Annotated in this window: 60 protein-coding genes and 1 other RNA gene (1 of these 61 only partly in view); 41 read left to right on the forward strand and 20 right to left on the reverse strand. The window is 71.7% G+C overall.

The features are described from left to right. The 6 genes from JAN01S_RS02815 to JAN01S_RS02840 form a co-directional block, all read right to left on the reverse strand. Positions 1-2,656: FtsK/SpoIIIE domain-containing protein (locus JAN01S_RS02815; protein WP_157075565.1), on the reverse strand; the 2,656-nt coding region annotated here is incomplete at its 3' end. A 64-nt stretch (positions 2,657-2,720) separates the two neighbouring features. Continuing rightward, a complete protein-coding gene (locus JAN01S_RS02820) occupies positions 2,721-3,317 on the reverse strand; it encodes an energy-coupling factor transporter transmembrane component T family protein (protein WP_068313344.1) in 597 nt (198 codons plus the stop codon). Next, entirely contained in the window at positions 3,314-4,003 is a 690-nt protein-coding gene (locus tag JAN01S_RS02825) for an energy-coupling factor ABC transporter ATP-binding protein (RefSeq protein ID WP_068313347.1), read from the reverse strand. Before JAN01S_RS02825 ends, JAN01S_RS02820 begins: the two co-directional genes overlap by 4 nt. Beyond that, complete coding sequence (locus JAN01S_RS02830; RefSeq protein ID WP_068313350.1) at positions 3,997-5,127, reverse strand: thiolase family protein; 1,131 nt, start codon at positions 5,125-5,127, stop codon at positions 3,997-3,999. The genes JAN01S_RS02825 and JAN01S_RS02830 overlap by 7 nt, the downstream gene beginning before the upstream one ends. Next, positions 5,124-6,101 (reverse strand): AMP-binding protein, encoded by a 978-nt coding sequence (locus tag JAN01S_RS02835; RefSeq protein ID WP_068313353.1) that lies wholly within the window; start codon positions 6,099-6,101, stop codon positions 5,124-5,126. The genes JAN01S_RS02830 and JAN01S_RS02835 overlap by 4 nt, the downstream gene beginning before the upstream one ends. After that, complete coding sequence (locus tag JAN01S_RS02840) at positions 6,088-6,678, reverse strand: biotin transporter BioY (RefSeq protein ID WP_068313356.1); 591 nt, start codon at positions 6,676-6,678, stop codon at positions 6,088-6,090. The genes JAN01S_RS02835 and JAN01S_RS02840 overlap by 14 nt, the downstream gene beginning before the upstream one ends. 223 nt (positions 6,679-6,901) lie before the next feature. On the opposite strand from JAN01S_RS02840, the gene JAN01S_RS02845 reads away from it, so the two are divergent. The 15 genes from JAN01S_RS02845 to JAN01S_RS02915 all read left to right on the forward strand — a co-directional run bounded on the left by JAN01S_RS02845 (position 6,902) and on the right by JAN01S_RS02915 (position 19,152). Beyond that, positions 6,902-8,131 carry a TadA family conjugal transfer-associated ATPase gene (locus JAN01S_RS02845; RefSeq protein WP_068313359.1) on the forward strand — a complete coding sequence of 410 codons (1,230 nt, stop codon included), beginning with the start codon at positions 6,902-6,904 and terminating at the stop codon, positions 8,129-8,131. Continuing rightward, positions 8,128-8,997: a type II secretion system F family protein gene (locus tag JAN01S_RS02850; RefSeq protein ID WP_068313362.1), complete on the forward strand. Its 870-nt coding sequence runs from the start codon at positions 8,128-8,130 to the stop codon at positions 8,995-8,997. Before JAN01S_RS02845 ends, JAN01S_RS02850 begins: the two co-directional genes overlap by 4 nt. Further along, positions 8,994-9,947 (forward strand): type II secretion system F family protein, encoded by a 954-nt coding sequence (locus JAN01S_RS02855; protein ID WP_174522269.1) that lies wholly within the window; start codon positions 8,994-8,996, stop codon positions 9,945-9,947. Before JAN01S_RS02850 ends, JAN01S_RS02855 begins: the two co-directional genes overlap by 4 nt. Positions 9,948-9,975: 28 nt before the next feature. Beyond that, a complete protein-coding gene (locus JAN01S_RS02860) occupies positions 9,976-10,200 on the forward strand; it encodes a hypothetical protein (RefSeq protein WP_068313365.1) in 225 nt (74 codons plus the stop codon). Next, positions 10,197-10,592, forward strand: coding sequence for a TadE/TadG family type IV pilus assembly protein (locus JAN01S_RS02865; protein ID WP_157075566.1), 396 nt, complete (start codon positions 10,197-10,199; stop codon positions 10,590-10,592). The genes JAN01S_RS02860 and JAN01S_RS02865 overlap by 4 nt, the downstream gene beginning before the upstream one ends. Further along, entirely contained in the window at positions 10,589-11,044 is a 456-nt protein-coding gene (locus JAN01S_RS02870; RefSeq protein WP_068313368.1) for a pilus assembly protein TadE, read from the forward strand. The genes JAN01S_RS02865 and JAN01S_RS02870 overlap by 4 nt, the downstream gene beginning before the upstream one ends. Further along, entirely contained in the window at positions 11,041-11,523 is a 483-nt protein-coding gene (locus JAN01S_RS02875) for a pilus assembly protein TadG-related protein (protein ID WP_068313371.1), read from the forward strand. The genes JAN01S_RS02870 and JAN01S_RS02875 overlap by 4 nt, the downstream gene beginning before the upstream one ends. A gap of 106 nt (positions 11,524-11,629) precedes the next feature. Then, a complete protein-coding gene (locus tag JAN01S_RS02880; protein ID WP_169797151.1) occupies positions 11,630-13,111 on the forward strand; it encodes an AI-2E family transporter in 1,482 nt (493 codons plus the stop codon). Positions 13,112-13,223: 112 nt separating this feature from the next. Next, positions 13,224-14,450 (forward strand): polysaccharide deacetylase family protein, encoded by a 1,227-nt coding sequence (locus JAN01S_RS02885; RefSeq protein ID WP_169797152.1) that lies wholly within the window; start codon positions 13,224-13,226, stop codon positions 14,448-14,450. A gap of 6 nt (positions 14,451-14,456) precedes the next feature. Further along, on the forward strand, positions 14,457-15,569 hold the full coding sequence (prfB, locus tag JAN01S_RS02890) for a peptide chain release factor 2 (RefSeq protein WP_068313380.1): 1,113 nt from the start codon (positions 14,457-14,459) through the stop codon (positions 15,567-15,569). Between the two features lie 295 nt (positions 15,570-15,864). After that, positions 15,865-16,302, forward strand: a complete 438-nt coding sequence (locus JAN01S_RS02895; RefSeq protein ID WP_157075567.1) for a hypothetical protein — start codon at positions 15,865-15,867, stop codon at positions 16,300-16,302. Next, positions 16,290-17,162, forward strand: coding sequence for a hypothetical protein (locus tag JAN01S_RS02900; RefSeq protein ID WP_068313387.1), 873 nt, complete (start codon positions 16,290-16,292; stop codon positions 17,160-17,162). Before JAN01S_RS02895 ends, JAN01S_RS02900 begins: the two co-directional genes overlap by 13 nt. Positions 17,163-17,421: 259 nt before the next feature. Then, positions 17,422-17,871, forward strand: a complete 450-nt coding sequence (locus JAN01S_RS02905; protein ID WP_068313390.1) for a hypothetical protein — start codon at positions 17,422-17,424, stop codon at positions 17,869-17,871. Beyond that, the gene (locus tag JAN01S_RS17050; protein WP_169797153.1) at positions 17,853-18,323 is read left to right on the forward strand and encodes a hypothetical protein; all 471 of its coding nucleotides are present in this window, start codon (positions 17,853-17,855) and stop codon (positions 18,321-18,323) included. Before JAN01S_RS02905 ends, JAN01S_RS17050 begins: the two co-directional genes overlap by 19 nt. After that, entirely contained in the window at positions 18,316-19,152 is an 837-nt protein-coding gene (locus tag JAN01S_RS02915; protein ID WP_068313396.1) for a hypothetical protein, read from the forward strand. Before JAN01S_RS17050 ends, JAN01S_RS02915 begins: the two co-directional genes overlap by 8 nt. A gap of 21 nt (positions 19,153-19,173) precedes the next feature. Here JAN01S_RS02915 and JAN01S_RS02920 read toward each other — a convergent pair whose 3' ends face one another. Further along, a complete protein-coding gene (locus JAN01S_RS02920; protein WP_068313399.1) occupies positions 19,174-20,070 on the reverse strand; it encodes a hypothetical protein in 897 nt (298 codons plus the stop codon). Beyond that, the gene (locus JAN01S_RS02925) at positions 20,067-20,642 is read right to left on the reverse strand and encodes a hypothetical protein (RefSeq protein ID WP_157075569.1); all 576 of its coding nucleotides are present in this window, start codon (positions 20,640-20,642) and stop codon (positions 20,067-20,069) included. Before JAN01S_RS02925 ends, JAN01S_RS02920 begins: the two co-directional genes overlap by 4 nt. A 172-nt stretch (positions 20,643-20,814) precedes the next feature. On the opposite strand from JAN01S_RS02925, the gene JAN01S_RS02930 reads away from it, so the two are divergent. The 15 genes from JAN01S_RS02930 to ssrA all read left to right on the forward strand — a co-directional run bounded on the left by JAN01S_RS02930 (position 20,815) and on the right by ssrA (position 34,553). Next, positions 20,815-21,498, forward strand: a complete 684-nt coding sequence (locus JAN01S_RS02930) for an SAF domain-containing protein (RefSeq protein WP_068313414.1) — start codon at positions 20,815-20,817, stop codon at positions 21,496-21,498. A 3-nt stretch (positions 21,499-21,501) separates the two neighbouring features. Then, complete coding sequence (locus JAN01S_RS02935) at positions 21,502-22,293, forward strand: hypothetical protein (RefSeq protein ID WP_068313417.1); 792 nt, start codon at positions 21,502-21,504, stop codon at positions 22,291-22,293. Continuing rightward, positions 22,290-24,017, forward strand: coding sequence for a TadA family conjugal transfer-associated ATPase (locus JAN01S_RS02940; RefSeq protein WP_157075571.1), 1,728 nt, complete (start codon positions 22,290-22,292; stop codon positions 24,015-24,017). Before JAN01S_RS02935 ends, JAN01S_RS02940 begins: the two co-directional genes overlap by 4 nt. Continuing rightward, positions 24,017-24,868, forward strand: coding sequence for a type II secretion system F family protein (locus tag JAN01S_RS02945; protein ID WP_068313423.1), 852 nt, complete (start codon positions 24,017-24,019; stop codon positions 24,866-24,868). The genes JAN01S_RS02940 and JAN01S_RS02945 overlap by 1 nt, the downstream gene beginning before the upstream one ends. Next, positions 24,865-25,755, forward strand: coding sequence for a type II secretion system F family protein (locus tag JAN01S_RS02950; protein ID WP_068313426.1), 891 nt, complete (start codon positions 24,865-24,867; stop codon positions 25,753-25,755). Before JAN01S_RS02945 ends, JAN01S_RS02950 begins: the two co-directional genes overlap by 4 nt. 54 nt (positions 25,756-25,809) lie before the next feature. Beyond that, positions 25,810-26,025 carry a hypothetical protein gene (locus JAN01S_RS02955; protein WP_068313429.1) on the forward strand — a complete coding sequence of 72 codons (216 nt, stop codon included), beginning with the start codon at positions 25,810-25,812 and terminating at the stop codon, positions 26,023-26,025. Positions 26,026-26,056: 31 nt separating this feature from the next. Then, positions 26,057-26,449: a TadE/TadG family type IV pilus assembly protein gene (locus tag JAN01S_RS02960; protein ID WP_068313432.1), complete on the forward strand. Its 393-nt coding sequence runs from the start codon at positions 26,057-26,059 to the stop codon at positions 26,447-26,449. Then, positions 26,446-26,883: a TadE/TadG family type IV pilus assembly protein gene (locus JAN01S_RS02965; protein ID WP_068313434.1), complete on the forward strand. Its 438-nt coding sequence runs from the start codon at positions 26,446-26,448 to the stop codon at positions 26,881-26,883. The genes JAN01S_RS02960 and JAN01S_RS02965 overlap by 4 nt, the downstream gene beginning before the upstream one ends. 6 nt (positions 26,884-26,889) lie before the next feature. Then, positions 26,890-27,312 carry a hypothetical protein gene (locus tag JAN01S_RS02970; RefSeq protein ID WP_068313436.1) on the forward strand — a complete coding sequence of 141 codons (423 nt, stop codon included), beginning with the start codon at positions 26,890-26,892 and terminating at the stop codon, positions 27,310-27,312. Next, positions 27,309-30,143, forward strand: coding sequence for a LysM peptidoglycan-binding domain-containing protein (locus JAN01S_RS02975; protein ID WP_157075572.1), 2,835 nt, complete (start codon positions 27,309-27,311; stop codon positions 30,141-30,143). Before JAN01S_RS02970 ends, JAN01S_RS02975 begins: the two co-directional genes overlap by 4 nt. 124 nt (positions 30,144-30,267) lie before the next feature. Next, entirely contained in the window at positions 30,268-31,116 is an 849-nt protein-coding gene (gene ftsE / locus JAN01S_RS02980) for a cell division ATP-binding protein FtsE (protein ID WP_068313443.1), read from the forward strand. Next, the gene (gene ftsX, locus JAN01S_RS02985; protein WP_068313446.1) at positions 31,113-32,021 is read left to right on the forward strand and encodes a permease-like cell division protein FtsX; all 909 of its coding nucleotides are present in this window, start codon (positions 31,113-31,115) and stop codon (positions 32,019-32,021) included. Before ftsE ends, ftsX begins: the two co-directional genes overlap by 4 nt. A 67-nt stretch (positions 32,022-32,088) precedes the next feature. Then, entirely contained in the window at positions 32,089-33,498 is a 1,410-nt protein-coding gene (locus JAN01S_RS02990; protein WP_068313449.1) for a M23 family metallopeptidase, read from the forward strand. 85 nt (positions 33,499-33,583) lie between these two features. Next, entirely contained in the window at positions 33,584-34,069 is a 486-nt protein-coding gene (smpB, locus tag JAN01S_RS02995; RefSeq protein WP_068313451.1) for an SsrA-binding protein SmpB, read from the forward strand. Between the two features lie 117 nt (positions 34,070-34,186). Next, positions 34,187-34,553, forward strand: a transfer-messenger RNA (tmRNA) gene (ssrA, locus tag JAN01S_RS03000). Positions 34,554-34,636: 83 nt separating this feature from the next. Here ssrA and JAN01S_RS03005 read toward each other — a convergent pair. Beyond that, positions 34,637-34,807 carry a CsbD family protein gene (locus JAN01S_RS03005; protein ID WP_068313455.1) on the reverse strand — a complete coding sequence of 57 codons (171 nt, stop codon included), beginning with the start codon at positions 34,805-34,807 and terminating at the stop codon, positions 34,637-34,639. Between the two features lie 111 nt (positions 34,808-34,918). Beyond that, positions 34,919-35,290, reverse strand: a complete 372-nt coding sequence (gene trxA, locus JAN01S_RS03010) for a thioredoxin (RefSeq protein ID WP_169797154.1) — start codon at positions 35,288-35,290, stop codon at positions 34,919-34,921. Positions 35,291-35,351: 61 nt separating this feature from the next. Here trxA and JAN01S_RS03015 point away from each other — a divergent pair, with 61 nt between their 5' ends. The 7 genes from JAN01S_RS03015 to JAN01S_RS03045 all read left to right on the forward strand — a co-directional run bounded on the left by JAN01S_RS03015 (position 35,352) and on the right by JAN01S_RS03045 (position 41,923). Next, the gene (locus JAN01S_RS03015; protein ID WP_068313461.1) at positions 35,352-35,708 is read left to right on the forward strand and encodes a VanZ family protein; all 357 of its coding nucleotides are present in this window, start codon (positions 35,352-35,354) and stop codon (positions 35,706-35,708) included. A gap of 106 nt (positions 35,709-35,814) precedes the next feature. Then, positions 35,815-37,824: a DEAD/DEAH box helicase gene (locus JAN01S_RS03020; RefSeq protein ID WP_244884738.1), complete on the forward strand. Its 2,010-nt coding sequence runs from the start codon at positions 35,815-35,817 to the stop codon at positions 37,822-37,824. 9 nt (positions 37,825-37,833) lie between these two features. Beyond that, entirely contained in the window at positions 37,834-38,391 is a 558-nt protein-coding gene (locus tag JAN01S_RS03025) for a YqgE/AlgH family protein (RefSeq protein ID WP_068313467.1), read from the forward strand. Between the two features lie 97 nt (positions 38,392-38,488). After that, complete coding sequence (locus JAN01S_RS03030; RefSeq protein WP_068313590.1) at positions 38,489-38,797, forward strand: DUF3039 domain-containing protein; 309 nt, start codon at positions 38,489-38,491, stop codon at positions 38,795-38,797. An 8-nt stretch (positions 38,798-38,805) separates the two neighbouring features. After that, on the forward strand, positions 38,806-39,591 hold the full coding sequence (locus JAN01S_RS03035; protein ID WP_068313469.1) for a thioesterase family protein: 786 nt from the start codon (positions 38,806-38,808) through the stop codon (positions 39,589-39,591). 70 nt (positions 39,592-39,661) lie between these two features. After that, complete coding sequence (locus JAN01S_RS03040) at positions 39,662-41,422, forward strand: DEAD/DEAH box helicase (RefSeq protein WP_068313472.1); 1,761 nt, start codon at positions 39,662-39,664, stop codon at positions 41,420-41,422. A gap of 93 nt (positions 41,423-41,515) precedes the next feature. Then, positions 41,516-41,923, forward strand: a complete 408-nt coding sequence (locus tag JAN01S_RS03045; protein ID WP_068313475.1) for a hypothetical protein — start codon at positions 41,516-41,518, stop codon at positions 41,921-41,923. Positions 41,924-42,036: 113 nt separating this feature from the next. On the opposite strand, the gene JAN01S_RS03050 is transcribed toward JAN01S_RS03045, so the two are convergent. Beyond that, complete coding sequence (locus JAN01S_RS03050; RefSeq protein ID WP_068313478.1) at positions 42,037-42,543, reverse strand: Lrp/AsnC family transcriptional regulator; 507 nt, start codon at positions 42,541-42,543, stop codon at positions 42,037-42,039. Positions 42,544-42,651: 108 nt separating this feature from the next. Between JAN01S_RS03050 and hppD the strand changes: the two genes are divergently transcribed. The 3 genes from hppD (at position 42,652) to JAN01S_RS03065 (ending at position 45,315) form a co-directional block, all read left to right on the forward strand. Then, positions 42,652-43,872: a 4-hydroxyphenylpyruvate dioxygenase gene (hppD, locus tag JAN01S_RS03055; protein WP_068313481.1), complete on the forward strand. Its 1,221-nt coding sequence runs from the start codon at positions 42,652-42,654 to the stop codon at positions 43,870-43,872. 105 nt (positions 43,873-43,977) lie between these two features. Then, complete coding sequence (locus JAN01S_RS03060; RefSeq protein ID WP_084359985.1) at positions 43,978-44,436, forward strand: DedA family protein; 459 nt, start codon at positions 43,978-43,980, stop codon at positions 44,434-44,436. Positions 44,437-44,448: 12 nt separating this feature from the next. Continuing rightward, positions 44,449-45,315 (forward strand): RDD family protein, encoded by an 867-nt coding sequence (locus JAN01S_RS03065; protein WP_068313486.1) that lies wholly within the window; start codon positions 44,449-44,451, stop codon positions 45,313-45,315. A gap of 5 nt (positions 45,316-45,320) precedes the next feature. Here JAN01S_RS03065 and JAN01S_RS03070 read toward each other — a convergent pair whose 3' ends face one another. From JAN01S_RS03070 to JAN01S_RS03090, 5 genes are read right to left on the reverse strand one after another with little or no spacing between them, the layout of a single operon-like run. Then, positions 45,321-46,190 carry a hypothetical protein gene (locus tag JAN01S_RS03070; protein WP_157075573.1) on the reverse strand — a complete coding sequence of 290 codons (870 nt, stop codon included), beginning with the start codon at positions 46,188-46,190 and terminating at the stop codon, positions 45,321-45,323. A gap of 10 nt (positions 46,191-46,200) precedes the next feature. Then, the gene (locus tag JAN01S_RS03075; protein ID WP_068313492.1) at positions 46,201-47,040 is read right to left on the reverse strand and encodes a uroporphyrinogen-III synthase; all 840 of its coding nucleotides are present in this window, start codon (positions 47,038-47,040) and stop codon (positions 46,201-46,203) included. Continuing rightward, positions 47,037-47,648 carry an isochorismatase family protein gene (locus JAN01S_RS03080; protein ID WP_068313495.1) on the reverse strand — a complete coding sequence of 204 codons (612 nt, stop codon included), beginning with the start codon at positions 47,646-47,648 and terminating at the stop codon, positions 47,037-47,039. Before JAN01S_RS03080 ends, JAN01S_RS03075 begins: the two co-directional genes overlap by 4 nt. A gap of 41 nt (positions 47,649-47,689) precedes the next feature. Beyond that, a complete protein-coding gene (locus JAN01S_RS03085; protein WP_217999992.1) occupies positions 47,690-48,850 on the reverse strand; it encodes a serine hydrolase domain-containing protein in 1,161 nt (386 codons plus the stop codon). A 35-nt stretch (positions 48,851-48,885) separates the two neighbouring features. After that, on the reverse strand, positions 48,886-50,622 hold the full coding sequence (locus JAN01S_RS03090) for an HNH endonuclease signature motif containing protein (protein WP_084359986.1): 1,737 nt from the start codon (positions 50,620-50,622) through the stop codon (positions 48,886-48,888). A gap of 58 nt (positions 50,623-50,680) precedes the next feature. On the opposite strand from JAN01S_RS03090, the gene JAN01S_RS03095 reads away from it, so the two are divergent. Then, on the forward strand, positions 50,681-51,268 hold the full coding sequence (locus JAN01S_RS03095) for a nitroreductase family protein (protein WP_068313501.1): 588 nt from the start codon (positions 50,681-50,683) through the stop codon (positions 51,266-51,268). A 3-nt stretch (positions 51,269-51,271) separates the two neighbouring features. Here the strand turns inward: JAN01S_RS03095 and JAN01S_RS03100 are convergent, their stop codons facing one another. The 4 genes in view from JAN01S_RS03100 to nirB are tightly spaced (at most 39 nt apart) and all read right to left on the reverse strand, a layout consistent with a single transcriptional unit that may run on beyond the window. Further along, positions 51,272-51,679, reverse strand: coding sequence for a VOC family protein (locus JAN01S_RS03100; RefSeq protein ID WP_068313504.1), 408 nt, complete (start codon positions 51,677-51,679; stop codon positions 51,272-51,274). 39 nt (positions 51,680-51,718) lie between these two features. Beyond that, positions 51,719-52,852 carry a uroporphyrinogen-III synthase gene (locus JAN01S_RS03105; RefSeq protein WP_068313507.1) on the reverse strand — a complete coding sequence of 378 codons (1,134 nt, stop codon included), beginning with the start codon at positions 52,850-52,852 and terminating at the stop codon, positions 51,719-51,721. Next, positions 52,849-53,196 (reverse strand): nitrite reductase small subunit NirD, encoded by a 348-nt coding sequence (gene nirD, locus JAN01S_RS03110; protein WP_068313510.1) that lies wholly within the window; start codon positions 53,194-53,196, stop codon positions 52,849-52,851. Before nirD ends, JAN01S_RS03105 begins: the two co-directional genes overlap by 4 nt. After that, on the reverse strand, positions 53,193-55,353 hold the 3' portion of the coding sequence (gene nirB / locus JAN01S_RS03115) for a nitrite reductase large subunit NirB (RefSeq protein ID WP_068313600.1). It continues 428 nt past the right edge of the window; the window shows 2,161 of its 2,589 coding nt (coding positions 429-2,589); its start codon lies off the right edge, out of view — the gene reads right to left on this strand; it ends in the stop codon at positions 53,193-53,195. Before nirB ends, nirD begins: the two co-directional genes overlap by 4 nt.

Genomic DNA, 55,353 nt, shown 5'->3' on the forward strand with positions numbered 1-55,353 from the left:
GGGTGGCCACCCGGGTCGCCGTCCGGACGAGCCGTTGCAGGTCGGTCGGTCCCTCGACGGCTCGGCTGGTGGCTTCGGGCCAGGGCTCTCCGGGGCGTCGCACGAGCAGCGGCTCGTGGACCACCCCGGGTGCGTGACCGGCCACGCGTCCGGTCTGGAAGGGTCGCGGGGGTCCACCACCGGTGCTCGTCAGGGCCCGGCCGGGGGCGCCCTCGGGGATGTCCATGGCATCGGGGCGGCCGATGACGTCGTCGCTGTCGACGCGGTCGCGCACCCGCAGGGCGATGCGCAGGTTGACGTTGGCCTTGATGTCCGCCGACACGATGCCGCCGGGGCGCTGGGTGGCCAGGACGAGGTGGACCCCGAGCGAGCGCCCGACCGCGGCGATGCGCATGAGGTGCGCCAGGGCGTCGGGCTGCTCCTCCGCGAGCATGCGGAACTCGTCGATGACGATCATCAGGCGCGGCAGGGGAGCACCTCGGTGGTCGTCGATGTCCGTGGCCCCGGACGCGGCGAGCACCCGCTCGCGGCGGGTCAGCTCGGCGTCGAGACTCGTCAGCGCACGCTCGGCGGCGGCAGGGTCGAGGTCGGTCAGCAGGCCGACCGTGTGCGGCAGTCGGGCGCACTCGGCGAAGGCGGCCCCGCCCTTGTAGTCCACGAGGACGAAGGTGATCTCCTGCGGTGACAGGTGCGCGGCCAGCGAGGCCACCCAGCTCTGCAGGAACTCCGACTTGCCGGAGCCGGTCGTCCCGGCCACGAGGGCATGCGGCCCGTCGCGGCGCAGGTCGATGGTCGACGCCCCGTCAGCAGCCGCTCCGACGACCACCGTGAGGTCGACGGGTCGGTGCTCGCCGGCGCGACGCCAGGAGGACGCCAGGGCATCCCCGTCGTCGGGGTCGAGCCCCACCAGGCCGACGAGCCGTGCGGCGCCGGGGAGGCTGCCCCCGGCCGCATCAGGGGTGGCGTCGCGCAGCGGGGTGAGCGCGCTCGCCAGGCGCTCGGCCCACGCGGCGCCCGTGCCGTCGACGGTGCCGCAGGCCGCCTGCTCGCCGGCGAGCAGCAGGCGCAGGTCGTTGCCGTCGAGCACGGCGACGGCCCTGGCCTCGTGCGGCAGCTCGGTCACGCTGTCGGCGAGGGCGATGACGAGGACGCGGTGGCGACCCCCTTCGCTCATGATCGTGCGCAAGCCGGGGTCGGAGCGCCACGCACCCACTCCGTCGACGACGACGACATGGGCCACGGGTGTCGCGACGTCGTCGCGACGGCGCTCGGACGCGCGCTCCTCGGCGACCCGAGCCAGGCCGGCGAGCAGTGCGGCTCCGCCCTCCCGGTCCGTCGCGACCCGCGCGGACCCGGGGTCGTCGTCGCGGGCCCGCAGGTGCGCCACCCCGGCGAAGGGGGACCACCATGCGTCATCGTCGTCGGCCACGATCCCCACCCGCACGTCGTGGTGGGAGTGCAGGACGACGAGCTGGCCCAGGAGGTGGCGGGCGAGGCGGTCCCGCACCCCGCGGGGCCCGGCGATCCCGAGGACACCGACCTCGGCGAGGTCGACGGCCAGGGGCACGTCGTCGAGCACGGGGTGCTCACGCACGCCCGGACTGTGCTCGACCTCCGCGCGGGCCGGCAGGGCCCCCAGACCCAGGCGCAGCGCGAGGTGCTCGTCGTGCTGGGCGCGCCTCTCCCACAAGCGTCCTGACTCGCCACGCGCGGCGTCGAACAGGGCGGTCGGGTCGGGTGCAGCGCGCAATCGCTCGCGCCTCTCGGCAGCCAGCGTCGCGGTGAGTCGCTCGCCGGCGCGGGCGCGCTCGACCACCCAGGCCGCATGCGCCTCGCGGTGCTCACGTCGTGAGCTCGTGCGGTCCGAGAGGGTCGAGCCGAGCACGAGCACCGGGGAGAGCAGTCCGAAGAGGAGCATCCGCGGGCCGAAGAACCACGCGAGGACGACCGCGAAGGGGAGCGGCAGCAGCACCATGACCCAGGGGATGCGGCGGCGGGTGGGGCGTTGGGGCTCGTCGGGCACGCGGATGGTGACGGGGGATCCGGCACGGGGCAGGTGCGGCGTCGGGTTGACCTCGAGCGTGCCGGTGCCGGTGGGGGTGTGGCGCGTCGGTCGCGGGCGGTGCGCCTCGACGGCGAAGGTGCTGCGTCCGGCGCGGATCCGGCTGCCCGCTCGCACGGTGGTGCCCTCGTCCGGGACGGGGTCGCCGTCGACGAGCGTGCCGTTGGTCGTGCCGAGGTCGTGCACGAGCACGCCGTCGCGGTCCACGACCAGCTCGAGGTGCGAGCGCGAGAGGGCGTCGTCGTCGATGCGTGTGGTGGCGCCGTCACCGCGACCGATCGTGTGCCGTCCGGGCGTGAGGTCCAGGGTGCGCCCGGCGTCCGGCCCGCACACCGTCACCAGGCGAAGGGGGGAGCGCTGACCCGCTCGTGCCACGGGACCGGTGCCGCCGATGATGATCGAGCACCCGTCGAGCAGGGGCGGCCAGCCGAGGGGCGCGTCCTGGGTCAGGCGCTCGCCGTCGACGTGGGCGCTCGCGTCGGCCCGGTCGAGGGCGGCGAGCAGGTCGCCGAGGGTGTGGTGCCCGTCGGCGCGCACGTCGACGGTCTCGGTGCCCCCGGTGTGCGCGTCGACGACGGTCGTCCGCAGCTGCATGGAGGCACGGTAGGTCGATCGGCCCGATCGGTGCCCGCGGTTGTCCACAGGCTGCCCGGCAGGGTCAGTCGTCGAGTCCTCGCGCGGCCAGTGCGTCGCCCATCGCGTCCGCCCGCCGCAGCGCACCGACGATGAGCGGCACGGCGAAGGCCCTCGGGCTCGCCGCCAGGCCGCGCGCGTGCTGGGCCTCCCGGACCCGCTGGCCGAGGTCGACGACGAGGGGCACGGCGCGGATGGCGAGCTGCAGCATCAGCCCGACCCGCTCGGGATTGACCCCGACCCGACGCAGCGGCCCGCACACCTGCACGACGACGTCGATGAGGTCGCTCGTGCGGGTCGTCAGCGTCACGAGGTTGGCGAGCAGCACGAGCGCGACGAGCACCCCGACGATGACGACGGCGCGCTGCCACCCGGCGACGACGGTCTGGAAGAGCGCGAGCGGCACCATGACGAAGAGCAGCGGACGCACCATCTGCAGCAGCACCCGCAGGGGCATGCGGGCGAGGGCGTACCCCGCGAGCACGACGGCCAGGGCGATCGTCGTGACCAGCGGCGAGCGGACGAAGGGGGAGGCGAGTCCGGTGAGCAGCAGCCCGGCGAGCTTGACCCCAGCGGGCAGCCGGTGGAGGAGCGAGTCGCCCTCGCGGTAGAGCCCGATCACCGGTCGCGGTCCATCAGCTCGAGGTAGCGCGCGATGGAGTCCGCGGGGGTCCCGTCGTGGACGAGTCGGCTGTCGTCGAAGACGAGCACCCGGTCGAAGTCGGCCAGGAGATCGAGGTGGTGCGTGACGAGGACGACCTGCTGGGGCAGGGAGCGCACGACGTCGGCGACCCGGCGTGCGTTGCGGATGTCGAGGAGCGTCGTCGGCTCGTCCATGACGAGCAGGTCGGGCTCGGTGACGAGGACGGCGGCGAGGGCGAGCAGCTGCTTCTGCCCACCCGAGAGCAGGTGGGCCGGGTGGTCACCGCGACCGGCGAGGCCGTGGCCGGCCAGGGCGGCGTCGACGCGGGCGGCGATCTCTCCCTTCGTCAGGCCGCGGCGCCGCAGGGAGAAGGCGACGTCCTCGGCGACGGTCGGCATGACGATCTGCGCGTCGGGATCGGTGAAGCAGAAGCCGACCCGCCGCCGCACCTCACGCCCCTGCGTCGCGGTCGAGAGCCCGTCGAGGGTCACGGTGCCCTGCTCCGGGACGACGAGGCCGTTGAGCATCCGGGCAAAGGTCGACTTGCCCGATCCGTTGGCCCCGATGACCCCGATCCGCTGCTCCTCGAGGCGGACGGTCACCTCGCTCAGGACCGGACGGCCCCCGTCGAAGCCGTGCGTCACGTCGCGGACGTCGATCAGCATGCCTGCACCACCATGGCCACACCCTGCCCGCCGCCGGCGGCGATGGCGGTGAGGCCGAGCGTGCCCCGCTGCTGTGTCACGAGCTGGTGGAAGAGCCGGACGACGAGGACGGCTCCGGAGGCTCCCCACGGGTGGCCGAGCGCGAGGGCGCCTCCGTCGGCGCAGACGCGAAGGGGGTCCAGCCCCAGCTCGTCGCAGCACGCCAGGACCTGCCCGGCGAACGCCTCGTTGACCTCGATCGCGTCGAGCGCGTCGAGACCGATCCCGCTGCGCTGCAATGCTTCTCGAACGGCGGGCACGAGGCCACGGCCGGGGCGGTGCGGCTCGACGCCCGCGGTGGCGGTCGCAAGGATCCGCAGGCCGGGTACGCCGAGTCGGGCGTGCGTCGTCTCGTCGACGACGGCGACCGCGGCGGCCCCGTCGCTGATGCCGCAGGAGTTGCCGGCGGTCACGGTGCCGTCGGCGAGGAAGGTCGGCCGGAGCCGGGCGAGCTTGTCGCGCGTGAGGGTGGCTCGCGGTCGGTCGTCCCGGTCCACGCCGTCGATCGCGACGATCTCGTCGGCGAAGACGCCGGCATCGCGGGCGGCAACGGCGCGGGCGTGGGACCGGGCCGCGTACTCGTCCTGGCGCTCGCGGGTCACCCCGGCCTCCTGCGCGAGCAGGTCGTTGGCCACACCCATCTCGGGGTCGTCCCATCCCTGCGGGGCGAAGGGAGCGCGCTCGTACCGCACGGGATCGGCGCCGTCGACGGGTGGCCAGTGCCGCCACGGCGCGGTGCTCACGGACTCGACGCCCCCGGCGAGCACGGCGGGGGCGCCGCCGCGGACGAACCGGTCGGCGACCTCGATGGCGGCCAGGCCGCTGGCGCACTGCCGGTCGACGGTGAGGGCGGGGACGTGGACGGGCAGTCCGGCGGCGAGGGCCGCCGAGCGGGCGACGTCGCCGCCGGGGCCCATGCAGTTGCCGAGGACGACGTCGGTGATCTCGTCGGGCGCCAGCCCGGATCGGGCGAGGGTGGCCGCGAGGACGGGTGCGGCGAGCCGGTCGGCGGTGTGCCCGGACAGGGAGCGCCCGGCGGTGCCGATGGGGGAGCGGGTCGCGGTGACGATGACGGAGGTGCTCATCGCGCCGCCTCGAGGGCCGCCCGCACGGCGGTCCGGTCGACCTTGTCGGCGCCTGTGAGGGGCAGCGGGTCGAGGTGCAGCCACCGCCGGGGGCGCTGCGCGGGGGTGAGGTGCTCGCGGGCCAGCGCCGTCAGGAGCGGCACGTCGGCGGCGTCGGTCACGGCGGCGGCGACGAGCTCACCGAGGTCCGGGTGTGGCAGGCCGACGACGACGAGGTCGCCGGTGGCGAGTGGTCGCAGCACGCCCTCGACGTCGGCGACGCGCACGGTGGCGCCGGCGGTCGTGATGCCGCCGACGCGGCCGTGGACGACGACCCGACCGTCGACGACGGTGCCGCGGTCAGCGACGGTGGTCCAGCCCCCTTCGCTCGTCAGGTGGTGCTCGGGCTCGAGGTAGCCGTCGGCGACGAAGGGGGAGCGCACCCACAGCTGCCCGTCGCGCGCCTCGACGTCGACGCCGGGGAAGGGGCGCAGGCCGTCGGCGTGCTCGCCCCAGGCGACGAAGGACAGCTCGGCCGCACCGTAGTAGTGGTGCAGTCGGGCGCCGGCTGCCGCGACGCGCTCGGCGGTCGCGGCATCGACCCGGTCGCCGGCGACGACGAGCGTACGGCCGGTGAGGTCGGTCCCGTCGGCGAGCAGGCGGTGCAGCGCGGCCGGGGTGAGGTGGGCGTGAGTGGCGTCGGCGAGGCGGTCGACGATGGTCGCGCCGACCGCGCGGGCGTGGACGGCGGCGAAAAGGTTCATCGTCGCGGTCAGGGGTCCCGGCAGCCACACGCAACTGGCCGCGGTCGTGCCGGTCAGGGCGCCGACGGCGGCGAAGGAGTCGGTCCATGACCCCGTGCTGCGCACGACGGTGCGTGGTCTGCCGGTCGTGCCGGAGGTCGGCAGGGCGATCGGGCGGCCGCTGCGGCGCGCGTCGTCGAAGGCGGCGACCGGGTCGGCCGCCGCCAGGACGTGGACCTCAGACGCGGGCATCGGCACGCTCGGCCCGACGGGTCCGGATGAGGCCGGGGTAGGCCGCGTGCACCCCCTTCGCGACGAAGGCGCAGATGACCGCCTTGGCGAGGTCGCCCGGCATGAAGGGGGCAGCCGCCACCAGCGCGGCGCCCGGGGTGAGGTCGGCGCGCAGGACCATGCCGACGACACCGAGGAGGTTGAGCAGGAGGACGCCACCGAGGACGTTGATGCCGATCGCCGGGGCGATGCGGTAGGGGGCGCCCATCGCGTTGGTCATCGCGCCGATCGCCCAGGCCGCGATCGGCCAGCCGATGAGGTAGCCGACGCTCGGGCCGGCGAAGACGCCCAGCCCACCGCGGCCGCCGGCGAGCAGGGGCAGGCCCAGGGCGACGAGCGCGAGCAGCACGAGGACCGCGAGGGCGCCGCGGCGGGCACCGAGGACCGCGCCGGCGAGCATGATCCCGAGCGACTGCGCGGTGATCGGGACGGCATTGCCGAAGGGGGCGATCGCCGGGATGAGGCCGAGGACGGCGATGATCCCGGCGAAGGTGGCGATCTGGGCCAGCTCGCGGCCGGTGGAGCGCTGCGTGGACAAGGTGGTGCCTCTCGGTCCGGGGACGGCGCGAGGTGGCGGTGCCGTCCGGTGTCGGGCACCGATCATGGCACGGTTCCGGAGCACAGCAGAACACCGTTCAGTTCGTGGTCCTGCCGGGGCCTGTGGATTCTCGAGATGCGAAGCGCCAGCAAATCGCTACGGTTCTTGATCGGTGGCCCGGGGAGGGGCACCACGCCACATCCACATCACGAAGGGGGCGCAGGTGGACGCCGTCGAGACGGTCGAGACCGAGGTCCGCGAGCTCATCCGGCGCTCCGGGCTGGACCCGGTCAAGGAGACCGCGGAGGTCGCCGACCTCGTGCGCGCGGCCGTCACCGACTACGACGAGCGCGCCACCCACGGTGGTCTGCCGATGCTCGGCAACTTCGAGGCGGCGGTCAAGGCGGTCCTCGACACCGTCGCCGGCTTCGGCCCGCTGCAGCGCTTCTTCGACGACCCGCTCGTCGAGGAGATCTGGATCAACAGCCCGAGCCAGGTCTTCGTCGCGCGCAACGGCGTGCCCGAGCTGACGAGCACGGTCCTCACCGCGGACGAGGTGCGTGACCTCGTCGAAAAGATGCTCAAGTCCTCCGGTCGCCGGATCGACCTCTCGTCTCCCTTCGTCGACGCGATGCTGCCGGACGGCAGCCGACTGCACGTCGTCATCCCCGACATCACGCGGGAGCACTGGGCGGTCAACATCCGCAAGTTCGTCGTCAAGGCCGACCACCTGGACGACCTCGTGCGTCTGGGGACGCTGACCAAGGAGGCTGCGACCTTCCTGCAGGCCGCGGTCGCGGCGGGGCTCAACGTGCTCGTCGCCGGAGGTACCCAGGCGGGCAAGACGACCCTGCTCAACTGCCTCTCGGCCGCCATCCCACCGCGGGAGCGGGTCGTGACGTGCGAGGAGGTCTTCGAGTTGAAGATCCCCATGCGCGACGTCGTCTCGATGCAGTGCCGCCAGTCCAACCTCGAGGGCCTGGGCGAGGTGCCGCTGCGGCGCCTGGTCAAGGAGGCCCTGCGCATGCGGCCCTCGCGCATCATCGTCGGTGAGGTGCGTCAGGCCGAGAGCCTCGACCTGCTCATCGCGCTCAACTCCGGTCTGCCGGGCATGTGCACGATCCACGCCAACTCGGCCCGCGAGGCCGTGACGAAGATGTGCACCCTCCCGCTGCTCGCCGGGGAAAACGTGGGATCGCGCTTCGTCGTGCCCACCGTCGCCGGGTCGATCGACCTCGTCGTGCATGCGGCGCTCGAGTCCGACGGCGTGCGTCGCGTCCGCGAGATCGTGGCCCTGCCGGGCCGGATCGAGAACGACGTCGTGGAGATCAGCGACATCTTCACCACCCGCGAGGGGCGTCTCGTGCGTGCCGACGGCTACCCGCCGCACCGTGAGCGCTTCGCCCGCGCCGGGTACGACGTGGCCGCCCTGCTCGGGGGTGTGCCCGCGTGACCGGTGTCCTCGTCGGGGCCCTGCTCGGGGTCGGGCTCTTCCTCATCTGGTGGTCGCTGTGGCCGCGCGATGAGGCGCCCACGCGTGCCGACCGTGACAACCGGATCGTGCGACGGCTCAAGGACGACATCGCCCAGGCCGGGTATCGCGGGATCGGGCCCGCGGGCCTGGTCACCGCGTGCGTCATCGCCTTCCTCCTCGTCCTCGTCACCGTCGTCGCCCTGACCCGCGTCCCCGCGATCGCCCTGTGCTTCGCCGTCATGGCCGGGTGGGTCCCCATCGCCGTCGTGCGGATGCGGGCCCGGGCACGTCGGGCGCACCTGCGTGACCTGTGGCCCGATGCCGTGGACAACGTGACCTCCGCGGTCCGCGCCGGGCTGGCGCTGCCCGAGGCCCTCGCCCAGCTGTCCGTGCGCGGACCCGAGGAGTTGCGGCCCGCCTTCGCCGACTTCGCCAGCGACTACCGCACGACGGGCCGCTTCAACGACTGCCTGGACCGGCTCAAGGACCGCCTGGCCGACCCCGTCGGTGACCGCCTCGTCGAGTCCCTGCGCATCGCCCGAGAGGTCGGCGGCTCGGACCTGGGCTCCCTGCTGCGCACGCTCTCGACCTTCCTGCGCGAGGACGCCCGCACCCGCAGCGAGCTCGAGACCCGACAGTCGTGGACGGTCAACGCGGCCCGCCTCGCCGTGGCCGCACCGTGGATCGTCCTGGCCCTGCTCTCCACGCGTCCCGAGTCGGTGCAGGCCTACAACACCTCGACCGGTGTCCTCGTGCTCGCGGTGGGTGCGGCCGCGACCTTCATCGCCTACCGGGTCATGGTGCGGATCGGTCGGCTCCCCGAAGAGGAGCGGGTGCTGCGATGACCGACCTCGTGCACTCCATCGGCCTCGGACGCAGCGGTGCCGTGCTCGGGCTCCTGCTCGCGCTGGGGCTCGCACTCGTGCACCAGGGGCTGCCGCGACACCGGCGCGCGACCCTCGACGACCGTCTCGCGCCCTACCTGCGCGACACCCCCAAGCCGTCGCGGCTGCTCGCGACCCCTGATGTCTCGCTCATCGCTGTGATCCCGACGGTGCTGCGGCCCCTCGTCACCGACCTGGCCCACCGGGTCGAGTCCGTGCTCGGCGGGACGGCCTCGGTGCGTCGACGCCTGCTGCGTGCCGGTCGGGCACCCGACACCGACCACTTCCGTGCCGAGCAGGTCGTGTACGGCTTCGTCGGTGCCGTGCTCGGTGGGCTCCTCGGTCTGTTCTACGTGACCGGACAGGGTCGGTCGCCGGTCTTCCTGCTCGTGCTCCTCGTGCTCGGCTTCGCCATCGGTGTGGTCGCGCGGGACACGCTGCTCAGCCGTGAGGCCGACCGGCGGGAGGCGCGGATGCTCGCCGAGTTCCCCACCGTCGCCGAGCTGCTCGCGCTCGCGGTCGGCGCCGGTGAAGGTGCCTCCGGAGCGCTCGAGCGCGTGGTGCGGTTGTCCGACGGAGAGCTGTCGGACGAGCTCGGCCGGTGCCTCGCCGACGCCCGCGCGGGGGCGAGTCTGCCGACCGCACTGCAGGGCCTGGCCGACCGGACCGGCCTGACCTCGCTCGCCCGGTTCGTCGACGGCATCGTCGTCGCGGTCGAGCGCGGCACCCCGTTGGCCGACGTCCTGAGGGCCCAGGCGCAGGACGTCCGGGAGGAGGGCCGTCGCCTGATCATGGAGGCCGGCGGCAAGAAGGAGATCGCGATGATGGTCCCCGTCGTCTTCGGCGTCCTCCCGGTCACGATCCTCTTCGCCCTCTTCCCGGGCCTCGGCTTCTTCCAGTTCCAGATGTGACCAGACAGCAACGCCACAAGGAGATGCAATGACCGATCCACTCATCAAGACCCACGTCCGACTCTCGGCGACTCTGCGTCGCGCGGCCGCTCGCCTCGAGGACGAGACCGGCGACGTCCCCGGCTGGGTCCTCATCACGCTGATGACGGCGGCCCTCGTCACCGGCATCTGGGCCATCGCCGGCGACCAGCTGAAGTCGATGTTCGAGAGTGCGCTCAACGGCGTGACCGGGCCCGACCAGGTCCACGATTGATCGGTGCCTCGCGCCTGGGCGACGACCGCGGCTCGGCGGTCGTCGACTTCACCCTGACGTCGGCCCTGCTGCTCTTCGTCTTCCTTGCCGTCTTCCAGCTCGGGCTGGCGCTGCACGTGCGCAACACGCTCATCTCGTGCGCTGCCGAGGGGGCCCGGTACGGCGCACGGGAGGGATCATCCGCCGAGCAGGGGGAGGACCGTGCCCGCGACCTGATCACCCGGTCGCTGTCGGCGCGGTACGCGAGCAGTGTGAGCTCCCGGGTCGACACCACGTCCTCGGGGGTGCAGGTCGTGGTCGTCGACGTGGAGGCACCGGTGCCGGTCGTGGGACTCATCGGTCCCTCGTCGGGGTTCGACGTGTCAGGTCGGGCCTTCCTGGAGACGCAGTGAGCGGCTCTGCGGGCACCGTGCGGGAGCGCTTGGCCGACGAAGGGGGGACCGCCGTGATCGAGTTCGTCTGGTTGGCGATCCTCCTGCTCGTCCCGCTCATCTACCTCGTGCTGTGCCTGGCCCGCCTGCAGGCGGGCTCGTATGCCGTGACCCAAGCGGCGCGTGAGTCGGCACGTGCCTTCGTGACCGCCCGGGACGACGTCTCGGCGAGCGCCCGATCGCAGTCGGCCGCGGACATCGCCTTCTCCGACCAGGGGTTCACCGGCCAGGGTTCGCTCGCCGTCGACTGCTCGGCGGCGCCGTGCCTCTCGCCCGGGGCGTCGGTGACGACGGAGGCATCGGTGCGGGTCCCCCTTCCGCTCGTGCCGTCCTTCCTCCGCGAGGTCGTGCCACTGGAGGTCCCCGTCTCGGCGACCCAGGTGGCGCCCGTGCCGACGTACGAGGTGCGATGAGCCACCTTCGTGCCCTCCTGCGGTCTCGCTGCGGCGACGACCGCGGCCAACTGAGCATCCTCGTGCTCGGCCTGACCGTCATCGCGATGACGCTCGTCATCGGAGGGTTGGCGGTGACCTCGGTGCACATCTCGCGGATGCGGCTGCTCGATGCTGCGGACTCGGCGGCCCTGGCCGCCACGGACGACGGGGCGGAGCAGATCTACGAGCGCGGCGTGGGGGAGGACCTGCCGCTCGACGACGAGCTCGTGCAGCAGAGCGCGGCCGAGCACCTGGCCGGCCGTGCGCGTCCGCACGGGCTGGAGAGCTGGTCGGTGGCACCGGGGACCGGGACGCCCGACGGCCGCACTGCCGTCGTCGTCCTCACGGGCGAAGCGGACCTGCCGCTCATCGGGGGCCTGCTGGAGTCGATGGGTGGGTCGGTGACCGTCACCGTCGAGTCGCGTGCTCGGGCCGGGGTGGTGACGGGCGCGCCGTGACGCGCCCCGCGTGACTCGCCCGACCCGCTCGGGTCCACATGTCGGCCCGAGGTGACACGATGGCGTCGCGGGCAGACCGCACCCAGTGGTCCGGAGGGAGACGCACGTGCAGGACGAGCGGTCGGGGGAGCGCACCCCGGCGAAGGGGGGCACGACGGACGTCGTCGAGCCGGACACCGTCGAGTCCGACGCGTCGGCCACGGACGCGGCGCCCGACGGCGCGTCGTCCGACGACACGACAGGCGACGGACCGCGCGAGGCCACGGACGAGGAGAGCAGGGGGACCCCCGCAGTCTCCGACGCCCGCACCGGCGATGGGTCAGCGGACGAGTCAGCCGCCGACGAGCACCCCGCCAACGACGAGCCGGAACCCGACGCCCCCGCTGGCGCCAAGGCAGCCGACGAGGTCGCCCACACGAGCGACGGGCTGGTCGTCCCCGCCCACGCGGCGCCCACCGGCGCCGAGACGATCCCCGCGGCGGAGGTGCACAGCCCGGAGCGCGACCACGAGCACGACGAGCGCGGCCGCTCCCGCGTCTCCCTGCCGCCCACCCTCACCCTGCTCCTCGGCCTGGCCGCGACGGTCGTCGCCATTGCGGGGCTCAAGCAGGTGGCCGGGATCATCGCGCCGACCTTCCTCGCGGCGACGCTGATCATCGCGGTGTACCCGATCTACAAGGTGCTGCGCCGCTTCCTCGGCGGCGCGATCGCCGGCCTGCTGCTCATCGTCATCCTCTACGGGATCCTCGCGGCACTCGGTGCCTCGATCGGCATCGCGGCGAGCAAGTTCGCCACCGAGCTGGCCAAGCCGGAGTACACGAGCACCTTCACCGGTCTGGTCTCCGACGGACGCGAGTTCCTCAACTCCAAGGGCATCGAGGCCGAGGAGATCGACGAGGCCATCGCCAACTTCGACCTGCGCAACCTCACCGGGCTGGCCAGCTCCCTGGCCAACACGGTCACCGGGCTGACGACGACGATGCTCTTCCTGCTGACCGTGATGATCTTCCTCGTCATGGACGCCGGCGGGTTCGGCCACCGGCTCGCGGCCATCCACCGGCACAAGCCGGACGTCGCCGACGCCCTCGTCGACTTCGGCTACCGGGTGCGCAAGTACTGGATCGTCTCGACGGTCTTCGGTGTCATCGTCGCCGTCATCGACTACGTGGCCCTGATGTGGCTCGGGGTGCCGCTGGCCATGACCTTCGGCCTGCTGTCCTTCGTCACCAACTACATCCCCAACATCGGCTTCGTTCTCGGCCTGATCCCGCCGGCCTTCATCGCGCTGCTCTCCGGTGGGGTCTCGACGATGGTCTGGGTGATCGTCATCTACTGCGTGGCCAACTTCGTCATCCAGACGATCCTGCAGCCGAAGTTCACCGGTGACGCCGTCGGGATCAACGCGACGACCGCCTTCCTCTCCCTGATGTTCTGGGCCTACGTCTTCGGGGCGCTGGGCGCGCTGCTCGCGATCCCCTTCACCCTGCTCTTCAAGAGCCTGCTCATCGACCGCGATCCCAACAACCGCTGGGTCAACCAGTTCATCGCCAGCTCGCCCCGTGAGGGGACGAGCGCCCAACCCCTGTAACGATTCGGACCCGTCCGCGGGACACGCGCCCGCCCGGGTGGCGGCCGCGCACAGCCTCGGTCACGGTGGGACCGGCCATCGCGACACGTCGCGTCACGGAGGGGCTGGGGACATGGGGATGGGACTCGACCGCAGACAGGTCCTGACCGCGGGAGCGGTGGGCGCCGGCGCGCTGCTCGCCGGGTGCGGCACCACCACGACGGCGACGGGGCCCCCTTCGTCGTCCTCGGCCGCGCCACGGCGGGCCTCCCGCCGCCGCGAGCGACTCATCGGGGACGGGTCCACGGCCGACACCGGCCCGCAACCCCACCAGCCGCGCGTGCACAAGCTGGCGAAGGGGGAGGCCCCGCCGCAGTTCGTCGTCGTGTCCTGGGACGGCGCGGGGGAGACGAGCAGCAAGCTCTTCTCCCACTGGCTGGAGGTCGCCCGGCGCCACGAGGTGCCGATGACTTTCTTCCTCACCGGCATCTACCTCCTGCCCGGCAAGCAGAGGCACCGGTACGCGCCACCGCGCCACCCCGTCGGGGCGTCCGACCTGGGCTGGCTGCCCGACCGCTTCGTGCACGCCACGATCCGCCAGGTCCGCCGTGCGTGGCTCGACGGCCACGAGATCGGCACCCACTTCAACGGTCACTTCTGCGGCCCGGCGAAGGGGGTCTCGACGTGGTCGGTCGACGACTGGCTCTCGGAGATCGAGCAGGCGCAGGAGTTCGTCACGTCGTGGCGCAGCACGACCGGCCTCACCGACGAGCCGCCCTTGCCCTTCGACTACGGCAAGGAGGTCGTCGGGGGCCGCACGCCCTGCCTCGAGGGTACGGACAACCTGCGCAAGGCCGCCGCGCAGCTCGGGTGGCGCTACGACTCGAGCGGGACGCGATTGGCGACGTGGCCGACCAAGGTCGAGGGCCTGTGGGACCTGTCCCTGCAGCAGGTGCCCTTCCCCGGGCACGACTTCGAGGTCACGGCGATGGACTACAACATCATGTTCAACCAGTCCGAGGTGACCGACGGCGACCCGGCGATGCACGACACGTGGCGCGCCCAGGCGCGCGACGCGTACCTCGCCGGATTCCGCCGCTCGCTGGAGGGCAACCGCTCGCCGCTGGTCATCGGCAACCACTTCGAGCAGTGGAACGGCGGCATCTACATGGACGCCGTGGAGCAGGCGATCGAGACGATGGCGCAGGAGCCGCAGACCCGGTTCGTCACCATGCGCCAGCTGTGTGACTGGCTGGACGCGCAGGACCCCGACGTCATCGCCGGGCTGCAGGGGCTCACGGCCGCCCCCGAGGGTGGCTGGCGCGGATGGGAGCCCGGGGGGACGCCTGCCGTAAGGTGACCTGCTGTGGCTGTCGACTTCGAGACCGAGATCAAGAACCTGCGCACGACCATGGGCTCGGTGCGTGACGTCACGGACGTGCCCGCCCTCGAGGCGCGCATCGCGGACCTCGAGCAGCAGGCGGCGGCCCCCGACCTGTGGGACGACCCGGACAGCGCCCAGGGCGTGACCTCCGCGCTCTCCCGCGCCAACGCCGAGCTCGAGCGCATCCAGAGCATGGACTCACGCATCGAGGACCTCGAGGCGCTCGTCGAACTCGGCCGCGAGGAGGGGGATGCCGAGACCCTGACCGAGGCCGAGGGTGAGCTGGCCAAGATCGCCAAGGCCGTCAGCCAGCTCGAGGTGCGCACCCTCCTGTCCGGCGAGTACGACGAGCGCGAGGCCGTCGTGACGATCCGCGCCGGCGCCGGTGGCGTCGACGCCGCGGACTTTGCCGAGATGCTCATGCGCATGTACCTGCGCTGGGCCGAGCGCCACGGCTACCCGACCAAGGTCATGGACACCTCCTACGCGGAGGAGGCGGGCCTGAAGTCCGCGACCTTCGAGGTCAACGTCCCCTATGCCTACGGCAACCTCTCGGTCGAAGGGGGGACCCACCGCCTCGTGCGGATCTCCCCCTTCGACAACCAGGGTCGACGCCAGACGTCGTTCGCCGCGGTCGAGGTCATCCCGCTCATCGAGGGCACCGACTCCATCGAGATCCCGGACAACGAGCTCAAGATCGACGTCTTCCGCTCGTCCGGTCCCGGCGGGCAGTCGGTCAACACGACCGACTCCGCGGTGCGCATGACGCACATCCCGACCGGCATCGTCGTGTCGATGCAGAACGAGAAGTCGCAGATCCAGAACCGCGCGGCGGCGCTGCGTGTCATGCAGTCGCGCCTCCTCCTGGCCAAGAAGGCCGAGGAGGCCGCGGAGCGCAAGGAGCTCGCCGGCGACGTCAAGGCCAGCTGGGGTGACCAGATGCGCTCCTACGTGCTCAACCCGTACCAGATGGTCAAGGACCTGCGGACCGAGCACGAGACCGGCAACCCGAGCGCGGTCTTCGACGGCGACATCGATGCCTTCATCGAGGCCGGCATCCGCTGGCGGATCGAGCAGGCGAAGTCCGAGGACTGACCTCGGTCGCGCAGGATCGGTGTGGTGTTCCTCGTCCGCAGGTGAGCAGGGTTGTGGACGCGCATCAGGCGGCGCACGCGTTGCCCGGATGCGAAGGACCGGGGGGCAGGGCCCCCGGCGCATCGGGAGGACGTTCATGCGCGGGGTGCGCACACGAGTTGGTGCGGCCGTTTTCGGTGCGGCACTGGTCTTGACGATGGCCGGGTGCGGCGATGACGGTGGCGAAGCATCCGACGCGACGAGCACGGAGTCGTCGAGCGCAGGGTCGTCCCCGACGTACGGCGAGGACCACATCATGGCCCAGGTCAAGAAGGTCAACACGTCCCTTCAGTCACTGGGCCCCAGCGAGAAGATCCCCACGGACGCAGACTGGGCGACCGACTCGTTCCGAAAGTCGTACGACGCCACCAGGGACGGCTACACGGAGCACGGGGCCGAGGTGAAGGGCAAGGTCACGTCGACCGCCCTCCACCTCGACGAATCCGACCCCGAGGCCCCGGGCGGATGGGACGTGTCGGTGTACAACTGCGCCGAGTCGACCTTGAGGCTCTACGTGGACGGCGAAGACATCACTCCGGACCCGGACAATCCTGGCCAGGTCCTGCCCAAGGGGCCGCAAACCGAGATCTACTTGCAGAGCTTCACGACACCTGATGGGGGAAAGTCGTGGCAGCTGGACGACTCGCAGCTGGTCGAGGGCACACAGGCGGAGGAGTCGCCGTGCGCCGCGTGATCGCAGCAGCGGGCGCTGCCATGGTCTTGGCCGCTGTCGGGCTGCCCGCGCAGGCAGCGACGAGCGAGGGCGCTCAGGACTGCGGGACGTGGGTGCAGACGGGGGACGGCGGTTGGAGGTTCGTCGCCAAGTCCTGCGGTCGTGATGGATCGACGCCAGGGGGTGGCGGTGACAGCTCCCCCGGCAACGGGGGCGGCGGTGGCGGCAACTCGGACGGGGGCGAGTCGTCCGAGCCGCGTCGGCGGACCGTGTCGCGAGAGGTGTACAACGAGATGATGCAGCGGTGCATCGTCGACGGTGATGCGCTCTCCATCCAGTGCATGGCCAACCTGCCGCAGGTCGCGGAGCCGGGCCAGCCGCCGGCAGGAGTTCCGCCGCTGGCGGTCGAGGACGTGCAGGAGTTCGCCATCGCGCAGCTCTCGACCACGGCTCCCGAGATCGGGGCGTCGCCGTGCCAGTCGACCGCGAACGCGTGCCGGGGGACGGTGGGCGTGCCGGTGTGGCTGTGGGTCGGTGACGGCACCGGTTCTCTGCCGTCGGATTCGGTGAGCGTGACTGCTGGACCGTTCACCATCGACGCGACCGCGAAGGTGTCCAAGGTCAAGTGGTCACTCGGTGACGGACAGACGACGTTCTGCAGCGGGACGGGCACGGCCTTCGATGCAGCGAAGCACGGGTGGTCGAACCCGGACTGTGGCTTCGACAACGGCTGGAAGCAGCCGGGGACCTACACGCTGACGGCGTCGTACGTGTGGGAGATCTCGTGGTCCGGTGACCAGACGGGCACCGCGACGGAGACGGTGTCCTCGACCGAGCAGGTCACGGTCGGTGAGCTGCAGTCGGTGGCCTCCCAGGGCTGAGGGGAGTCCTCCCCACTGCGCGCGGCGCCGATCTCACCTACGGTGGCCGCGACAGACGAGGGGGCTGCATGAAGATCAAACGGATGACGACCGATGCTTGGGCGGTCGCCCAAGAGCTGGCCCAGGGTGAGACACAGGCGGGGTTCCGTCCCGTCCGCAAGCGCACCGCGAACGAGTTGCGAGTGCACGGGATCATCAGCGGGGACGATGTCCTTGACCCGAGTGGCAGCGACTCCTGTCGGTGTTGGGGCGTGCACCTGTGGTCCAGCGCATTCTCGCCAGCCACCGGGATGTCACCCTTCACACCGACGTCGTCGTCCTGCCGGACATCGCACTTGCCGTGACCCAACGCCGCACGTCCACCCACGACCCCGCAGGGCCGCGCACCGTGACGGGTGTGGAGTTGGCGGTGGAGGTCGTTCTCTTCGGTCACGACGAGATCTGGCGGGTCGTCCGACGCGTCATCCCGGACATCCCCGCTCTTCGAGCCGACCCGGATCCGTCCGTGCCCGAGGAGCCCATCTCGGTTTCCGACGAGGACCAGGCGCGCGTCGCAGCCATCACCAAGATGCGTCACGGCGCTCGGCCCTCCAGCCGTGAGGCGATCGACCTCATGCGGGATCCGGACCCACGCCTGCGTGACCTGTTGGACGCCGAGGCAGAGGTCGATGCTGTTCTCGTCAACCGAAAGTGGGTCAAGGTCGTATGAGGACGTTTCCGGAGGAGGGGATGTACGCACTGATCGAGGGCGATTGGCGCAGTGTGTCCACGGGTCCTGCCCGCGATGACATCCACGTGATCGACCTGGACAAGGAGGAGTTCGACCGGTGGGTGGCGCCCCACGAGATCGGGCGACGATGGAGCCCTTCGCGTGGGACGGGCGCTGTCGATGTCACGATTCACGCGATCGACGAACTGGTCGAGGTCCGTTGGACCGGTCGGTATCGCGGGCTCGATGTGTTCCCACTCGGCCCGGTGCTGGACGGGTGGGTGGCGGTGTCGCCCGTGAGTCTCGCCGAGGATGCGGGGGAGGACCTCGGTTTCCGCGGGTCGGCCCGTTTCGGAGATCGTCACAAGCGTATCCCCGTCGAGGAGTTCGTCGACGTGAGTGAGGAGATCAAGGTCGTGTACCGGCGGGGAGAGGGCTGGCTGCGTGGGTGAGGTCTTGCAGAAGGTGCTCATGCCGTGGTTGTCGCAGGCCGTGGGAGAGCAGGGCTACCACTACGTGGGTGGCCCGGTCACGCGACTGGCGGACATCCGTCACCTCGGCACTGCTCGCGACCTGGTCACGGCCTACGAGCTGAACCAGTCGGCGGCATTCGTCGACGACCCGGCGTTCGTCGACGTCGTGCGCTTCGAGGTCGAGCCGCTCATGCGCCTGCGCGCCCCGGAGATGCTGCAGCGCCCGTGGCCGACCTACCCCATGGGGTTCCTGTCCGGGCACTCGAGCGGTCCTGTGCCCGTGTGGGTCCTCGACCGCACCCGCGTCCCGCGCGGCGCGGAGATGTGGCGCGTCCACCGGTCGGGAGAACAGGAGATGCTCACCCGTTTCGAGGGCATCGCCCGCGGATGGCGCTCGGCGCGGGGCTTCATGCCGATGACCCACCTGGTGGGACCGCGGGCCGAGTTCGAGGGGCGGGAGTACGCGGCGGAGTTCACCGAGCCCACTGGCGGCCAGGTGGAGCTGGTCCACTTCGGTGAGGACGTGCCCCCGGGGTTCGAGCCCGTCCGCCCGATGGTGTCGGCGCGTACCGTCCTGTCCGCGCAGTGCGAGCAGGTCCACGAGGTCGTGCTGTCCGCGCAGTGGCTCGGCGTCGACGCGCGGATCCTGCAGCCCACGTCCCAGGATGCCCTGCTGCTCCTCGAGCAGCCGGACGTCGATGCCATCGAGCGGACACGTGCCCGTGAGGTCGAGCCGGGGTACTACGAGGTGGTTGCACCCAAGAGCGAACTGGCCCATGGCGGTGGCGTCAGCAACGTTCTCCAGTGACCGAGCCGGGTACCGACCCGGTCAGTTGGTCCCGTGGGAGCTCACGACCGACTGGTACTCGCCCACGGTGACGTCCGCGGTGGAGGTCCGGGTCACCGTGTCCGTTCCGGTCGCGTCACCCGAGATCGTGACGTCGTAGGTGATGCTCGCGCTGATCGTGTAGTCACCAGCTCGTGTGTATCCGCCGGGCACCCCGCAATCGGGGCTGCTCGCCCATCCCTTGCCCGCGTCGTACGCCGTGCCCGCATTCGTGCAGGTGACGGTCTGACCGTCACCGAGGTCCCAGACGACCTGTGAGGGCTTGGCGGTCACGGTCACGCTCAGACCTCCGGCGCTGGCGCTGTCCTGATAGGTCTTCCACTGGTTGCCCTCGAGCCAGAACCACACGGGCACGCCGACGGTGCCCTTGCACTCGGCGTCGGTGCACGGGGCCGAGCCCATGGCCGGCTTCGGCAGCGTGATCTGGGCCATCGCCATCGAGATGACCTGCTCGATGGTCACCGTCGTCGCCGGTTCAGCCGGCTCCGGCTCGTTGCCCTCGCAGGACTCGTAGACGTACGGAATGACGAAGACGTCGCACGGCGGCGGTCCCGAGGGCATCCCCGTGATGGGATCGAAGGCTCCGGGGTCGCGTTCACGCCACTCCGCCATCGCCGACTCGCGGTCGTACTTCTTCGCAGTGGATCCACCGGACGGTGGAGTGTGTGCGAGGACCGGCGAGCCGGATGTGGGTGTGACCGACGGGCTGGGGGTCGACGTCCGGGTGACCTTTTCCTCCTGTGACTTGACCTTGGCGATGCAGCGTGCCGCGTCGCACGGCTTGTCCTTGCCGGCGAGCGTCAGAGTGTCGGCCGATGCCACCCCCGCGGTCACCGGGATGGCCAGTGCTGCGACCACCGCAGCCGCCATCCGCTTCATGACTGCCCCCGGGACATGGGGCAGGTGGTCTTCCCCGTGATCTCGTCGCTCTGGACGCGCCAGTCGGCATCAGCCGCGGACCGGGTCATCGTGACCTTGTTGACCTGGATCGTGCCCTCCTTGAGGGGATTGCCTTCCGGGTCGCTCCGCAGGTCGTCGCCTGCGGTCCAGCCCTCACCGTCGCGGGTGGCGATGAGCTTCTGGTGCACCCGGTAACAGACCTCGACGGTCGCCCGCGTGGTGGAGTGCAACGTGGTGTCGCTGGCGGTCAGCTCGTCCTTGCCGTCGACGCGGACCGACGGCACCACGGCGGCGAACTCCGTGAGCTCCTCGGCACGGTCAGGACTGATGAGTTCCTTCAGCCGCGAGCTCGGAGGCTCGGCGGGATCGGCGGAGGCCATCAGCCTCCAGTACTCCTCGAAGACGGCAGTGGCGCTCGCTTCGTCGTCCATCGCGGACGAGCTCGCCGATGTCGTGGTCTCGTGCGGTTCCGGATCGTCACTGCACGCGCCGAGGCCGAGGGACAGTGCGGTGACGAGACCAGCAGAGGCGATGGCGCGAAGGGGGTGCACGTGGGGTTCTCCCGGATGGTCGACGGCGGGGTGACGGCACATCTCAGTGCCTTCAGTTCATCACAGGAGGGGACGGTCCGCACATCGAGATCCGTCGTCGACTCGCATTCGGCGCCGTCGTTGGTTACGGTCGCCCCCGTTGAGGCACGACGACCAGGGGGAGCGACAGCTCATGACCGCAGCACCGCAGACCGAGGTGCCCGCGCCTCCTTCCGGACCCCCCGCACGGGAAGAGGTCGGTGCCGTCAAGCCCCGACGCAACATGCGGTTGGTCCTGCTCGGCATCGCCTTGGCCGTGATCTTCGCCCTGCTGGCGGTGTGGGCTGTCAACCGCGCCGGCGAGGCCCGCAGCGTCGTCGTCGTCGCCAACGACGTGCGTGCCGGGGACGAGATCAGGGCCTCCGACCTCGCGACCACGCGACTGCGCGGTGGTGAGGACGTCCGGACCGTGCCGGCCTCCCGACTCGACTCCCTCGTGGGCAGGCGGGCCATGCAGGCTCTGCCTGCCGGCAGCCTCGTGACGGAGAACAACTTCGAGCAGCGCATCAGCCCCCGCTCCGGTGACGTCATCGTCCCGATCGCGGTGACCGCAGGGCAGTACCCCGCGAGCGGCCTCGAGCGGGGAGACGTCGTGCGCGTCGTCGTCACCGGTGGCGGCCAGTCCGTCGAGGGCCTCGAGCCCGGGACCTCCTTCGACGGGGTCGTCCTCGCGCTGGGACCGCAGGGGGACAACGGCACCATGACGGTCGACGTCTCGATCTCCTCCGGTGACGCCGCGTCCGCAGCGGCGGCCTCGGGCACCGGCCGGATCTCGATCATCAACGTCGCGCCGGGCGGCACGGGGCAGGAGGGCTGAGTCGTGGCCCTGCACATCCTCACCTCCCTGAGTGGCTCGCCCGGGGTCACGTCCACGGCGCTCACCTGGGCGCAGGTCAGCGACCGGCCAACCCTGCTCATCGAGGCCGACCCGGCCGGTGGTTCACCGATGCTGTGCATCGGCTGGGGCGGCGCGCACCCCCACGACCGCTCCATCCTCGACCTGGCCGTCCACCCGACGACCGAGTACGTCGAGCGGATCTGGGAGCTGGCCATCCCCCTTCCCGGCCGGGAGCGGCAGGCGTGGCTCGTCCCCACCGTCGGCATGGCCGCCCAGATGAAGTCGCTCATGGGCGTCTTCGGACCCATGGGCGAGGCCCTGGCCCGCATCAGCCGCGACAGCCACGTTGACGTCCTCGTCGACATCGGCCGCCTCGGCGCGGCCGGCGCCTCCACGCAGCTGTGGCAGTACGCCGACACCGTCCTGCTCTTCACCGACACGACCCTGGCGGCCCTCAACACCCTGGCCGTCGGCAGCCCGGCGCTCGTCGACGAGCTCGACGGCATCGGCGCCCGACACCGCCTCGCCGTCGTCCCGCTCCTGGGCGATGAGAAGGGGGCATCGCACCGTCCGTACGGTGCTCGCGAGATCGGTGGGATCACCGACGGAGTGCCGGTGCTCACCGGCGTCGCCCGCGACGCCAAGGCGGCCGGGTCGCGCGTCTGGGGCAAGCGGGGTCGCTACCCCCTGAGCGTCAAGCGTCTCATCGCTGGCGTCGACCAGCACGCTCGAGAAGCCCACGCGGTCCTCGGTGGCGAGAGGGCCCCGGCATGAGCCCCAAGTCGACCCCCGACCCCACGCAGCCCACGGACCTGCCGATCTTCGCCCAGCGTCCGGAGCCGTCCGCGCGTGCCCTCGGCGGTGCCTCCCCGTCCGCCCTCCACCACGCGCCCACCCCGCCCCCGCCGCCGCCGTACCTGCCTCAGGCTCCGGCTCCCCACGGCGTGGACGAGGCGACCACTGCAGGACCCGGCTCAGCGGCACCAGAGGCGACCGCTCCCCGTGGCGGGCTGCCGACGGGCGAGTATCCGACGACCGAACGGCCGTTGGGGGAGCGGGCACTGCGCCGGCGGCGCCGGGAGGCGGCTGCCGTGGGCGGTCGCCAGGGGCAGATCCGAGAGGCCCTCGAGCGCCTCGAGGCGGTCGACTGGGCAGCGGTCCAGCATCTGCGCAGCCAGGTCAGCGCGTCCCTGACCCTCCTGTCCGAGGACACCGTCCTCGATGAGTCGCGCCACCGATCGACCGTCGACCGACTCACCCAGCAGGCCGTCGACGACTGGGTCCAGGACCGGGTCGCGCGCGGTGAGGGCGTGGTCTCGCTCGACGCCCAGGCGGCCCTGCGCGCGGCCGTGCTCGACTCCATGTTCGGTGCCGGGCGCCTGCAGCCGCTGCTCGACCTGCCGGGCATCGAGAACATCGAGATCGAGGGCCACGACAACGTCACCCTCGAGTTCAGCGACGGTTCCCTCGAAATGGGGCCGCCCGTCGCCGACAGCGACGCGGACCTCATCTCGGAGATCCAGCACCTCGCCCGCACCTCCGCGACCGGTGAGCAGCAGTTCTCCATGGTGCGGCCCTGGCTGCGACTCGCCCTGCCGGATGGTTCGCGCATGGCGGCCGAGGCGTGGTTGTCCCACCGGCCGTCGATCACGATCCGCAAGCACCCGTACATCGACACCGACCTGGCCCAGATGAAGGAGCTCGGTTCGATCGACGACTCGCTCCAGGCATTCCTGTCGGCCGCGATCCGTGCGGGCAAGAACGTCATGGTCTCGGGCGACGCGGGTGCCGGTAAGACCACGCTGGTGCGGGCACTGCTCAACGAACTCGACCCCCGCGAGCGGCTGGCGACGGTGGAGGCACAGTACGAGCTGCTCATGCACCGGCTGCCGGAGAGGCACCACCGGGTCTGGGCCGCCGAGGCGCAGGGCGGTGGTGAGGTCGGCCTGGACGGTCGCCCCGTCGGCGAGGTCACGCTCACCCGTCTCATCGAGCTGAGCCTGCAAAAGAACGTCACCCGCATCGTCGTCGGCGAGGTCGTCGGCGAGGAGGTCATGGCGATGATGGAGGCCATGCAGGGTGGCCGCGGCTCGGTCTCGACCGTCCACGCCCACTCCGCACTCGACACGGTCGAGCGTCTCGTCACCCTCATCACCCGCGCCCGCGGCAACGTCGACACCTCCTTCGGCTACCGACTCGTCGCGCAGAACGTCGACCTCGTGGTCCACGTCGGGCTCGTCGACGAGTCCCACCTCGACGGCGGGCGCAAGTGGCGTCATGTCGATGAGGTGGTGGCGCTCGAGATCTCCCGCGACACCCACGTGGCGCACACCCGGATCTTCTCGCCGGACGAGTTCGGCCGGGCCTGCCCGACCGGGCAGCTCCCGTCGTGGATCGGTGACATCGAGCGTCACGGGTTCGACCCGGGCTGGCTGGACCCTGCGGCCAGCACGTGGGGTCCGCCGCCCGAGCTGCTCGTGCGCCACAGGACTGCCTGATGACCGCTCTTGCGATCATCGCCGCACTGGGGCTCGCGGTCGGTCTGACCCTCATCGCGGCGGGACTGACCAACCCGCCTCCGGCACCGAACCGGCCTCGGTCGCGCAAGCGTCAGAGCGCGACCTTCAGCCCGGTCGACCGACGCAACTTCCTGATCGGTGCGTTGGTCGGGTTGGTCCTGGCGCTCTTCGGCTGGGTCGTGGCCCTCGTCATCGTGCCGATCTTCGCCGTCGCCCTGCCGTGGCTCATGCGGGTCGACCGGGGCACGACGCCCGAGCAGCTCGAGGCCATCGAGGAGTGGGTCCGCTCGCTCGGTGGGGTCATCGGTGCCGGTCAGGGCATCTCCGGTGCCATCATCGCCACCCGCGTGTCCTGCCCGGACGAGATCCGGCCGCAGGTCGACCTGCTCATCAGCCGGATCCACGCCCGGCGGCCACTCACCGACGCCTTGTACTCCTTCGCCGACGACCTGGACAACCAGGTGGGGGACTTCGTGGCGACTGCGCTCATCCAGGCCGCCCAGCACGAGGGAGCCGGTCTGCGGGAGGCGCTCGCAGGCATCGCCTCCGACGTCACCGAGGAGGTGCGCGCACGACGCGACATCGAGGCCTCGCGCTCCGGTGCGCGCACCCAGGCGCGACTCATCACGATCATCGTCATGGTGGTGCTCGCCCTCTTCGTCTTCATCACCCCCGTCGGGGCGCAGTACCGCACCCCCAACGGCCAGGCGGGCCTCTTCGTCCTGTCGTTGCTCTTCCTGGGTGCCCTCTACTGGCTGAAGCGAGTCGCCACGGTCAAGCCGCTCGCCCGATTCCTCGTGCGTCCCGCGACCACAGAGGTGCGCCGATGACCCCGCTCGTGCTCGCCATGGCGATCTCGGCCGTCGTGGGGATCGGCCTCGCGCTCGTCGTGGCCGGGTTGACCCCGGCCAAGCCCGACCTGTCGGCCGCGGTCACCCGCATGCGGCCGGAGACGCTGCGTGCGAGGCGGGAGAGCGAGACCCTCCCCACCGACCGCACGCGGACCGAGCGCATCGGCGTCTGGGCCCGGCACCGCACCGACCGCTTCGCCGTCCTGCAGGCCCCGCTCGAGGACCTGGAGCTGCTCCAGATACCCGTCGAGTCGCACTACGGCAAGAAGGCCATCGCCACCGGTGCCGCACTCGTCGGATGCACCCTCCTGCCGATGGCCCTCGGCATCGGCTTCGTCATCCCCTTCGGCATCGGCCTCGCCTTCGCGATCTTCGCGTGGTTCGTCCCCGATCTGACCGTGCGGGACCGGGCCAAGGACAGCCGGGAGGACTTCGCGTACGCGGCCGTCTCGTACCTGCGTCTCGTCGCGATCGCGCGCCGCGCAGGGCTGGGCCTCGTCGCCTCGCTCGACTCCGCGGCCCACAAGTCCGACTCGTGGATGTTCGTGCGCATCCGGGAGGAGCTGCGCCTGGCCCGCTGGGCGGGTGAGACCTCGTGGGACGCGCTCGAGCGGCTGGCGGCCCGGACGGGCGTGCCCGAGCTGAAGGAGGTGGCCGACATCATCCGACTGGCCAACGACTCCGGCGCGAGCGTCAGCGACAACCTCATGGCCCGGGCGGCCTCCATGCGTGACCGACTGCTCACGCGCGAGCAGACCGCCGCCAACGCGGCCACGAGCTCGATGGGGATCCCCCTCGCCGCGCTGGCGGTGCTCTTCCTCATCGCGATGCTCGTCCCCGCCGCCATCCAGCTGTCGCCGGGCTGACCTCGTCAACTTTCGGCAGACTAGAGACCAAGCCACACACATCAGGAGGAAAGCATGATCCGTTTGTTCGTCGTCATGGCCATGCTCTGCATGGCCCCCGTCCGCCGGCTCGACAGCGCCGTCCAGGCGCGCGGTGAGGACCCCGAGGCGGGCTTGACCACCCTCGAGTACGTCATCCTCGGCGCGCTCGTCCTCGCTGTGGTCGTGACCGTCGCGGCGGTCATCACCGGCAACCTCGAGTCCTGGGCCGACCAGATCCCGACGCCCTGACCGAGACGTCCCGGTGAACCTGCGACGACCAGTGTCACACCGCCTCCCGGACCGGCTGCGCGCCGACTCCGGGGCGGTGGCGCTCGAGGGTGCCATCATGGCCCCGGTCGTCATCCTGGCCACCATGGTCGTCGTGCAGATGGCGGCCTACTTCATGGCCAACACCACGGCGACCAACGCGGCCCAGATCTCCGCGGAGACGGCGCGGGTCAGGGGCGCCACCGACGCCCAGGGGGAGGCCGCTGGACGGAGCTACCTCGCGGGGATCGACGCGATGTCGCAGGCTCAGATCGATGTCACCCGGTCCGGGGGGAGGGTCACGGCGACCGTCACCGCGCCGGCGCCCTCGATCGTGCCGCTCATCCCCATGCCCGACGTGCGCTCCGAGATCAACGCGCCCGTCGAGAGGCTGACGCAGCCATGACGCGCATGTTGGGTCTGCGCCGGGACGAGAGCGGCAGCATCTCCCTGGAGATGGCCATCTGCGCGCCGGTGCTGCTCGGGATGCTCGCCCTCGTCGGCATCTTCGGGCGGACGGCCATGGCCACCTCGCACGTCGACGGGGCAGCATTCAGCGCGGCCCGCGCCGCGTCCATCGAGCGCAGTGCCTCGGCGGCCAATTCGGCTGCCGAGGCCGCTGCGCGCGACTACCTCAGCCAGCAGGGCCTGTCCTGCGAAAACGTCACGGTCTCCGTCGACACCAGCGGGTTCTCGGCCCCGGTGGGGACCTCGAGCCAGGTGCGCGCCGAGGTGTCCTGCCGGGTGCCGCTCACGGACCTCGCGGCGCTCGTCCCGACGAATGATCGCGTCTACACGGGCGAAGCAGTGAGCCCCGTCGACCGCTACCGAGGAAGGTGAGCCCGCATGCATGAGTCCACCGCACGCCTGCGCGACGAGCGTGGGTACGTCGCGGCCTGGACCGCTGTCATCGGCGCCGCCCTCATCCTCGTCGGGGGCGTCGTCTACGACTCCGCGGACAAGGCCAACGAGGCACGCAGGGTGACGCTCGTGGCCAACGAGGCCGGGCGTGCCGCGGCACAGGAGGTCAGCTCCGACGTCATCGCGGGCAAGATCGCCACCGTCGACTCCAGCCGCGCTGCGCAAGCGGCCCGCGAATACCTCTCCGCCACGGGCGTGGACGGCACCGTCACCGTGGACGGCAGCCAGGTGACCGTCACGACCTCGGCTCCCTGGTCGCCCAAGATCATGCCCGTGCTCCAGCCCGACACGCTGACGGGCACCGCGGTGATCGACCTCGAGCAGGTGGACGCCGGGACCGCGCCATGAGCCGCGCGAGGCAGCCGTCGCGCGCGTGGGTGGTCCTGCGCGGCCTGATCGCCCTCGTCGGCATCCTGCTCATCCTCGTCGGCCTACCGACAGCCCTCGTCGTCCTCGGCGGCAACCCCCTGCCGTCCGAGGTCCCCACCGTCGACGAGGTGCTGCGGGCCCTCACACGCCCCGACGACGGGACGCTGCTCATCGGCGTCATCACGGTCGTGGGATGGCTCGTGTGGGCCACCCTGGCGCTGTCCTTCCTCGTCGAGATCCCCGCCGCGATCCGCGGTGTGCCCGCACCCCGACTGCCGGGTCTGTCGTGGCAGCAGGGCCGCGCGGCGGCGATGACCGGAGCCGTCATGGCCATGCTCGCCGTCGGCGCGGCCGGGGCTGCTCCTGCGTCGGCCGCTCCTGACCAGAGCCCTGCCACTGCGGCATCGCCCTCCGTCGCCCAACAGGTGTCCGCAGACACCTCGGCACTGCTCGCGGGGCATGCCGGGATCGACACCGCCAGCAGCGACACCAGCAGCAGCGACAACGGCAGCAGCAGCGACACCGGCACCGACTCCACGGGAACCGGCGGCGCAGCCGGCCAATTCGTCACCGTCCGGTCCGGCGACACCCTCTGGGAGATCGCCGAGGATGAGCTCGGGGAGGGGCAGCGCTACACCGAGATCGCCGAGGGCTCGTCCGGGCTGACCCAACCCGATGGCGCCCGACTCGTCTCCCCGGACGAGATCCGACCCGGGTGGCGGCTCAGCGTCCCCGTGGCCGACGCGGCGATCTCGACACCCGAGGCCCGGTCCGACCACGCCGACAGCGACCCCGACACCGTTGACACCACGTCCGCCGACCACGGTGACTCCGCCCAGCGCGACGCCGTCGCCGAGGCACTCGACGACGAGCTGGGCCATGCAGGCGGGGCTCCGACGACCGGAGCGGAACCGTCGACCTCCGCCGCGGATACCGTCCCGTCGGGCTCGAGTGCGACCACGAGTTCGCCGGTGAGTGGTGAGTCGGCTGACGGTGAGTCGCGGGTGACCGTGGAGGACGAGCACGGGCCGTCCGCGGCCGGCGGTCTGGGCCTGCTCGCGGGCGCCGGGGTCCTGGCCCTCGTCGAGGCCGCACGCCGCCGGCAACGTCGCAGTCGACGGCCGGGGTGGCGGGTCGTCCTGCCCTCGGACGCGGCGCAGCGCACGGAGTCATGGCTGCGAGCGGCGGCCGACCCGGCGGGTCACGCGGACCTCGATGCCGCGCTCTCGGACCTGGCAGTCCGCTGCTCGCCGGGTCGCCTGCCCTCCCTCCGGGCCGCGCGGCTCGGGGATGCGGACATCGAGGTCTACGTCGTCGAGGAGCACCTGGAGCTGCCCGGCCCGTGGGTCGCCGCTGGGGGAGGGACCTGGGTCCTCGACCGCAACCTGGTCACCACGGCGCACGGCCACCGGCCCACACCGTGGCCCTCCCTCGTGATGATCGGTGAGGACGAGGGTGGGGCCCGGATCTTCGTCAACCTCGACGAGATCGGAGCGCTGGAGCTGGCTGGGGACCGCGAGGAGGCGCACGCCGTCCTCACGGCCCTCGCCGTCGACCTCGCTGTGTCCGACCGGCCCGGCCGGGTCACCGTCATCGGGGCGCTCGCCGAGCTCGTCGAGGCCGTGGGCGACCCGCGTCTGACCCACAGCGCAGCTCCCGCCGAGGTGCTCGCCCGGCTCGAGCAGGACACGGGGATGCCCACCGTCCCGGAGGTGCTCCTCGTCGCGGCACCGCTGCGCCCGGAGGAGCTGCAGCGCCTGCGGGGGCTGCTCGCCCGAGCCGGTCAGGGCCGCTTGTCGGTCGTCACGACGACCCGCGGCGTGGCCGACTGGTCGCTCGCGGTGGAGCGGCGGCGGGAGGGCCTGGCCGCCGTGCTCGCCCCGGTCGGGTTGTCGCTGCGCCCTGCAGCCGTGAGCCCGCCCGGGTACGACGAGCTCATCGAGCTGATCCGCTCGGCGTCGCAGTCTCACGTCCCCGGACCGGCGTGGACCGTGGGGCAGGACGTCGACCAGCTGACCCTCGACACGGTGCCCCGCCGCCGAGTGGTCCGCACGCCCCGGGCCGATGACGCCACGACCCGCATCTCCCGGCTGGCCGGGCAGGGGAGCGTCCAGGTCAGGGTGCTCGGCGCCGTCGAGGTCACGGCCCCGGGCACCAGGCCCCGGGACGAGGCCACCGCAACCGAGCTCGCCGGCCTGCTGGCCCTGCACCCCGGGTCCGACCTCGGCGGGCTGGCCGCGGCTCTGGGCTGCACACCCGACACCGTGGCCGCCACGCTCCGTGACGTCGACGCCTGGTGCGCCCGCTCGGGTCGGTCCGGACTGCTCCGGGCCGGGGGACAGTTCTCCCTCGACGGCGCGCTCGTCGACTGGCAGCAACTGCGCTCCCTCATCGGTCCTGCGGTCGCGACCGCCGACTCCGCCGACGTGCGGGCCGCCCTGACGCTGGTCACGGGTCCCCCCCTCGACGAGCCCGACCCCGGCCGCTACCAGTGGGCCGCGGCCGACCGCGCAGAGATCTCCGCGGCCGTCGCCGACATCGCGCACGAGCTCGCCCAGCGGTGCCTGCGCGAGGGCGACCCCGACGGGGCGCAGTGGGCCGCGCGCAAGGGCCTGCTCGCCGACCCCTTGAGCGAAACCCTCTGGCGGGACGCCCTGCATGCCTCGTGGCAGGGCGAGCACGGCGAGGAGAGCCGACGGACCGTCGCGCGGGCCCGCCGGGTGCTGGGTGACGATGGAGCGCTCGAGGAGGAGACGACCTTCGTCCTCGATCGTCTCGGGTCGGGCGTCCCGCGCGCTCACCGAGCGTGACGTCACCACTGCGGGAGCGCTCCAACCCGCCGAGGTCACGGGTATGTCACGACGTCGTCGGGTCGCGGCATATCCTGCAGGCGGCCGTTTGCCCCCTTCGTCCCACTGAGGCCCCGAGCACCTGATGATCCGTTTCGAGAACGTCTCCAAGAGGTATCCCAACCAGAGCCGCCCGGCGCTCGACGGGATCGACCTCAACATCGAGCGCGGGGAGTTCGCCTTCATCGTCGGCGCCTCCGGGTCCGGCAAGTCGACCCTCGTGCGACTCACGATCCGGGAAGAGGTGGTCAGCTCGGGCCGGCTGCTCGTCGGCGGTCACGACCTACGCCGGATGCCGCAGCGCAAGGTGCCGCAGCTGCGCCGTCAGGTCGGCACGATCTTCCAGGACTTCCGCCTGTTGCCCAACAAGACCGTCCAGCAGAACGTGGCCTACGCGCTGCAGGTCATCGGCCGCCCGCGTCGGGCGATCCGTGCGCTCGTGCCCGAGACGCTCGAGCTCGTCGGTCTGGAGGGCATGGAGAAGCGGATGCCCCACGAGCTCTCCGGCGGCGAGCAGCAGCGGGTGGCGATCGCCCGTGCGGTGGTCAACAAGCCGCCGATCCTGCTGGCCGACGAGCCGACCGGCAACCTCGACCCAGCCACCAGCCTCGACATCGTCCGGCTGCTGCGTCGCATCCACGAGGCCGGGACCACGATCGTCATGGCCACCCACGACAACGTCATCGTCGACGAGCTGCAGAAGCGGGTCATCGAGCTCGAGCGCGGCCACATCATCCGCGACGAGGAGGGCGGCAGCTACGTGCCCAAGGCCGTCGACTCGCGCGACATCGACGACGAGCCCGAGGCCGAGCGGGAGGCCGACCTCGACCACGACCACGAAGGGGACGCCCCGCCGCCCCAGGAGGAACGCCCCTTGGGTGAGGTGCACGCGCTCGACGAGTGGGACGACGACGCGGAGGACCTGCTGCGATGAGGCCGTCCGTCTTCGCCGACGCCTGGGAGGGCCTGCGGCGCAACAAGTCCATCGCCGTCTCGGTCATCCTCGTCACGATGATCTCCCTCTACCTCCTCGGGGTCGGTCTGCTCGCCCAACGGCAGGTCGACCAGATGAAGGGCTACTGGTACGACCGGGTCCAGGTCTCGATCTACATGTGCACTGCGACGTCGTCGCAGCCCAACTGCTCCGGTGGGGCGGCGACCCAGGACCAGAAGGACTCCGTCGCCGCCCAGCTGGAGGAGATGGCACCGCTCGTCGAGGAGGTGTACTACGAGTCCGAGGAGGAGGCCTTCGAGCGCTTCAAGCAGGACTACGAGAACTCCCCGCTGGCGAGCAACATCCGTGTCGGCGACATCCCGCCGAGCTACCGCGTCCAGCTGAGCGACCCGGAGAAGTTCGACACCGTCGCCTCGGCGTTCGAGGGGGCGCCGGGGGTGGCGAGCGTGCCGAACCTGCGTGAGGTCTTCGCGCCGTTGTTCCGGGCGATCAACATCATCACGGCGGTCATGGTCGGCCTGGCCGCGCTCACCCTCGTGTCCGCCGTGCTCCTCATGGCGACGACGATCCGCCAGGCCGCCTTCACGCGGCGCCGCGAGATCGCGATCATGAAGCTCGTCGGCGCGTCCAACCGCACGATCCGCACCCCCTTCATCATCGAGACCGTGGCGTCGGGGCTCATCGGGGCGCTGATGGCGATCGGCTTGCTGTGGGTGTCCGCATGGACGCTCTTCGACAAGTACCTGCTCACCCAGCAGGGGTCGGGGACCGCCTTCATCTCGTCCGCGGACGTGTGGGTCATCGCTCCCTTCCTCCTCATCGGGGTGGTGCTCCTCGCCGTCGGCACCTCGACGGTGACCCTCTGGCGGTACCTGCGCGTCTGATCCCGGGCGCGCCGAAGGGTGGTCAGGTGCTGTCCACGGCGCCCTCCAGTGGCTACCGTTGTCCCCGATGCACCGCCCCTCACGCCCCCAGGCCTCACGTCGTGCCCGCGCCCTGACCGGCGCGGCCCTGTCGCTGTGCCTGCTCGCGGGTGCCGGTCAGGCCTTCGCCGCGGACCCGGACCCCGAGACGCAGAAGGGGCAGGTCGACCAGGACCTCAAGGACGCCAAGGGCGACCTGCACGAGACCTCCGAGGACCTCGTCAAGGCCTACGACGCGCTGAAGGCCACCCGCAAGAAGCTGCCGGGAGCGCGCCAAGCGGCGAAGTCCGCCGAGCAGGCCGAGACCAAGGCCAAGGGCGAGTACGACGACGCCGTCGCCGCCTATGACGTGGCCAAGGCCAACGAGGACAAGGCCGAGAAGGACCTGAAGAAGACCAGCTCGAAGATCCGCACCTCGCGTCGTGCGGTGGCCTCCTTCGCCGGGCAGGTCTACCAGCAGCAGGGTCTGGGCACGATGTCGGTGGCGGTCGGCAGCGAGGACCCGTCCGCGTTCGTCGACAAGATGATCATGGCCGAGTCCGTCGGTGACACCCAGGGCTCCGCCCTGGACGAGCTGAGCACCTCACGGGCCAACCTCGTCTCCACGGGGGACCGGCTCCAGGCCCTGCGCAAGAAGACGAGCGACGCCAAGGCCACCAAGCAGACCAAGCTCGAGGCCGCGACCGCGGCGAGCACCAAGGCCGACAAGAAGCAGGCCGACCTCGAGTCCCTCGAAAAGGACCAGACGGACCAGTCGGCGACCCTGCGCCGCGAGAAGAAGCGGGACAAGGACCGGGTCGACAAGCTGCAGACGCAGTCCGACAAGCTGCAGAAGATCCTCGAGGAGCGCGCCCGCAAGGCGCGCATCCGCGAGGCCGCGATCAAGAAGGCACGCGAGGAGCAGGAGAAGCGCGAGGCCGCCGCGCGCGCCCGGGCGGCACGCGCGACCCGATCGCGCAGCAGCTCCTCCGACACGAGCGGCTCCTCCGACGCGAGCAGCGCGCCCGCGGACCCCAACCCGCCGGCCCCCGCGAGCAGCGGCGTGCTGCAGGCGCCGAGCAACGCTCCCGTCAGCTCGGAGTTCGGGCTGCGCTTCCACCCGATTCACCACACCTGGCGACTGCACAGCGGGCGCGACTACGCCGGCAGCTGCGGCAGCCCGGTCTACGCCGCCGACAGCGGCACCGTGATCGCGGCCCTGCCCCCGGGGTCGACCGGTGGCTACGGCAACCAGCTCGTCGTCGACCACGGGGTCAAGCGGGGCAGCTCGCTGGCCACGACCTACAACCACCTGCAGTCCTTCGCGGTGCGCAGCGGCCACGTCTCGCGTGGCCAGGTCATCGGCTACACGGGCACGACCGGCAGCTCCACGGGCTGCCACCTGCACTTCGAGACCCGGGTCAACGGCACCCCGGTCGACCCGCGCGGCTGGCTCTGACCCTCCCTTCGGCGAAACCGAGGCGACCGCCGTCGGTGCCACGGGGTACCGTGGCCCGTCCACACCAGAGCGAAGGGGGAGCCCCATGGCCAAGAAGACCGCCGAGGGAGAGCTCGTCGTCGCGCGCAACCGCAAGGCACGCCACGACTACCTCATCGAGGACACCTACGAGGCCGGACTGGCCCTCATGGGCACCGAGGTCAAGGCGTTGCGCATGGGCCGGGCCAGCCTGACCGACGGGTACGCGATCTTCTACGGCGACGAGCTCTACCTCGAGGGCGTGCACATCCCGGAGTACGTCCAGGGCACGTGGACCAACCACACCCCGCGCCGGCGCCGCAAGCTGCTGCTCCACCGGGCAGAGCTCGACAAGATCGCGGTCAAGGTGCAGGGGAGTGGGCGCACCATCGTCCCGCTGTCGCTGTACTTCAAGAACGGTCGGGTCAAGGTCGAGATCGCCCTCGCCACGGGCAAGAAGGCGTACGACAAGCGCCACACGCTGCGCGAGCAGCAGGACCGGCGCGAGGCCCAGCGAGCGATGTCCGACCGCTTCAAGCGGGGCGGGCGCTAGACGCCTTCCGTCCCGGGCCCCGATCCTCGGCAGCGGCGTGGGAATGTGTTTGGTCCCGGCCGCTGTTGAGGGGATACTGAGTGACCACAACTGAACAGCGTGACGTGTCCATCCCATGGGGGTGATCGGTTTCGACATTGGCCGGTCCTTCAGGGGAAGCGGGTCGAGGATGCACGGTCATCTCGTCAACGCCCCGTGCAAACCCAATAGGTGCCAACTCCAAGCGCACCGACTTCGCCCTCGCCGCCTGAGCGAGCCCGAAGTCCGTTGGCCTAGGTTCGATCTCGGCCTAGATCCCAGCGTCAGCTAGAGATCTTGCTGCGGTGTCATGTCACGGGACATCGCGGGACTCCTACGTGACTGGGCCTGTCGGGGAACGTGTGCGCGCGAGCCCCGGGGCCGAGAAAATCCATAGCGCACTGCACCCGGAGAAGCCCTGTTCGTCTGCCAGTGGACGCGGGTTCGATTCCCGCCACCTCCACCACCATGTGGACACGTCACGTACCGCACACGCCGAAGGGCGGGACCGTCACGGTCCCGCCCTTCGGTCTTTGCGTGGTCAGCGGGTCACTTGAAGGCGTCCTTGACCTTTTCGCCTGCGGCCTTGAGGTCGCCCTTGGTCTCCTGCGCCTTGCCCTCGGCCTGCAGGTTCTCGTCGTCGGTCGCGTCGCCAGCGGCACTCTTGGCCTTGCCGGCGAGCTGGTCCTTGCTGTTCTCGATCTTGTCACTGATACCCATGGGATGTACTCCTGTCGTGGGTGGTACCCACCGCGTGCGGGTGGACCTCCACGCAACCACAGGTCGGCGCAGCGCGCCACCCCTCGTGGCGCGAGTTGGGGCGAAGGGAGGTCAGCCCGCCGCTTCGTTGGCGGCGACCTGGGCCTTGACCTCGTCCATGTCCACCGCCTGCACGGCCTCGAGCAGCTGCTCGAACTGCGCCTTGGGCAGAGCGCCCGCGCTCTGGTGCAGCAGGATGCCGTCACGGAAGGCCATGAGGGTGGGGACCGACGAGACATTCGCCAGTGAGGCGAGCTCGGGGTTGTCGTCGATGTCGACCTTGGCGAAGGTGACGTCCTCGTGGCTGTCCGCGGCGGCCTCGAAGACCGGGGCGAACTGGCGGCAGGGTCCGCACCAGCTGGCCCAGAAGTCCACGATGACCGTCCCCTCGCCGGTGACGGCGGAGCGGAAGCTCTCGAGATCGAGGTCGGTGATCTTGCTCATGACCTCCACCATAGGCCGACCGGGCCGCGGACGACGAAGCGTGGTGTGCTGTGCTGGGGCGATGAGCCTGTCCACCGACCGTCGTGGACGCGTGCGGTGCGCCCTGGCGGCGGTCGTGGTGGTGCAGTTCATCGTCCTCTACGCGCCCGAGGCGCCCGGCCCGCCGTCGCCGATCCCGCACGCGGACAAGGCAGTCCACGCGCTCGTCTTTGCCCTCCCGGTGCTCATCGCGGGCCTCGGCAGGTTGCGGCGGTGGCGGCTCGTCGCACTCCTGTGCGCGGCCCATGCCCCTCTGAGCGAGGTCGTCCAGCATCTGGCCCTGGGGCAGCGGTCCGGTGACCCGTGGGACGTGGTGGCCGATCTCGTCGGTGTGGGTGCTGCGTCAATAGGGGTACTATTGACTCTTCGGCGACGGTGACGTCGCCGCCCACGAGGAACTCGCACGTTTCGCTTTCGACCTCCAGATGTCGCCCGCGCCCGCCGTGTGCGGGTTCGCCCATCCCAGAGATCACGAAGGATCACCCGTGCCTGCCAAGAAGAAGCCTCGCTGGACGACGGCCCAGAAGAACGCCGCGAAGAAGAAGTCCGCCGCCGCCAAGGGTCCCAAGAAGCCCCACCACCGTGGTCAGGCGCCCACCGACGCCCCGCGCTCGAAGGAGCGCTGGCGCGACCGGGACGACGCACCGGCGGGTGGTCGCCCGAAGAAGGTGCGCCGCGACGGCACCGAGGACCGCGGTCAGCGGACCTGGGAGCGCCGGGAGGACCGGCGTGGCGGACCCCGCAGCCGTGACGACCGCGGTGGTTACGAGCGTCGTGACGAGCGTGGCGGTTCCGAGCGTCGTGATGACCGCGGTGGTGACGAGCGTCGTGACGAGCGTGGCGGTTCCGAGCGTCGTGATGACCGCGGCGGCTACCAGCGTCGCGACGACCGGGGCGGCTACGAGCGTCGTGATGACCGCGGCGGCTACCAGCGTCGCGACGACCGACGCCCGGCCCGTCCGCACCGCGACGGTGACGACACCCGTCGCACGCCGCGGTTCGAGCGCGAGCACACCCGTCGCGGCTACGCCCCTCGCCCGGAGCCGATCGAGGACGCAGAAACGCTGCGCCAGGAGGCCGACACCTGGACCTCGTCGGCACGCACGTCCCTGAAGGGCAATGTCGAGGTCGCCGAGGACAACGGCTTCGCCGCGCTCGGCCTGCCCGAGGTGCTCGTGGAGCGTCTGGCGCGGGACGCGATCACCACCCCCTTCGCCATCCAGGCTGCGGCCATCCCGGACGCGCTCGCGGGGAAGGACGTGCTCGGCCGCGGACAGACGGGGTCGGGCAAGACGCTCGCCTTCGGCCTGCCGATGCTCGCCCGTCTCGCCGGGGGCCGCGCCCGCAGCCGCAAGCCACGCGCGCTCGTCCTCGTGCCGACGCGTGAGCTGGCCATGCAGGTGAGCGACTCGCTCGAGCCGCTCGTCCACGTGAGCGGGCTGCGGATCAAGCTCGTCGCCGGCGGACTGTCCTACACGGGGCAGACGGCGGCCCTCGACAAGGGCGTCGACGTCCTCGTCGCGACCCCCGGTCGTCTCGTCGACCTGCTCGACCGCGGTGCCCTGACCCTCGAAGCGGTCGAGGTGGCCGTCCTCGACGAGGCCGACCACATGGCCGACATGGGATTCCTCCCGTCCGTGACCCGCATCCTCGACGAGTGCGCCCCGGGCGGCCAGCGACTGCTCTTCTCCGCGACCCTCGACCGCGGCGTCGGCGACCTCGTCGACGCCTACATGGTCGACCCGGTGACCCACAGCACCGACGAGGCCGCGGCCAGCGTGGCGACGATGGAGCACCACCTGCTGCTCATCGAGCCCAACATCAAGAAGCAGATCACCGCCCGGATCGCTTCGCGCCCCGGTCGCACTGTCGTCTTCGCCCGGACCAAGCTCGGGTGCGAGCGCATCGCGGGCGAGCTGCGCGAGGCCGGCGTCGCCGCTGCGCCACTGCACGGTGGGCTCAGCCAGTCGCAGCGCAACAAGACCATCGGCGCCTTCCGCACCGGCACGCTCCCGGTGCTCGTCGCCACGGACGTCGCGGCGCGCGGCATCCACGTCGACGACGTCTCGCTCGTCATGCAGGTCGACCCGCCCGGTGACCACAAGGACTACCTCCACCGGGCCGGCCGCACGGCACGCGCCGGTGAGGCGGGCAGCGTCGTCACGCTCGTGCTGCCGCACCAGCGCAAGGAGGTCACCCGGATGGCCGAGCAGGCGGGCCTCGAGGCGCGACCGACCCGGACCGCCCTGGACGCCGAGGTGCTCACGGAGATGGGCGCGACCGAGCCCTCCGGCGAGCCGGTGACCGATGCGGACTTCCGCAAGCTCGTCGACCCGCGCCCGGCCCGTCGGCACTCCGGGACTCGTGGTCCTCGTGGCGCGCGCGAGCACCGCGGTGGCCGTGAGCGGCGCGGCGGCGGGTACGACCGCCGTGGTGGCGACCGTGACCGTCGTGGCGGTGACCGGGGCGGTCGCCAGGGACGCCCGCGCGACTAGGGTCGGAGCATGGAGACCTCGCTCGCCGGCAAGCTGCTCGTGGCGACACCGGAGCTGACGGACGACCTGTTCAGCCGCAGCGTCATCCTCATGCTGCAGCACGACGAGGAGACGGCCGAGGGAGTCATCCTCAACAAGCCTCTCGAGACCTCCGTCGACGACGTGCTGCCGGGCTGGCAGCAGGGCTCGAGCGAGCCACAGCGGGTCTTCCAGGGCGGCCCGGTGCAGCTGGACTCCGCGATCGGTGTCGTCGGGCTGCCCGGTGACGCCGAGGAGCCTCCGGGCGTGCGCCGCCTCTTCGGCGCGATCTCACTCGTCGACCTCGACTCCCCGCAGGAGATCATCTGGCCCCAGGTGAGCGCGCTGCGGATCTTCGCCGGGTACTCCGGCTGGAGCTCCGAGCAGCTGGCCGACGAGCGCGCCCGGGGTGGCTGGTACGTCGCCGAGAGCGAGGTCGGTGACGTCTTCGACGCCGACCCCGCCACCCTGTGGCGCCGCGTGCTGCGTCGGCAGGGCGGTTCCCTGGCCTGGGTCTCGACCTATCCGGTGGATCCCGACCTCAACTGACGCCCACCGGAGACATTGCGCGTCGGACGTTTGCGCTTCGAGTCGCCGCGTCGCGACCTCCTCGGCGGGCGTGTGCGTGGTCACTACGATGGGTGGCATGAGCACGCCCGCCGACCCCACGCAGCCCGGAGCGCCGACCCCCGAGCCCGGTGGCCCCTCGACCTCGACGGCGGTGCTCGAGCGCACCGAGCCGGAGACGCAGGTGGCCGAGCCGGGCGACCACGAGCGCTTCAGCCACTACGTCCGCAAGGAAAAGATCCTCGAGAGCGCGCTCTCCGGCGAGCCGGTCAAGGCGCTCTGCGGCAAGATCTGGGTTCCGGGTCGCGACCCGGAGAAGTTCCCCGTGTGCCCGACGTGCAAGGAGATCTACGACGGCCTGCGTGACCCGCAGGACGGCGAGGACTGACCTGCACCTTGGACGCCTTCTACCGGCAGCTCGACGACCGTAGCTTCGACTCCCTTCGCTCGACCGCCGGCCCGTGGAGCCCGCACGCCCAGCACGCGGGACCCCCGGCCGCACTCCTCGCCCGCGCGATGGAGCGGCACGAGCCGGCACCCGACACGCGTCTGGCCGACGTGCGGCTGGACATCCTCGGACCGATCCCGGTCGCCCCGCTCGAGATCGACGTGGAGGTCCTGCGCGGCGGCCGGTCGATGCAATTGCTGCAGGCCACGGCCAGCGCCTCGGGACGCCCCCTCGCGATCGCCCGCGCCTGGCGCATCGTGCGGGCACCGCAGCACTTCCCCCGACTCACCGGTGGACGGCCCGCGACGGTCGACGCCGTGCCGGAGGCACCCGACCAACCCCACCTGGACATGCCCGGCGCCCACACGGATGGCTATCTCAAGGCCATCGAGTGGCGCATCGTGGCCGGGGGAGTGGGCACCGCCGTGGCCTGGGGACGCCAACTCGTCGAGCTCGTGGAGGGCGAGGAGCCGACCGGCTGGCAGCGGGCCCTCGTGCTCGCCGACTCCGGGGGTGGCATCACGCTGACGGTCGACCCGAGGCGCCACACCTACATCAACTGCGACCTGCACGTCGCCCTCGACCGTGACCCGGAGGGCGAGTGGGTGCGGTTGGACTCCCGCGCGCTCGCGACGCCGGGTCACGGCGGCACCGTGCACACCACGCTCGCCGACGTCCGGGGCGAGCTCGGCACCGGTCTGCAGACCATGGTGGCCATGGACGCGCGCTCCTGACGGCGGGTCCGGCCTGCCCGGCGGGCGGCATTCGGTCCTGTCACCGCGGCGATCTACAGTTGGCCCTGCGATGAGTCAGTCTGCTGCGTCCCACCTGTCACCCGCCTTCCCGAGGCGGGCGGCGTGGGGTACCGCAGGGGCCCTGCGCGCCTGGCAGGCCGAGGCGCTCAAGCTCTACCTCGAGTCGGGGCGCACCGACTTCCTGGCCGTCGCCACCCCGGGCGCCGGCAAGACGACCTTCGCCCTGCGGGTCGCGGCCGAGCTGCTCTCCGCCGGTGAGGTCACCAACATCACCGTCGTGGCGCCGACCGAGCACCTGAAGACCCAGTGGGCCGACGCCGCCGGCCGCGTCGGCATCCACCTCGACCCGCGCTTCTCCAACACGACCGCGGTGACCTCGAGCGACTACGACGGTGTCGCCGTGACCTACGCGCAGGTGGCGTCCCGCCCTTCGGTCCACGAGAGCCGCACCCGCGACGAGCGCACGCTCGTCATCCTCGACGAGATCCACCACGGCGGCGACAACAAGTCGTGGGGCGACGGCATCCGCCAGGCCTTCGAGCCGGCGACCCGCCGGCTCTCCCTCACCGGGACCCCCTTCCGCTCCGACACCAACCCGATCCCCTTCGTCGGCTACGAGTACGGCGACGACGGGATCCTGCGCTCGAGCAGCGACTACACCTACGGCTACGCCGAGGCGCTGCGCGACGGCGTCGTGCGGCCCGTGCTCTTCATGGCGTACGGCGGCGCGATGCGCTGGCGCACCCGCGCCGGTGACGAGGTGGCCGCCCGCCTCGGCGAGCCGATGACCAAGGACCTCATCGCCCAGGCCTGGCGCACCGCCCTGGACCCGAAGGGGGAGTGGATCCCCTCCGTCCTCGCCGCCGCGGACAAGCGACTGACCGAGGTCCGGCGCGGCGTCCCGGACGCCGGCGCGATGGTCATCGCGACCAACCAGACCCAGGCGCGGGCGTACGCGCGCATCCTCACCGAGCTCACGGGGGAGAAGCCCACCGTCGTCCTGTCCGACGACAACGGCGCGTCGCAGAAGATCGAGGACTACTCCGCGAGCACCTCCCGCTGGCTCGTCGCCGTGCGCATGGTGAGCGAAGGGGTCGACGTGCCCCGGTTGTGCGTCGGGGTCTACGCGACGTCGACGTCCACGCCGTTGTTCTTCGCGCAGGCCGTCGGGCGGTTCGTGCGGGCCCGCGGGCGCGGGGAGACCGCCAGCGTCTTCCTGCCGAGCGTGCCGGTGATCCTCGCCCACGCGGGCACTCTCGAGGAGCAGCGCGACCACGCCCTCGATCGTCCGGAGTCGCAGGAGGACGAGGCGCCCCTGTGGTCCGAGGAGGAGGGCATGCTCGCGGCCGCCAACCGGGACGCGGGCGCCAGCGACGACCTGCTCGGCTCCTTCGAGGCGCTGGAGTCGGACGCGCACTTCGACCACGTGCTCTACGACAAGCAGCAGTTCGGCCTGCACGCCGAGGTCGGCTCCGAGGACGAGCAGGACTACCTCGGCCTGCCCGGTCTGCTCGAGCCGGACCAGGTGCACGCGCTGCTCAGCGAGCGCCAGACGAAGCAGTCCAAGCGCACCGGCCGCACCCGCAAGGACGACGACGCTCCCGTCGCCGCCCACCGGGCCCTGGCCGCCCAGCGCAAGGAGCTCAACAAGCTCGTCGCGGCCTATGCCACCAAGACGGGCGCTCCGCACGCCAACATCCACATGGACCTGCGACGCGCGTGCGGAGGGCCCGAGCTCGCGCAGGCCACGAGCGAGCAGGTCACCGAGCGCATCGAGCGCATCCGCCGCTGGTTCGTCGGCAAGCGCTGAGCCACGACGCCGGACGCGGCGTGCACGGCCCCTCGTCGTCATCGGTGGCCGAAGTTCCCCCTACCGGTGCCGCAGTGCGGGCATCATGGGGGCATGACCGTCTTCGCGTGGATCCTCGTGGCCTTGGCGATCCTGGTCCTCGTCCTGACGCCGCTGCGTCTGCGCGCGGCCCGGGGTCAGCGGGGCATGGTCGACTTCTCCGGGTGGGTGCTCAACCTGCACAGCCTCACTCTCGGCGTCGGCCTGGCCATCATCGTCCTGCGGCTGCTCGACGTGCACGAGTCCACGCCGGCCACGTGGCTGGCGATCATCTGCCTCGTCATCGCCTCGCTCATCGGCCTGGGTTTCCTCGGCCGGTGGCGCGGGTCGGGGTCGCGGCACTCCGAGCACTTCGCGGGAGACGGCTGGACCAAGGGTCCGTGGCTCTCCCAGATCGCGCACATCGGCATGGCTATCGGCACCGTGATCTTCATCTGGATGCTGCTCGGCGACAAGATCTGAGGTCTCGAGGCTCGGGCGCGGACGCCCTCGCACCTCGACCAGCGTGAACCCGGACGGGCGCGGACGCCCTCGCACCTCGACCAGCGTGACGTCGGAAGGACGCGGACGTCCCTTCAGCTGCCGTCCCTGCGGCGGACGGCCTCCTCGACGAGGGGGCCGGTGCGCATCTCCAGGTGCGTCACGAGGGCGATCGAGGTGCTCGCGCGCACGACGTGGGTGTCGTCGATGATCTCGTCGATGACCCGGCCGAGGTCGGCATTGTCCGTGGCGACGATCCGGATGATCAGGTCGCCCATCCCGGTCGTCGAGTGGATCTCCAGGACCTCGGGGATCGCGAGCAGGTGGTCGACGACGGCCTGGTGGCCCAGGCGCTGACGGATCTCCAGGGTGCACAGCGCAGTCACGGGGTAGCCGAGTGATGCCGGGTCGATGGTCGGCGCGAAGGAGCGGATGACCCCCTTCGTCTGCAGCCGGTCCAGCCGCGCCTGCACGGTGCCCCGGGCGACGCCGAGCTCGCGGGAGGCGCCGAGGACCCCGATCGATGGGCGCTCGGAGAACAGGGCGATGAGACGGGCGTCGAGCTCGTCGATGACGGGTGGGCGTCTCGGACCGGGGTTCATGCGCAGATTGTCTCCAACAGTGCCCGCTGCACGCAACAGATTGCGCACCGTGCGCAGGATGGCCCGGGTCGGTTGCACACGGTCGACCCCCGTCGCCATCCTGAGCGCATGTCCAACACCGCGGTTGAACTCACCAGGCAGGAGCGCGAGGCCGAGCTCGACCTCGACCAGCTCAAGCAGCTCGTCGGGCTCGTCGAGTACGACGAGGAGGCTGACCCCTTCCCGGTCACCGGGTGGGACGCCATCGTCTTCGTCGTCGGCAACGCGACCCAGACGGCGCACTACTACCAGAGCGCCTGGGGTATGGAGCTCGTCGGCTACTCCGGTCCGGAGAACGGCAACCGGGACCACAAGTCCTTCGTCCTGAAGTCCGGCTCGATCCGCTTCGTCGTCAAGGGAGCGGTCAGCCCCGACAGCCCGCTCATCGCCCACCACACCGCCCACGGCGACGGCGTCGTCGACATCTCCCTCGAGGTCCCCGACGTCGACAAGTGCGTCGCGCAGGCCAAGGCGGCCGGGGCCCGCGTCGTGCGAGAGCCCGAGACCGTCTCCGACGAGCACGGCAGCGTCCGCATCGCCGAGATCGCCACGTACGGCGAGACGATCCACTCCCTCGTGCAGCGCACCGTCGACGGTCGCACCTACGAGGGCGTCTACCTGCCGGGCTACGTCGCCAAGGAGTCCTCCTTCGTCAAGCGCGACGGCGCACCCAAGCGGCTCTTCCAGGCGCTCGACCACATCGTCGGCAACGTCGAGCTGGGCAAGATGGACGAGTGGGTCGGCTTCTACAACCGGGTCATGGGCTTCGTCAACATGGCCGAGTTCGTCGGTGACGACATCGCGACCGATTACTCCGCCCTGATGTCCAAGGTCGTCGCCAACGGCAACCACCGGGTGAAGTTCCCCCTCAACGAGCCGGCCATCGCCAAGAAGCGCAGCCAGATCGACGAGTACCTCGACTTCTACCGTGGCCCCGGCGCGCAGCACCTCGCCCTGGCGACCAACGACATCCTGCGCACGGTCGACGAGCTGCGCAAGGAGGGCGTCGAGTTCCTCGACACCCCCGATGCGTACTACGACGACCCCGAGATGCGCGCCCGCATCGGTGAGGTCCGCGTCCCGATCGAGGAGCTGAAGTCCCGCAAGATCCTCGTTGACCGAGACGAGGACGGCTACCTCCTGCAGATCTTCACCAAGCCCCTCGGCGACCGCCCGACGGTCTTCTTCGAGATCATCGAGCGTCACGGCTCCCTGGGCTTCGGCAAGGGCAACTTCAAGGCGCTCTTCGAGTCGATCGAGCGTGAGCAGGACAAGCGCGGCAACCTCTGAGACGACGACGAAGGGGGCGCCCCGCCCGGACCACGACGGCCGGGAGGGGGCGCTCCCTTCGTCATGTCCGGCGATAGGGTGAGGCAACCCTGAGCGAGGAGCCGCGTGACCTGGTCCCACTTCCTGCCCACCTTTGCAGGACTCTTCGTCGTCGTCATGCTCCGGGCCAATGCCACGTACTGGATCGGTCGTGGTGCCGCTGCGGGGACCCGACGCTGGCGTGGGCTGGAGGAGGAGGCGGCCTCGCCCACCTGGCGACGGGCGCGGGACCTGGTCAACCGGTGGGGACCGATCGCCGTCGTGCTGTGCTTCCTCACCTGGGGCGTCCAGACGGCCGTCAACGCCACGGCGGGTGTCACGCGCATGCCCCTGCGGCGCTACCTGCCCGCGGTCACCCTCGGCTCCGTGCTGTGGGCCACGCTCTACGGGACCGTCGGCCTGGCAGCGGCCCGCGCCTGGATCGCCGCCGCGGCGCGGTCCCCGGTGGCAGCGACGGTCATCGCCGTGCTCCTCGTCACCGTCGTCGTCACGCTGGTGCTGCGTCGGCGCACCAAGCGGACATGAGATCGTGAGCGCATGAGCACCCCCGAGCGCGCCGGCTGGTACGACGACCCCGACGACGACTCCCGGTTGCGGTACTTCGACGGCATCATCTGGAGCGACCGCACGGTCCCGCGGCAGTCCCGCCAGACGGCTCCGGTGGCGGCACCGGGTGCACCGGGCACGGACGTCTTCGGTCGACCGGCGGGTCCGGGTGAGGCGCCCGCCCGCACGGGCGCTCCGCAGCCCCCTTCGCCCTACGGGCAGGGCAGGCCGCCGTACGGGCCCCCGCCCGGCGCTCCCGTGGCGCACCACGCGGAGCCGACGACGGCGGACGGGCAGGCGCTGGCCCCCTTCGGCACGCGGGTCGGCGCCTACATCATCGACTCACTCATCCTCGGGCTCATCAACCTCGTCGTGGCCGGTTGGGCCTTCGGGCTGTGGATGTGGGACTACATGGCCTTCGTCCTCGAGGCGGCGCAGGCCGGGGACCAGTCCCGGGTCGAGGAGCTGACTCCCGACGCGCTGCTGGGCATGCTCGACTGGCCATGGTTCTTCGTCGGTCTCGGGTTGGCACTGCTCGTGCAGGCCGCGTACCAGATCGGCTTCCTCACCACCCGCGGGGCGACCCCGGGCAAGGCGGCCCTCGGGCTGTCGGTCCGCCGCTACGACCAGGCCGGCACGATCACGACCGGCACCGCCTTCATGCGGGTGCTGCTGCCGCTGGCCCTGCAGATGCTCTCGTGGGTGCCCGGTCTGAGCCTGCTGGTCCTCGTGCTCAACCCGGCCGACCTGCTGCTGCCCATCATCGACCCCAAGCGACAGACGCTGCACGACAAGATCGCCGGCACGGTCGTCGTGGTCGGGCCCCAGCCGCGAGGGTCCGACGACCGACCTGCCTGACCGCCTCAGGCAGGGGTGCCGGTGAGCAGCCCGACTCCGGCCAGCTCACCGATGGGGTCGGTGACGTCGCAGCAGCCGTAGCCGGCGAAGGCCGCACGGACGGCCGCGACGTCGGGGACGCCCCACCCACGGACGATCTCGGCGAGGGGCTGTGCCTCCCGCACCTCGAGCAGCTCGCGCACGGTCTGCTCGTCGGCACCGCCCGCGCTGGCATGCACGGCGACCAGCACGTTGAGCAGGCCGTGCTGCGGCTCGACCCCGCCCTCGACCGGGTGGTCGGCGCGGACCGCGTGGTGCAGCCCGCCGGTGAGGACGAAGGGGAGGTGGTGCCGCCCTGCGCCGAGGATGAAGTCGGCGAGCTCACCGGCGTCGGGCCAGGCCCAATCGGGAGTGACGCCGGTGCGGAACTTCGCGCGGACATCGGCGAACTCGCTCGCCGACGCGATGTCCGTCAGGGCCGCCTCGCGGTCCTCACGCCCGACCTCGAGGTGGATCGGCAGCTCGCCCGGGTCGATGCTGCGCCACCCCGGCTGCCACCCGGCGTCGATCGAGACCAGGCGCGTCCGGATCTCCTGACGCAAGGTCGCGGCGGCCGCCCGCACGTCCTCGACCGCGGTGCCCGGTCGGGCGACGAGACCGATGGCGGGTGGCGCGGGGGACCCGGCGTCCAGGGCGGCGAGGAGGTCAGGGACCACCGGCACCCCGACGAGGAAGGGCCCGACGACGTCAGCGTGCTGCCCGTCCCGGTGCTGCGCGTGCGCGGCGAGCGCCGTGGGCATGTCGAGGGCCGCCGGTGGGAAGAGCGAGGCGTCGTTGACGAGGGAGACGAAGAGGGCCGGGTGGGCCCGCGGGGCGGGGTCGGGGCTGCTCGACATGGACGGCACGCTACCCGTCCGAGACGGTCGCACCGTCGCCGAAGTGGACGAGGACGGCGCGCACGAGGGCGCCCATCCGGCTGCGCTCGGGGACGAGCGGATCGACCCCCTTCGCACGCAACGGGTCGGCGGTGACCGGCCCGACGGCGGCGAAGAGCACGTCCTCGTGGGAGCGTCGGACGATCTCGTCCGCGACACCAGCCTCCTGCGCCGTGGACCACCATGCTGCGACGGCCGGAGCGGAGGTGAAGACGACGACGTCGATCCCACCGGCGGCGACGTCGCGGACGGAGGCGGTGACCGCAGCGGGGTCCGGCGCGGGACCCCATCGGTAGACGACGAAGGGGGAGACCCTCGCCCCGGCGTCGGTGAGTGCCTCGTCGAGGCCGTCGGATCCGTTGCCGTGGTGCTGCACGGCGACGTGGAGCCCGTCGACCCCCTCGGCGAGCAGGTGGTCGGTGATCTCGGCCGTCGTCTCGGACGGGGCGACCCACGCGACCGGGATGCCGTGGGCGACGAGTGCGCCCTTGGCCTTGGGGCCGCGTGCGAGGACGCGGGCGGCGCCCAGGACCCGGCGGAGCTCATCGCCGAGTCCGGCGACGTCGGCTGCCTCGATCCACCCGCGCAGCCCGGCGCCGGTCGTCACCACGAGGACGTCCGGTGGGTCGGTGAGCAGGGCGCGGGTGTCGGTGACGAGGCGTTCGTCGTCGCTGTGGTGGACGATCGACATGGCCGCGGCGTGCCGGACGGTCGCTCCGCGGCGGGCGAAGGACTCGGCCAGGTCGTCGCTGCGCCGGTCGGCCGTGATGAGCACGGTGCGGCCGGCCATGACGGCGGGGAGCGCACTCATGGCGTGGTGGTCGTGTGGGTGGGGCTGGCTCCGGTGGTGTCGGTCCCGGTGGCGCCCGCAGCGGCCATCTCACGCAGCGCGGCCTCCGTCGTCTCGGGCGCCACTCCCGCGATCGTGTCGGGGAGCAGACGCACACCGAAGCCCTCACGCAGCGCGTCGAGCACCGTCGCGCGCACGCAGTGGTCGGTGGCGATCCCGCCGACGTCGAGGTCGGTGACGCCGCGCTCGCGCAGCCAGGCCGCCAGGCCCGTCGTCCCGTCGGACGCGACCCCTTCGAACCCGCTGTAGGCAGCGTCGTGCATCCCCTTGCGGAAGATCTCGTCGACGTGCGGCAGAGCCGGCTCGAGCGAAGGGTGGAACTGCGCCCCCGGGGTCCCTGCGGCGCAGTGCACCGGCCAGGTCGTCGAGAAGTTCGGCTCGCCGTCACGGGCCCAGTGGTCGCCGGGGTCGTGGTGCCAGTCGGCCGTCGCGACGACGGCGGTGTAGTCGTGGTCGGCGAGGACCCGCTCGGTGGCCCGGGCGGCGACCGCGCCGCCTCCCGCGACGGCGAGGGACCCCCCTTCGCAGAAGTCGTTCTGGATGTCGACGAGGACGAGTGCTCGGCTCATGACTCGAGCATGGCACGGCCTGCTGGTCGGCCGCTCCGGTGTCACGCGAAGAGCGACCAGAAGGCGTCGAAGGCGGTGACGGTCCCGGGGGCGTCGAAGGTGACCTGGGTGGCGAGGAAGGCGGCTCGTCCGGTCCGCGGGTCGGCGTATCCGATGGTGCCCAGCCCGCCGGCCCATCCGATGGCGCCGGAGGGGCGTACTTCGACGTGCAGGCCCCAGCCGCACCCATCCTCGATGAATCCCGTCGCGGTGGTGCGGGACTCGTCGGTGAGGGCGTCGGTGCGCATGAGTGACAGGGTCTGCGGCGAGAGCACTCCCGGTCCGCCGACGAGCGAGCGGAGGAAGGTCAGCTGGTCGGCCACGGTCGAGACGAGTCCCGCTGCGAGGGAGGGGAAGGCCGGCTGGTCGACCCAGGTGCCCGGCGGGGCGACGAAGGGGGTCAACGCGCCGTCGTCGGAGGGCGCCAGGGGTGTGGCCAGGCGGTCCGTGTCGCCGACGAAGCCGGTATCGGTCATGCCGAGCGGACCCAGCAGGTGCACGTCGAGCAGGTCGGCGACCGTGTTGCCCGTGGCCCGGGCCAGCAGGACGGCGAGGGCCTCGGTGCTCGTGTGGTACCGCCAGGCGGTGCCCGGCTGGTTGGCCAGAGGCAGGCCGCCGAGCCGGGTCATGAACTCTTCGGGGCCCATCGGGGGACCCCACGGGCCCGGGCCGATCTGCTGCTCGGCGATGGCCTCGGCGAGCGGGCCCGGCTCGCTCGTCCAGCCGAAGCCCGGCGTCATCGTCAGCAGGTGTCGCACGGTGATCGGTCGGTCGGCGGGGACCGTCGCGGTGAGGTCCGCCTCCGGGGAGACGAGGACGCGTGGCTCGGCGAGCTCCGGGAGCCACGGGTCGACCGGTTCGTCCAGGGCGATGACGCCGAGCTCGATCAGGCGGAGCGTGAGGGCACCACCGATGGGTTTGGTGTTGGAGCTGAGGGCGAAGTGGGTGTCCTCGCGCATCGGTGGACCGTCGGGGGACCTGGCGCCTCCCGCGCGCACGGACCGGCAGTGGTCGTCGGCGACCCCGACCACCCACCCGCCGATCTGTCCCTGCTCGACCAGCCGGTCGAGGAGGTCGGCGAGGTCGTCGAACTGTGGGGTGGGGCCGTCGTGCATCGAGTTGGGGCCGTCGTGCATCGGGGTGGATCCGTCGCGGGAGGACACCCTCCCACGGTGGCAGAGTGCCCGGCCGCGCGCACCTACACCGAGGTGGAGTGGGCCTGCCGGGGCTTGGTGCTGTGGGTCCGGCCGGTCGGCGCGGTCCAGGTGCAGACCCCGTCGTCCGTCATGGTCAGGCGCCACCCCGAGTGGTGCTTGAAGCCGTGGTGCGTCGTGCAGAGGCAGACGAGGTTCGTGACCTCCGTGGCCCCGGCCGGGTATGGCGTCACGTGGTCGAGTTGGGTGCGGTCGGCGGGCGCCCCGCACCCGGGGAAGCGGCAGGTGCCGTCGCGTCTGCGCACACGGCGGGCCACGGTGGCGCCGGGTCGGTAGGCGGGCGTGCTGTCGGTGCTGATGGCACCGGACGTCGGGTGGCTGCCGACCACGCGGATCCGCGTCGACGGGTCGGCGAGCAGCGCCGTGAGGTCAGTCGGCAGGAGTGCTCCGACACGGCGGTCGTCGACGTGACCGGGGACGAACCATGCTCCGATGGCGGCTGCGGCGGCCTCGCTTCGATCGACGCCGGGACCGCGGACCGACTCCACATCGGAGGGGCCACGGGCGGGTGGGGGAGCGTAGGCCAGGTGCGGGTTGCCGTCGACGTCCAGGTGACCACTCAGCGCGAGCGCGACCTCGGCCTCGATGGCGGTGGCTCGGTGCAGCTCTCGACCGCTGACCCAGTCGAGCACGATGTCGGGCGGGTCACCGGTGCAGCGCAGCGTCTCGGCCGGGGAGCGTCGCTCCCCTCGGCGGAAGAGTCCCGGGCGACATGCGGTGCCACTGCCCGCACTGGCGTCCCCGGCAGCTGCTGCGGTGCCCTCATCGGCGTCGTCGCCCACGATCGCCGCCACCGGCACGACGAGCTCGACCGTGGTCTCGACGCTGGCGTGAGCGAGCACGAGGTCGGCGAAGGCGTCAGCCCGGGCCTGGTCGATCGTCACCGGGTCGCCGCCATCACGACGTGCCCGGTGGTACTCCTGCGCCAGACCGTCGACGGCCGCCCACATGTTGCGGGAGGCCTCGGTCGGGAGCCGCAGCCGCCAGAGCGTCATGCCGGGGAGGTCGCGGTCAGGTCCGCAGGTCACCGACCGCTTGCGACGCGCTCGTGCTGCGACCTCCTCGACCGAGGCGCGGTCGGTGGCCACGGCCGCGCTGCGGGCACGACGGGTCAGGTCGGTCGTCGGCAGATCGGTGACGTCGTCGGCGAAGAGCCGCGCCTCGAACTCCTGCAGCGAGGCGTCCTCGAGCGGCTCGCTCGCGCGCACGATCGCGTCGACCCGGTAGGGCTCGAGGTCACCGCAGCGTGCGGTCTCCCACGTCGCGCCCAGCTCGTGGTCCACGCGCCTGGCCCGGTTGATCCGGGCGCCCATGGCACGGGGTGAGACGTGCAGCAGGGGCGCCAGGGCGGCGGCGCCGAACTGGTCCTCGCTCGGGATGGGGAACCACCGCTCAGTGAAGTCGATGCCCCGCGCCTCGGCATCGTCCCTCCGGGCCTCGAAGTCGGCTCGGCGCTGCTCCCGGTAGGCGTCCAGGTCGCGGTCGACCGCGTCGGCGAAGGAGGCCACGGCGGCGGTCTGCACGGCGGCCAGCGCATTGGTCAGGCGCTGGGTCGCAGCGATGACGACCTCCGCCTGCTCTGCCGTGAGGTCGATCAGGTCCTGACGCGAGAGCGACGCCAAAGACGTTGCGAGAGAAAAGGGCTCGGCCTCCAGAACCGCGGCGACATCCCGCCCGACGGCGTCGGCCGTCGCGGTGGGGGAGCCGCCGTTGGTGTCCATGTCAAAACTCTAGGGTCGACCACCGACAACCCTCCGTGCCCCACGGGATACTGGCGACATGGCAGTCTGCGACGTCACGTCCGACCCCGTGCTCCACCCGGCACTGTCCGAGAGGTTCAGCCCCGTGGGCTTCCGCCCGGACGTGGTGATGACGCACGAGCACGTCGACGTCCTGCTGGAGGCCGCGCGCCTGGCGCCGTCGGCTGGCAACTCCCAGCCATGGGGCTTCGTCGTCGGCCGACGGGGCGACGCGGTGCACGAGCGCCTCGTGCGACACCTGGCCCGCAGTTCATCCGCGTGGGCGCCGCCGGCCAGCACGCTCGTCGCCAACCTCACCCAGGTCGGTGTCGAGGACGCTCCGGATTGGGAGTACTCCGAGTTCTCGCGCTACGACCTCGGTCAGGCCGTCGCGCATATGTGCGTCCAGGCCCTCGCCTTGGGGTTCGACAGCCACCAGTTCCGGGCCTTCGACCGGGAGGGTGTGTCAGCCGAGTTCGGGGTCCCGGCGCACATCGAAGTGGTCTCGATGACCGCCTTCGGCGTCGCCGACCACGGGCCGGGCGAGGTCTCGTCCCCGGGCACGAGCCGTGAGCGACGCAGCCGTGGTGCGATCACCTGGGCCCGCGAGGTGGGGGAGCGGAGCTGACCGTCAGCCCGAGGACTCGGCCCGCGCCAGCTCGTCGTCGGACCGCAGCACGCAGAAGAGGTTGCCCTCAGGGTCGGCGAGCGTCACCCACCCCGTCCCGGGGCCGTACTGACCGATCAGGTCGGCGTGGACCGTCGCACCGTGCGCGAGCAGGCGTGCGACCTCCTCCTGCTGGGTGCCGTCGGTGGGCCGCAGGTCGAAGTGCATCTTGTTCTTGCCCGGCGTCGGGTCCGGCACCTCGATGAAGAGCACCTGGTGCCCGCTCACCGGGTCGACGAGCATGCACTCGTCGTGACCGGGCAGATTGGGGTCGCCCGGGACGTCGGTGCAGCCGAGCACCCCCTTCCACCACTGCGACAGCGCGTCGGCGTCGGTGCAGTCGAGGGTGGTGTGCGAGATGCGTGAGGTCATGGAGCCACCCTCGTCCCGCTCCGGCCGGCCGCAACCGACTTAGGCCGATACGGCGTGGGCGCCCTCGGCCAGCGCGAGTCGGTATCCGCGGCGCACGACCGTCTCGACGACCCGACGGTCGCCGAGGGCCTCCCGCAGCCGGGCGATGGTCATCTCGAGCGCGTGGCCGCTGCTGGGGTCTCCGGGCAGCGCCGCCAGGAGAGCGGAGCGAGGGACGACCCTGCCCCGGGCATCGGCCAGGACCCGCAGCACCGCGAGGCCGTTCGGGGAGACGGGCAGGACGTCGTCGCCGAGTACGACGGCCGAGCTGCGCACGCGCAGGGACCCACCGATGGTCTCGACGGCACCCGGTCCGAGCTGCTCGAGGTGGTCGAGGACGGCCCGCACGAGGGAGCCCAAGCGGCTGTGCTCGGGCAGCAGGGGTTCGATCCCCGCCGAGCGAAGGGGGCAGGCCGTCACCTCCCCGATCGCGGCCACGAGCAACCGACCGGCACGTGCGAGGGCGGCGACGCGCGGCAGCTCGCCGGCCTCGGTGACCGCGTCGACCCACGCCTGCGCCGCGGGCGCCGAGGTGAAGAGGACCGCGTCGACCTCTCCGGTCGCGGCGGTCTCGATGCCGAGTGCCACCGCCCGGCGGTCCGGGGGCGGACCCCATCGGTGGACGACGACCGAGGACACGGCGGCCCCGGCGCCCACGAGGCCATCAATGAGCACCTCGTCCGGGGTGCCGTGGTGCTGGATCGCGACCCGTTGTCCTGCAACGCCTTCGGCGAGCAGGACGTCGCGGACACCGGCAGTCGAGTCCGACGCGGTACGGCCGACGACCTCGAGCCCGGCGCCACGGACGGCGGCGTCCACCTGCGGGCTCCGCGCGACGATCCGGGCGCCCTCGAGGGCGGACTGCAGGTCCCTGCCCAACCCCGCTGCGTCGGCTGCCTCGAGCCACCCACGGAACCCCGCCGCCGTCGTCACGACGACGACGTCCGGCGCGGCCCGCACGAGCGCGCGGGTCTCCCGGACGAGCTCGTCATCGACCATGGGCGGCGTGGTGGCCAGGGTGGGGGAGTGGAGGGTCGTGGCCCCCCTTCGCTCGAGCGCCGCGCGTAGGTCGCCGGAGCGCCGGTCGCTCGTGACGAGGACGACGCACCCCTCGAGCCCCTGTCGGGGACTCACGTCGACACCAGGACGTCACCGTCGACGACGCGAACACTCCACGTGCGTAAGGGGACCGGCTCCTCACCGGCGGCCTCGAGGCAGGCGCCCGATCGCAGGTCCCACACCTGCTTGTACATGGGCGAGGTCACCGTGGGCGCGTCGCCGCGGGTGCCGACGAGCCCGCGGGCGATGACCTGCGCGCCGCTATAGGGGTCGCGGTTGGCGACGGCGTGGACGGAGTCGTCGTGGGTGCGCACGATCGCGACCTGCTCGCCGCCGACCAGCGCCACGGAGCCACGCTCCGGCACGAGCTCGACGAGCGCGCAGACGCGCACCTCGGTGGTGGGCAGGGTCGCGGTCATGAGCGGACCTCCAGGGTGGTGCCGGCGATGAGGACGGAGCCCGACGAGCGTTCGTCGGGCGTCGCGGGGCGGGCTTGTCCGCGCTCGCCGACGTAGGCCAACGAGTCGTCGACCGCCTCCGGCGCGTTGACGAAGGGAGCGAAGCGCGCCAGCTTGTCAGGGTCGGCCAGCGTTGCGGCCCACTCGTCCTCGTATCGGCCGACGTGCGCAGCCATCGCGGCGTCGAGGTCCTCGGCGATGCCCAGGCTGTCGTCGAGGACGACGGCGCGGATCGCGTCGAGTCCCCCTTCGTGCTCCTCGACCCACGGCGCGGTGCGCTGCAACCGGTCGGCCGTGCGGATGTAGTACATGAGGAACCGGTCGATCGTGCGCACAAGCGTCTCGGTGTCGAGGTCCTCGGCGAGCAGCCGGGCGTGGCGTGGGGTGAAGCCGCCGTTGCCGCCGACGTAGACATTCCAGCCGTTGTCTGTCGCGATGACGCCGACGTCCTTGCCCCGGGCCTCGGCGCACTCGCGGGCGCACCCCGAGACGCCGAGCTTGATCTTGTGCGGGGAGCGCAGTCCGCGGTATCGCAGCTCGAGGTCGATCGCGAGGCCCACCGAGTCCTGCACCCCGAACCGGCACCACGTCGACCCGACGCAGGACTTCACCGTGCGCAGGGACTTGCCGTAGGCGTGGCCCGACTCGAAGCCGGCGTCGACGAGCCGTCGCCAGATCGCCGGCAGCTGGTCGATGCGGGCGCCGAAGAGGTCGACCCGCTGCCCGCCGGTGATCTTGGTGTACAGCCCGAAGTCGCGCGCCACCTCGCCGATCGCGATGAGGCCCTCCGGCGTCACCTCGCCCCCGGGGATGCGCGGGACGACGGAGTACGAGCCATCCTTCTGCAGGTTGGCCATGACGAAGTCGTTGGTGTCCTGGAGGGTCGCACGCTCGCCGTCGAGGATGTGGCCGGTGCCGAGCGAGGCGAGGATCGAGCCGACGACCGGCCGGCAGATGTCGCAGCCGCGCCCCGAGCCGTGGCGTTCGACGATCTCGCTGAAGGTCGTCAGTCCCTGCACGCGCACGACGTCGAAGAGCTCGGCGCGGGAGAGCTCGAAGTGCTCGCACAACGCCCGGCTCACCTCGACGCCGGCTGCCTCGAGCTCGGTGGTCACGAGCTTCTTGACCAGGGGCAGGCAGGAGCCGCAGCTCGTCCCGGCCAGCGTGCACGCCTTGACCCCGGCGAGGTCGGTACAGCCCCCTTCGCCCACGGCACACCGGATCTCGCCTGCCGTGACGTTGTTGCACGAGCACACGGCGGCGTCGTCGGGCAGGTCTCCCGCGGGTGCGGGCGCGCTGCCCTCGGGCAGCAGGTGGGCGGCCGGGTCGCCGCCGAGCTCACGCCCGACCATGGGACGAAGGGAGGAGTAGGCCGATGCGTCGCCGACGAGGATCCCTCCGCGCAGGGTCTTCGCGTCGTCGCTCATGACGAGCTTCTTGTACACCCCGGCCACGGGGTCGGAGATGACGACCTCGAGCGATCCCGGCTCCTCGGCGAAGGCGTCACCGAAGCTCGCGACGTCGACCCCGAGGAGCTTGAGCTTCGTCGACAGGTCGGCGCCGGGGAAGGTCCCCGCACCGCCGAGCAGCCGGTCGGCGACGATCTCGGCCATCGTGTAGCCGGGGGCGACGAGGCCGAGGCAGCGACCGCCGATGCAGGCCACCTCACCGATGGCCCAGATCGCGGGATCCGCTGTGGCACAAGCGTCGTCGACGACCACACCGCCGCGCTCGCCGACCTCGAGGCCCGCATCGCGGGCCAGCTCGTCGCGCGGTCGGACGCCGACCGCGAAGACCACGACGTCGACGTCGAGCGAGGGACCCTCGGAGAACTTCATCCGCGACACGGCGCCACGGTCGCCGACGATCTTGGCGGTGGCAGTCGAGGTCCGCACGCTCACCCCGAGGCCCTCGATGAGCCGCTTGAGTGCCGCGCCGCCACCGTCGTCGACCTGGAGTGGCATGAGTCGTGGCGCGAACTCGACGACGGTCGCGTCGACCTCGAGGGCACGCAGGGCTCCGGCCGCCTCGAGTCCGAGCAGGCCGCCGCCGACGACGGCACCACGCACCGGCCGGTCCAGCTCCTCGCGGCGGCGCTCGACGAACTCGCGCAGGTCC

The sequence above is a fragment of the Janibacter anophelis NBRC 107843 genome, from assembly GCF_001570945.1.
In the GTDB taxonomy this organism is placed as follows: Bacteria; Actinomycetota; Actinomycetes; order Actinomycetales; family Dermatophilaceae; genus Janibacter; species Janibacter anophelis.

Excerpts from the sequence above, each read along its gene's own strand:
- JAN01S_RS03025 (WP_068313467.1), top strand. The coding sequence starts at position 37,834 with ATGGAGACCTCGCTCGCCGGCAAGCTGCTCGTGGCGACACCGGAGCTG.
- ftsX (WP_068313446.1), top strand. The coding sequence starts at position 31,113 with ATGAGGCCGTCCGTCTTCGCCGACGCCTGGGAGGGCCTGCGGCGCAAC.
- JAN01S_RS02930 (WP_068313414.1), top strand. The coding sequence starts at position 20,815 with ATGACCGCAGCACCGCAGACCGAGGTGCCCGCGCCTCCTTCCGGACCC.
- JAN01S_RS02825 (WP_068313347.1), bottom strand. The coding sequence starts at position 4,003 with ATGCTGATCGACGTCCGCGACGTGACGCACGGCTTCGACGGGGGCCGT.
- ftsE (WP_068313443.1), top strand. The coding sequence starts at position 30,268 with ATGATCCGTTTCGAGAACGTCTCCAAGAGGTATCCCAACCAGAGCCGC.
- JAN01S_RS03065 (WP_068313486.1), top strand. The coding sequence starts at position 44,449 with ATGAGCACCCCCGAGCGCGCCGGCTGGTACGACGACCCCGACGACGAC.
- JAN01S_RS02920 (WP_068313399.1), bottom strand. The coding sequence starts at position 20,070 with ATGAAGCGGATGGCGGCTGCGGTGGTCGCAGCACTGGCCATCCCGGTG.
- JAN01S_RS03095 (WP_068313501.1), top strand. The coding sequence starts at position 50,681 with ATGGCAGTCTGCGACGTCACGTCCGACCCCGTGCTCCACCCGGCACTG.
- JAN01S_RS02970 (WP_068313436.1), top strand. The coding sequence starts at position 26,890 with ATGCATGAGTCCACCGCACGCCTGCGCGACGAGCGTGGGTACGTCGCG.
- JAN01S_RS02990 (WP_068313449.1), top strand. The coding sequence starts at position 32,089 with ATGCACCGCCCCTCACGCCCCCAGGCCTCACGTCGTGCCCGCGCCCTG.
- JAN01S_RS03090 (WP_084359986.1), bottom strand. The coding sequence starts at position 50,622 with ATGGACACCAACGGCGGCTCCCCCACCGCGACGGCCGACGCCGTCGGG.
- nirD (WP_068313510.1), bottom strand. The coding sequence starts at position 53,196 with ATGACCGCGACCCTGCCCACCACCGAGGTGCGCGTCTGCGCGCTCGTC.
- JAN01S_RS02885 (WP_169797152.1), top strand. The coding sequence starts at position 13,224 with ATGGGGATGGGACTCGACCGCAGACAGGTCCTGACCGCGGGAGCGGTG.
- JAN01S_RS02855 (WP_174522269.1), top strand. The coding sequence starts at position 8,994 with ATGACCGACCTCGTGCACTCCATCGGCCTCGGACGCAGCGGTGCCGTG.
- hppD (WP_068313481.1), top strand. The coding sequence starts at position 42,652 with ATGTCCAACACCGCGGTTGAACTCACCAGGCAGGAGCGCGAGGCCGAG.
- JAN01S_RS02860 (WP_068313365.1), top strand. The coding sequence starts at position 9,976 with ATGACCGATCCACTCATCAAGACCCACGTCCGACTCTCGGCGACTCTG.
- JAN01S_RS03070 (WP_157075573.1), bottom strand. The coding sequence starts at position 46,190 with ATGTCGAGCAGCCCCGACCCCGCCCCGCGGGCCCACCCGGCCCTCTTC.
- trxA (WP_169797154.1), bottom strand. The coding sequence starts at position 35,290 with ATGAGCAAGATCACCGACCTCGATCTCGAGAGCTTCCGCTCCGCCGTC.
- JAN01S_RS02895 (WP_157075567.1), top strand. The coding sequence starts at position 15,865 with ATGGCCCAGGTCAAGAAGGTCAACACGTCCCTTCAGTCACTGGGCCCC.
- JAN01S_RS02965 (WP_068313434.1), top strand. The coding sequence starts at position 26,446 with ATGACGCGCATGTTGGGTCTGCGCCGGGACGAGAGCGGCAGCATCTCC.
- JAN01S_RS03015 (WP_068313461.1), top strand. The coding sequence starts at position 35,352 with ATGAGCCTGTCCACCGACCGTCGTGGACGCGTGCGGTGCGCCCTGGCG.
- JAN01S_RS02875 (WP_068313371.1), top strand. The coding sequence starts at position 11,041 with ATGAGCCACCTTCGTGCCCTCCTGCGGTCTCGCTGCGGCGACGACCGC.
- JAN01S_RS02975 (WP_157075572.1), top strand. The coding sequence starts at position 27,309 with ATGAGCCGCGCGAGGCAGCCGTCGCGCGCGTGGGTGGTCCTGCGCGGC.
- JAN01S_RS03045 (WP_068313475.1), top strand. The coding sequence starts at position 41,516 with ATGACCGTCTTCGCGTGGATCCTCGTGGCCTTGGCGATCCTGGTCCTC.
- JAN01S_RS03030 (WP_068313590.1), top strand. The coding sequence starts at position 38,489 with ATGAGCACGCCCGCCGACCCCACGCAGCCCGGAGCGCCGACCCCCGAG.
- JAN01S_RS03080 (WP_068313495.1), bottom strand. The coding sequence starts at position 47,648 with ATGAGCCGAGCACTCGTCCTCGTCGACATCCAGAACGACTTCTGCGAA.
- JAN01S_RS02950 (WP_068313426.1), top strand. The coding sequence starts at position 24,865 with ATGACCCCGCTCGTGCTCGCCATGGCGATCTCGGCCGTCGTGGGGATC.
- JAN01S_RS03005 (WP_068313455.1), bottom strand. The coding sequence starts at position 34,807 with ATGGGTATCAGTGACAAGATCGAGAACAGCAAGGACCAGCTCGCCGGC.
- JAN01S_RS02945 (WP_068313423.1), top strand. The coding sequence starts at position 24,017 with ATGACCGCTCTTGCGATCATCGCCGCACTGGGGCTCGCGGTCGGTCTG.
- JAN01S_RS03100 (WP_068313504.1), bottom strand. The coding sequence starts at position 51,679 with ATGACCTCACGCATCTCGCACACCACCCTCGACTGCACCGACGCCGAC.
- JAN01S_RS03040 (WP_068313472.1), top strand. The coding sequence starts at position 39,662 with ATGAGTCAGTCTGCTGCGTCCCACCTGTCACCCGCCTTCCCGAGGCGG.
- JAN01S_RS02830 (WP_068313350.1), bottom strand. The coding sequence starts at position 5,127 with ATGAGCACCTCCGTCATCGTCACCGCGACCCGCTCCCCCATCGGCACC.
- smpB (WP_068313451.1), top strand. The coding sequence starts at position 33,584 with ATGGCCAAGAAGACCGCCGAGGGAGAGCTCGTCGTCGCGCGCAACCGC.
- JAN01S_RS03050 (WP_068313478.1), bottom strand. The coding sequence starts at position 42,543 with ATGAACCCCGGTCCGAGACGCCCACCCGTCATCGACGAGCTCGACGCC.
- JAN01S_RS02940 (WP_157075571.1), top strand. The coding sequence starts at position 22,290 with ATGAGCCCCAAGTCGACCCCCGACCCCACGCAGCCCACGGACCTGCCG.
- JAN01S_RS02955 (WP_068313429.1), top strand. The coding sequence starts at position 25,810 with ATGATCCGTTTGTTCGTCGTCATGGCCATGCTCTGCATGGCCCCCGTC.
- JAN01S_RS03075 (WP_068313492.1), bottom strand. The coding sequence starts at position 47,040 with ATGAGTGCGCTCCCCGCCGTCATGGCCGGCCGCACCGTGCTCATCACG.
- JAN01S_RS02835 (WP_068313353.1), bottom strand. The coding sequence starts at position 6,101 with ATGCCCGCGTCTGAGGTCCACGTCCTGGCGGCGGCCGACCCGGTCGCC.